Below are 56,734 nucleotides of genomic sequence, written 5' to 3' on the forward strand. Positions count from 1 at the left end.
GCGGCCGAAAGCCGTCAACGTGCGTACCGCTCCGTACCCGGCGTTCCCGACCGACATGCAAGCGCAGTTCATCTCCCTCAACGCGATTGCCGAAGGCACTGGCGCTGTGATCGAGACGATCTTCGAAAACCGCTTCATGCACGTCTACGAGCTGCACCGCATGGGCGCTCACATCCAGGTCGAAGGCAACACTGCGATCGTCACCGGCATCGAGAAACTCAAGGGCGCGCCAGTCATGGCCACCGACCTGCGGGCATCGGCCAGCCTGGTGATTTCGGCGCTGATCGCCGAAGGCGACACGCTGATCGATCGCATCTACCACATCGACCGTGGTTACGAGTGCATCGAAGAGAAACTGCAGATGCTCGGCGCGAAAATCCGCCGCGTACCGGGCTAGTTTCTGCTTCATGGGCGCAGGGACGTGCCCGTTGATTTGTTAAGATCGAGCCCGTTACGGCTCGATGTGTGTCCGGCGCCATTTGCGACCGGGCATGAGTACCTTGATAAGGACTGACGTTTCCCATGTTGACCATCGCACTGTCCAAGGGCCGCATCCTTGACGACACCCTGCCGCTTCTGGCTGAAGCGGGCATCGTGCCGACCGAGAATCCGGACAAGAGCCGCAAGCTGATCATCCCCACGACCCAGGCCGACGTGCGCTTGCTGATCGTGCGCGCCACCGATGTGCCGACCTACGTCGAGCATGGTGCCGCTGACCTGGGCGTCGCCGGTAAAGATGTGCTGATGGAATACGGCGGCCAGGGCCTGTACGAGCCACTGGACCTGCAAATTGCCCAGTGCAAGCTGATGACCGCGGGTAAAGTCGGTGCAATCGAGCCCAAGGGCCGTCTGCGCATCGCGACCAAGTTCGTCAACGTTGCCAAGCGTTATTACGCCGAGCAGGGTCGTCAGGTCGACATCATCAAGCTGTATGGCTCGATGGAGCTGGCACCGCTGATCGGTCTGGCGGACAAGATCATCGACGTGGTCGATACCGGTAACACGCTGCGGGCCAACGGTCTGGAGCCACAGGATTTCATTGCTGCCATCAGCTCCCGGCTGATCGTCAACAAAGCTTCGATGAAAATGCAGCACGCCCGTATCCAGGCGTTGATCGACACCCTGCGCAAGGCAGTGGAGTCTCGACACCGCGGCTGATTCACCTGCGCGACGCTCCGTCGCGCCCGTCTATCCGCCTCATAGCCAGAATTCTCAGGTGCCCAAGCGGATGGAGTGCTAGCTTCGGGTGCCTGAGTTTTTGCCAATCCTATGAGGCTCTCGCTATGACCGCACCGACTGCAATTCGCCGACTCAACGCTGCTGACCCGGATTTCGTGCATCATCTGGATCATCTGCTGAGCTGGGAAAGTGTGTCTGACGACTCGGTCAATCAGCGGGTGCTGGACATCATCAAGGCTGTGCGTGAGCGCGGCGACGCGGCGCTGGTTGAATTCACCCAGAAGTTCGACGGTCTGCAAGTGGCGTCGATGGCCGACCTGATCCTGCCGCGCGAGCGCCTGGAACTGGCACTGACCCGGATCACCGTGCCTCAGCGCGAAGCGCTGGAAAAAGCCGCAGCGCGGGTGCGCAGCTACCACGAAAAACAGAAGCAGGACTCCTGGAGCTACACCGAAGCCGACGGCACAGTGCTGGGCCAGAAAGTCACGCCGCTGGATCGCGCTGGTCTGTATGTACCGGGCGGCAAGGCGTCTTATCCGTCTTCAGTGTTGATGAACGCGATTCCGGCCAAGGTGGCCGGCGTGACCGAAGTGGTCATGGTCGTGCCGACGCCACGCGGTGAAGTCAACGAACTGGTGCTGGCCGCAGCGTGCATCGCTGGCGTCGACCGTGTGTTCACCATCGGTGGCGCGCAAGCGGTTGCCGCGCTGGCCTATGGCACCGAAAGCGTGCCGAAGGTCGACAAGGTCGTTGGTCCGGGCAACATCTATGTCGCCACCGCCAAGCGCCACGTGTTCGGCCAGGTCGGTATCGACATGATTGCCGGCCCATCGGAAATCCTTGTGGTGTGCGACGGTCAGACCGATCCGGACTGGATCGCCATGGACCTGTTCTCCCAGGCCGAGCACGACGAAGACGCGCAGGCGATTCTGGTCAGCCCCGATGCCGGGTTCCTCGACCAGGTGGCGGCAAGCATCGCCAAACTGCTGCCGACCATGGAACGCGCCGAAATCATCAACACCTCGATCAATGGCCGTGGTGCGCTGATTCAGGTGCGTGACATGCAGCAAGCCATCGACGTGGCCAACCGCATTGCGCCGGAACACCTGGAACTGTCGGTGGCTGATCCGCAAGCCTGGTTGCCGCAGATCCGCCACGCCGGTGCGATCTTCATGGGCCGCCACACGTCCGAGGCCTTGGGCGATTACTGTGCCGGTCCCAACCACGTGCTGCCGACTTCCGGCACCGCGCGTTTCTCCTCGCCGCTGGGTGTGTATGACTTCCAGAAACGTTCGTCGATCATCTTCTGCTCCGAGCAGGGTGCCTCCGAACTGGGCAAGACCGCGTCCGTGCTGGCCCGTGGCGAGTCGCTGACCGCTCACGCCCGTAGCGCCGAATACCGCATCATTGACGACAAGCAGGGGAACTGAACATGAGCAAATTCTGGAGCCCGTTCGTCAAGAACCTGGTGCCTTACGTACCGGGCGAGCAGCCGAAACTGGCGAAGCTGGTCAAGCTCAACACTAACGAAAACCCTTACGGGCCATCGCCCAAAGCACTGGCGGCGATGCAAACCGAACTGAATGACAACCTGCGTCTGTACCCGGACCCCAACAGCGACCTGCTCAAGCAGGCGGTGGCCGAGTATTACGGTGTGCAGGGCAATCAGGTGTTCCTCGGCAATGGTTCGGATGAAGTGCTGGCGCACATCTTTCACGGTTTGCTGCAACACGATAAACCGCTGCTGTTCCCGGACATCAGCTACAGCTTTTATCCGGTGTATTGCGGCTTGTACGGCATTCCATTCGACGCGGTACCGCTGGACGAGCAGTTCCAGATTCGCGTCTCGGACTACGCCAAGCCGAACGGCGGGATCATTTTCCCCAACCCGAATGCGCCGACCGGTTGCCTGTTGGCGCTGGACGCCGTGGAGCAAATCCTCAAGGACAGCCCTGATTCGGTGGTGGTGGTCGACGAAGCCTATGTCGATTTCGGCGGTGAAACCGCAATCAGCCTGGTCGACCGTTACCCGAACCTGCTGGTGACTCAGACCCTCTCCAAGTCGCGTTCGCTGGCCGGTTTGCGCGTGGGCCTGGCGGTAGGGCATCCGGACCTGATCGAGGCGCTGGAGCGGATCAAGAACAGCTTCAACTCCTATCCCCTGGATCGCCTGGCGATTGTCGGTGCGGCAGCGGCATTTGCCGATCGCGAGCACTTCGACAAGACCTGCCGGCTGGTGATCGAGAGTCGTGAGTGGGTGGTCAAGCACATGCAGGAGAAGGGCTTTGAGGTGTTGCCGTCGGCGGCGAACTTCATCTTCGCCCGTCACCCGCAGCATGACGCGGCCGGCCTGGCGGCGAAGTTGCGCGAGCAAGGCGTGATCGTCCGGCACTTCAAGCAGGAACGGATTGCCCAGTTCCTGCGCATCACCATCGGTACGCCAGAGCAGAACCAGGCGTTGATCGACGGCCTCGGCGATCTCTAAAACCCTCCCCGATCCTGTGGGAGCGAGCCTGCTCGCGATAACGGTCCGGCATTCAACATAAATGCTGAATGTTATGGCCTCTTCGCGAGCAGGCTCGCTCCCACAGGTTTTGTGTGGTGGCGGGTTACTCGTGATGCGGTTCACCGAGGAACGTCAACGAGCTGAACACCCCTCGCGTCGCCACATCCGGATTGTCCTTCAACGGGATTTCCACCTGCGCGGCAATCACATTCAACCCCTCATTGCGCACCAGCACCTGTGCCCGGCCTTCAGCATCGGTTTCCGTGCTCAAGGTGTTCGGCGCATTGCGATAGTCGCCAATCAATTTGATCCCCGCCGCCGGTTTGCCATCGAGCAACACCCGCACCGGCAATGATTTGCCCGGGCCAACAGTCAACGGATCAACTTCCGGCACAATCAGCAGTTTGATCTGATCAAGCGCAGGCAGCTTTGCTCCCGGCTGATAAATCGCCAGGCTGTACTTGAACGTCTGGGTCGATTCGATGGCGCCCGGTACTTTGCTGYGCCCCTGATTGATCCACTTTTTGTCGGCGGTCTGCGACCACATGCCATTGTCCAGCGCCACGGCCAGTACCGCTGGTGACTTGAGCGGTTGCAGGCGCGCGTGATCGGCCAGGCGTTCTACGGTGACCGGGATCATCTTGCCGCCGATGTCATAGGCCCAGGCGCCGCTGATTTTCTGCGCCTTGAAGGCGTTGTCTTCGGCGCCGTGGCCGTAGATGACTTCGATGTTGCCGCGACGTTGTTCGGTCCACAGGCCATGGGCCGAGACCTGGCCGGTAAACAGCAGGCCGAGCAGCAGGCTGAGCGCTACGGGTTTGAGGTGTTGCATGGTGACTTCCTTTTACAGGTTGAGTGTCTGGCTGACGGTGAAATTGCGCGGCTCGCCGGGATCACCGCGACCATAGAGGCTGGCCGCGGGGCCCTTGAGCACGCTGGCAGGAATCATGCTGATGGATTGCGGGATATCGCGGATGGCGCTGTCGGTTTTGGTCGCGCAGGACGATCGCGTGGCGCGATAGCCGTTCACCGGGCCGGTGGCAGACGCGTAATCGGAGGTGACGCTGATGGTGTCCGGTTCAAGCGGTTGTGGGGCTTCGATGAACACCGGATCCCCCGGCAGGCCCTGGGCCAGGCCTGCCAGAGGAGCAAATTTACGAGACGGCATGAGATCGTTCCAATAGCGATATTGAAACAATATAACATGCCTAATGAGAGTGTATGCTTTTAGGGCGCGTCTGCATCAGCAGAGGTATTGGGTGTTGCCGAAGGCGTTAAAAGATCACAGCCTCCGGCAACTCCTATGGGCTTACTCTTCTTCTTTGACCGGGGCGGGTGGCGGACGCAAGCCGATTTCCGCAGTCAGCTTGAGCTCCTTGCCGTTGCGCATGACCTGAACAGTCACTTTGTCAGTCGGTTTGATCCGCGCCACCTGGTTCATCGAACGGCGGCCATCACCGGCCGGTTCGCCGTCAATGCTGAGGATCACATCGCCCAGTTGCAGGCCGGCTTTTTGTGCCGGGCCGTCGCGGAAAATCCCCGCAACGACAATCCCCGGACGCCCGGACAGGCCATACGATTCCGCCAGTTCCTGACTCAACGGCTGCACTTCAATCCCCAACCAGCCGCGAATCACCTGGCCGTGCTCGATGATCGACTTCATGACTTCCATTGCCAGCTTGATCGGGATCGCGAAACCAATGCCTTGTGAGCCGCCGGACTTGGAGAAAATCGCGGTGTTGATCCCGGTGAGGTTACCGTTGGCGTCTATCAGTGCACCGCCGGAGTTGCCTGGGTTGATCGCGGCGTCGGTCTGGATGAAGTCTTCGTAGTTGTTCAGGCCCAACTGATTACGCCCGGTGGCGCTGATGATGCCCATGGTCACGGTCTGGCCGACGCCAAACGGGTTGCCGATGGCCAGCGCGACATCGCCGACGCGGATGTTTTCCGAGCGGCCGACGGTGATCGACGGCAGGTTTTTCAAATCGATTTTCAGCACCGCGAGGTCGGTTTCCGGGTCGCTGCCGATCACGCGAGCGAGGGTTTCACGACCATCCTTGAGCGCGACGACAATCTGGTCGGCGCCTGAGGTCACGTGGTTATTGGTCAGCAAATAACCTTCAGGACTCATGATCACCCCGGAACCGAGGCTCGACTCCATGCGCTTCTGCTTGGGCGCATTGTCGCCGAAGAACCGCCGGAATTGCGGGTCTTCAAACAACGGATGGCTGGTTTTGTTGACCACTTTGGTGGTGTAGAGGTTGACCACTGCCGGTGCGGCAATGACCACGGCATCGGCGTAAGACACCGGCCCCTGTTGGGTCTGAGTGGTTTGTGGGGCTTGTTGCAGGTTCACATCCAGGCTTGGCAAGCCGACCCATTGCGGGTAACGCTGGATGATCAACAACGCGATAAGCACGCCGGCCAGCAGCGGCCAGCCAAAAAAACGCAGACCCTTGAGCATTGAACAAATCCTGGGAGGTTACGAAGGACCATGGACGGCCCATAATGTCGCGCATTATACGAGGCCGCGCGCGCCTCTGAACGGGATATTTAGGAGTCTTTTATGGCCGTCGCCCTGAGCACCCTGGTGGAAGAAGCGGATCGTTACCTTGCCAGTTCGCGGATTGCCGACTATTGCCCCAATGGCCTGCAAGTCGAAGGTCGGCCGCAGGTCACGCGTATCGTCAGCGGCGTCACGGCCAGCCAGGCGTTGCTCGATGCCGCGGTCGAAGCCAAGGCCGATCTGGTGCTGGTTCACCACGGCTACTTCTGGAAAGGTGAAAACCCCTGCATTACCGGTATGAAGCAGCGTAGGCTCAAAACCCTGCTCAAGCACGACATCAGCCTCCTGGCCTATCACCTGCCGCTGGATGTGCACCCGGAAGTGGGCAACAACGTGCAACTGGCTCGCCAACTGGACATTACCGTCGAAGGTCCGCTGGACCCGGAAAACCTCAAAGTGGTCGGGCTGGTCGGTTCGCTTGCCGAACCCATGACCGCGCGCGACTTTGCCCGTCAGGTGCAAGAGGTCATGGGCCGCGAGCCGTTGCTGATCGAGGGCAGTAAAATGGTCCGGCGCGTCGGCTGGTGCACGGGCGGTGGCCAGGGTTATATCGATCAGGCGGTGCAGGCCGGTGTCGATCTGTATCTGAGCGGCGAAGCGTCCGAGCAAACCTTCCACAGCGCCCGGGAGAACGACATCAGCTTCATCGCCGCCGGCCATCACGCCACCGAACGCTTCGGTGTACAGGCGCTGGGGGATTATCTGGCTCGACGGTTTGCCCTTGAACACATTTTCATCGATTGCCCGAATCCGATTTGATAACCGAAAATCAACGATGGGAGCGGGCCTGCGGCGCCCGAACGAGCAGGTATATTCATATGCTCTTTCGATCTAGTCGGCGTCCTGATTAGAAGAGGTCGCTGTGCTAGCATTCGCCGCTCGAACACGGCCCGCTGGCCGTTCATAAGAAAGCTTTCGTGAGTAGCCATGGTCGACAAACTGACGCATCTGAAACAGCTGGAGGCGGAAAGCATCCACATCATCCGCGAGGTGGCCGCCGAGTTCGACAATCCGGTGATGCTGTACTCCATCGGTAAAGACTCCGCCGTGATGCTGCATCTGGCACGCAAGGCGTTCTTCCCGGGCAAGCTGCCGTTTCCGGTGATGCACGTCGACACCCAATGGAAATTTCAGGAGATGTACAGCTTCCGCGACAAGATGGTCGCAGAGCTGGGCCTTGACCTGATTACCTACGTCAACCCGGAAGGCGTGGCTCAAGGGATCAACCCCTTCACCCACGGCAGTGCCAAGCACACCGACATCATGAAGACCGAAGGCCTGAAACAGGCTTTGGACAAGTACGGCTTCGACGCAGCCTTCGGTGGTGCGCGCCGCGATGAAGAGAAATCCCGCGCCAAGGAGCGCGTGTACTCATTCCGCGACAGCAAGCACCGCTGGGACCCGAAAAACCAGCGCCCGGAGCTGTGGAACGTCTACAACGGCAAGGTCAACAAAGGCGAATCGATCCGCGTATTCCCGCTGTCGAACTGGACCGAGCTGGATATCTGGCAGTACATCTACCTTGAAGGCATCCCGATCGTCCCGCTGTACTTCGCTGCCGAGCGCGAGGTCATCGAGAAGAACGGCACGCTGATCATGATCGACGACGAGCGCATCCTCGAGCACCTGAGCGACGAAGACAAAGCCCGCATCGTCAAAAAGAAAGTGCGTTTCCGTACCCTTGGCTGCTACCCGTTGACGGGCGCGGTGGAGTCCGAGGCCGAAAGCCTCACGGACATCATTCAGGAAATGCTCCTGACGCGAACTTCCGAGCGCCAGGGCCGAGTCATCGATCACGATGGCGCCGGCTCGATGGAAGACAAAAAACGTCAAGGTTATTTCTAAGGGGCTGTCATGTCGCATCAATCTGATTTGATCAGCGAGGACATCCTCGCCTACCTGGGCCAGCACGAACGTAAAGAGCTGCTGCGCTTTCTGACTTGCGGTAACGTCGACGACGGCAAGAGCACCCTGATCGGGCGCCTGCTGCACGACTCCAAGATGATCTACGAGGATCATCTGGAAGCCATTACCCGCGACTCGAAAAAAGTCGGCACCACCGGTGACGACATCGACCTGGCGTTGCTGGTCGACGGTCTGCAGGCCGAGCGTGAACAAGGCATCACCATCGATGTCGCGTACCGCTATTTCTCCACCGCCAAGCGCAAATTCATCATTGCCGACACCCCTGGCCATGAGCAGTACACCCGCAACATGGCCACCGGTGCATCCACCTGTGACCTGGCGATCATCCTGGTCGACGCCCGTTACGGCGTGCAGACCCAGACCCGTCGCCACAGCTTCATTGCCTCGTTGCTGGGCATCAAGCACATCGTCGTCGCCATCAACAAGATGGACCTCAAGGACTTCGATCAGGGCGTGTTCGAGTCGATCAAGGCCGATTACCTGAAGTTCGCTGAAGGCTTGAAGATGAAGCCTACCAGCATGCATTTCGTGCCGATGTCGGCGCTGAAAGGCGACAACGTGGTGAATAAATCCGAGCGCTCGCCGTGGTACACCGGCCAGTCGCTGATGGAGATTCTTGAAACCGTGGAAGTCGCGGGCGACCGTAACTTCACCGACCTGCGTTTCCCGGTGCAGTACGTCAACCGGCCGAACCTGAACTTCCGCGGTTTCGCCGGCACCCTGGCCAGCGGCATCGTCAAGAAGGGCGACGAAGTCGTGGTGCTGCCGTCGGGCAAGAGCAGCCGCGTGAAATCCATCGTTACCTTCGAAGGTGAGCTGGAACACGCAGGTCCGGGTCAGGCGGTGACGCTGACCATGGAAGACGAAATCGACATCTCCCGTGGCGACTTGCTGGTGCATGCCGACAACGTGCCACCGGTCACCGACAGCTTCGAAGCGATGCTGGTGTGGATGGCTGAAGAGCCGATGCTGCCGGGCAAGAAGTACGACATCAAGCGCGCCACCAGTTACGTGCCGGGCTCGATTGCCAGCATCGTCAACAAGGTCGACGTGAACACTCTGGAAGAAGGCCCGGCCAGCGCCTTGCAGCTGAATGAGATCGGTAAGGTCAAGATCAGCCTCGACGCGCCGATTGCCCTCGACGGTTATGAAAGCAACCGCACCACCGGTTCGTTCATCATCATCGACCGCTTGACCAACGGCACCGTCGGCGCCGGCATGATCGTCGCCCAGCCTTTGGCGCATGGCAGCTCCACGCACCATGGAAAACTGGCCCATGTAGCCACCGAAGAGCGTGCCCAGCGCTTCGGCCAGCAACCGGCTACCGTGCTGTTCAGCGGCCTCTCGGGCGCGGGCAAAAGCACTTTGGCCTATGCAGTTGAACGCAAGCTGTTCGACATGGGCCGTGCGGTGTTTGTACTCGATGGGCAGAACCTGCGTCACGACCTGAACAAAGGTCTGCCGCTGGATCGCGCCGGGCGTGCCGAGAACTGGCGCCGTGCGGCTCACGTCGCACGTCAGTTCAACGAAGCCGGTTTGCTGACCCTGGCGGCGTTTGTCGCACCGGACGCCGAAGGCCGTGCACAGGCCAAGGCGCTGATTGGTGATGACCGCTTGCTGACCGTTTACGTGCAGGCGTCGCCGATGGTCTGCGCCGCACGTGATCCGCAAGGTTTGTACGCTGCAGGTGGCGACAACATCCCGGGCGATTCCTTCCCGTACGACGTGCCGCTGGACGCCGACCTTGTGGTCGACACCCAGACGCTGTCGCTGGAAGAAAGCGTCAAGCAAGTGCTGGACCTGCTGCGTAAACGCGGCGCGATCTAAGCGTTAGCGGCCAATAAAAAGCCCGCAGATGAGCAATCATCTGCGGGCTTTTTTGTGTCTGGTCGGGCCCCATCGCGAGCAGGCTCGCTCCCACATGGAGTTTCTATTGAATACAAATTTTGTATTCACAACAAATTAACTGTGGGAGCGAGCCTGCTCGCGATAGGGCCGGTACAGACACCTGATTACTTCCCGGGATACTCGCGATGCATCTGTGCAAGCAGCGCATCCTTGTCTTCCCACAACTGGTTGATCCAGCCCTGGAACTCCAGGCGGTACACGCCGTCCTGATCGTAGTTCTTGCCGATGAACTGCGGCGGGATCTTCAGTTCCTGAAAGTGCACCACCACCTCTTTCACGTTGCCACACAGCAGGTCCCAATAACCGGGGCGCCCGGCCGGGTAGTGAATGGTCACATTGACGATGGCTTCCAGTTGCTCACCCATGGCATCCAGCACAAACGCGATACCGCCAGCCTTGGGCTTGAGCAGGTAGCGCAAGGGCGATTGCTGCTGCGCATGCTTGCCTTCGGTGAAGCGCGTGCCTTCGACGAAGTTGAAAATCCCCACCGGGTTATTGCGGAACTTGTCGCAGGTCTTGCGGGTGGTTTCCAGGTCTTTGCCTTTCTTCTCCGGGTGCTTTTCCAGATAGGCCTTGGAGTAGCGCTTCATGAACGGGAAGCCCAGCGCCCACCAGGCCAGGCCGATCACCGGCACCCAGATCAGCTCTTGTTTGAGGAAGAATTTCAGCGGGCGAATCCGGCGGTTGAGCACGTACTGCAACACCATGATGTCGACCCAGCTCTGGTGGTTGCTGGTGATCAGGTACGAGTGTTGATAGTCCAGGCCTTCGAGCCCGCTGAGCGTCCAGTGCGTGTGCCCGAGCAAGTCCATCCAGGCCTTGTTGTTGCTGATCCAGGCTTCATGGATGTGGCTCATCAGCCAGTCGGTGAAGCGCTGTGCGGTCGGGAAGGGCAGCAGTAATTTGAAGATTGCCACGACAAACAGCGGTGTGCAGCAGACGATCGTGTTCAGCGCCAACAACAGCGAGGCGATCACGCCTCGCAAGGGTGCAGGTAGAGAATCCAGCATTTAAACATCCATAGGTCGGTTGGCGGCTTGAATCGCAGTCAGGGCAATGGTGTAGACGATGTCGTCGACCTGAGCGCCGCGCGGCAAATCATTCACCGGTTTGCGCAGGCCTTGCAGCATCGGTCCCAGGCTGACGCAGTCGGCGCTGCGTTGCACGGCTTTGTGAGTGGTGTTGCCAGTGTTCAGGTCGGGGAAAATGAACACGGTTGCCCGACCGGCTACCTGACTGTTCGGCGCCAGTTGCCGGGCCACGACTTCGTTGGCCGCGGCGTCGTACTGCAACGGCCCGTCGATCAGCAGCGCGTTTTGCGCTTCGTGGGCGAGCAGAGTGGCCTCGCGGACTTTCTCGACTTCTTCGCCGCTGGCCGACTCACCGCTGGAGTAGCTGAGCATCGCCACCCGTGGCGTGATCCCGAAGGCAGCGGCGGAGTCGGCGCTTTGCAGGGCGATCTCGGCCAGCTCGCTGGCGCTGGGGTGCGGGTTCATGATGCAGTCGCCGTAGACCAGCACTTCCTCCGGGAACAGCATGAAAAATACCGACGACACCAACGTGCAGCCGGGTGCGGTCTTGATCAGTTGCAACGCCGGGCGAATGGTATTGGCGGTGGAGTGGATGACCCCGGACACCAGCCCGTCGACTTCATCCAGGGCGAGCATCATGGTGCCGATCACCACGGTGTCTTCCAGCTGTTGCTCGGCCATTGGCGCATTGAGGCTTTTGGTCTTGCGCAACGCGACCATCGGTTCGACATACCGCTGACGGATCAGGTCCGGGTCGAGAATCTCCAGGCCCTCAGGCAACTCGATGCCCTGGGCGCGCGCGACCGCTTGTACGTCTTCGGGTTTGGCCAGCAACACGCAACGGGCAATGCCGCGGGCCTGGCAGATCGCGGCCGCCTGCACGGTCAACGGTTCGCTACCTTCGGGCAGGACGATACGTTTGTTGGCCGCCTGGGCGCGCTGGATCAGTTGATAGCGGAACACTGCCGGCGACAGGCGCATTTCACGCGGCGTGCCGCAGCGCTGGTGCAGCCAGTTGGCGTCGAGATGGCTGGCGACGAAATCGGTGATGATTTCCGCACGCTCGCGGTCGTCGATCGGGATCTCCTTGTTCAAGCCATTCAACTGGTTGGCGGTTTCGTAGGAGCCGGTGCTCACCGACAACACCGGCAAACCGGCCTGCAAGGCGCCTCGGCAGAGGTCCATGATCCGTGGGTCGGGCAGGGTGCCGCTGGTCAGCAGCAGCCCGGCCAGCGGCACGCCATTGATCGCGGCGAGGCTGACGGCGAGGATGATGTCGTCGCGATCGCCGGGGGTCACCACCAGCACGCCGGGCTTGAGCAGTTCGACCGTGTTGCGCATGGTGCGGGCGCAGATAATGATCTTGCTCATGCGCCGGGTTTCATAGTCGCCGGCGTTGAGCACCTGAGCGCCCATCAAGTCCGCGACGTCACGGGTGCGCGGCGCGTTCAGTTCCGGCTGGAACGGAATGCAGCCCAGCAGCCGGAAGTCGCCGCTGCGCAGCAAGGGCGAGTGTTCCTTCAGGCGGGCGGCGAAAGCCTCCATGCTTTCATCGGTCTTGACCTTGTTGAGGATCACGCCGAGCACTTTCGGGTCCTTCGGACCGCCGAACAATTGCGCTTGCAACTCGACCCGGCCAGACAATTCGGTGAGCACTTCGTTTTCCGGTGCCGAAACCAGAATCACCTCGGCATCCAGGCTTTTCGCCAGGTGCAGGTTGACCCGCGCAGCGTAGCTGGCGCTGCGGGTCGGGACCATGCCTTCGACGACCAGCACGTCTTTGCCGATGGCGGCTTGCTGGTACAGGGTGATGATTTCTTCCAGCAGCTCATCCAGCTGACCGTCGCCGAGCATCCGCTCGACATGAGCCAGGCCCAGCGGTTGCGGCGGCTTCAGACCGTGGGTGCGGGCCACCAGTTCGGTGGAACGTTCAGGGCCGGTGTCACCAGGGTGCGGCTGGGCAATCGGTTTGAAGAAGCCGACTTTCAGCCCGGCTCGCTCAAGGGTACGCACCAGCCCGAGGCTGATGGAGGTCAGACCCACACCAAAATCGGTGGGCGCGATAAAAAAAGTTTGCATGCGGATTCTCTGGAGGTGCATGGCAATGGCGATGGCCTATATCTGGCTGTCTGCCGAAATCAGACGTCAAGGTTATCGCTAACCGAGCCTTGAGCGCACCAACCGCAATCAAAGGGTTGGCCTATTTTTTCAATACGCTTGGCGGAGTCCAGAACCCAGGTTCGTGATTGCCAGGGTGGCTGGTGGCGCAGATGCTGGGTATGGCCGCAGGAAAGCTCGACAACCCAGTGTCCATCCTCGTCCTGATGGAAGCCTTCGATCGTCGACCCTGTCGACGCGACACGTCCGTCCGGGTTCTGTTCGCTTTCGGACGATGGCTTCGCTAAACTTGGTCTTTCTATATTCTTATGCAAAAGGTCTCGCCCCATGCTGATCGCCGCCAATAAGGCTGTCTCCATCGACTATACCCTGACCAACGACGCTGGTGAGGTCATCGACAGCTCTGCCGGCGGCGCACCGCTGGTCTACCTGCAAGGCGCAGGTAACATCATCCCGGGCCTGGAAAAAGCCCTGGAAGGTAAAGCAGTCGGTGACGAACTGAACGTCTCCGTAGAACCTGAAGATGCCTACGGCGAATACGCTGCCGAACTGGTCAGCACCCTGAGCCGCAGCATGTTCGAAGGCGTCGACGAACTGGAAGTGGGCATGCAGTTCCACGCTTCCGCGCCAGACGGCCAGATGCAAATCGTCACCATCCGTGATCTGGACGGCGACGACGTGACCGTTGACGGCAACCACCCGTTGGCCGGTCAGCGCTTGAACTTCAAGGTCAAAATCATCGACATCCGTGAAGCCAGCCAGGAAGAAATCGCTCATGGTCACGTCCATGGCGAAGGTGGCCATCACCACTGATTTTCTGCGCTAAGCTTCGAGAACTGGAGAGGCGCCCGAGGGGCGCCTTTTTAGTCCGCGGCTGTCCTTGGCGACATCGCCAAGAGGCTGTTTCGAGAAGAACACGGGAAATTTGGAGTTCGTCATGAGTGCTTTTCACGACCTTACATTGAAGACTTTGGATGGCCAGGAGTTACCTCTGGCGCCCTTCAAAGGGCACGTCGTGCTGGTGGTCAACGTCGCCTCCAAGTGTGGTTTGACCCCGCAGTACGCGGCTCTGGAAAACCTCTACCAGCAATACAAGGGCAAAGGTTTCAGTGTGCTGGGTTTGCCGTGCAACCAGTTTGCCGGGCAAGAGCCAGGTACTGAAAGCGAGATCAAAGAGTTCTGCAGCCTCAACTATGGCGTGACCTTTCCGCTGTCCAGCAAGCTGGAAGTCAACGGTCACGACCGTCATCAGCTGTACCGGCTGTTGGCGGGCGAGGGCGCGGAATTCCCGGGTGACATCACCTGGAACTTCGAGAAATTCCTCCTCGGCAAAGATGGTCGCGTGCTGGCGCGTTTCTCGCCACGTACTGCGCCGGATGATCCGACGATTGTTCAGGCGATCGAAAAAGCCCTGGTCTGAACCTGTCTCCCGTAGGAGCACGGCTTGCCGGCGATAGCGATCTCAAGAACGCCATCGCTGGCAAGCCGTGCACCTACAGACCCCCCCCCTGTCTTTTGAACCTTAATCACCTAAATCAATAGTGCTATTCAAGGCTGGCAAGTCTCCATATTATCGCCGTCATAAAGTTATTTTCACGTGGAGCGTCCCATGCCCGTCAAAGCCTTGTTCAAACCGTTCAACCTCGGTGCCCTGGCGCTGCCGACCCGTGTGGTCATGGCGCCGATGACCCGGTCGTTTTCCCCGGGCGGCGTGCCGAATTCGAAGGTCATCGAGTACTACTGCCGGCGCGCTGCCGCAGGTGTGGGGCTGATCATCACCGAGGGCACCACGGTTGGCCACAAGGCTTCCAACGGTTACCCGAACGTCCCGCACTTTTACGGCGAAGCGGCGTTGGCCGGCTGGAAAAAAGTTGTTGATGCGGTCCACGCCGAAGGCGGCAAGATCGTTCCGCAGTTGTGGCACGTCGGCAGCGTACGGCGCATCGGCACCGAGCCGGATGCGAGCGTGCCAGGCTACGGCCCTTCGGAAAAACTCAAGGACGGTCAGGTCGTGGTTCACGGCATGACTCAACAGGATATCCAGGACGTGATCGCGGCCTTCGCCCAGGCCGCCAAAGACGCGCAGAGCATTGGCATGGACGGCGTCGAGATTCACGGCGCCCACGGCTATCTGGTCGACCAGTTCTTCTGGGAAGGCAGCAACCAGCGCACCGACGAATACGGTGGCAGCCTGGCCAATCGTTCGCGCTTTGCCATTGAGCTGATCCAGGCCGTGCGTGCGGCGGTCGGTCCGGGCTACCCGATCATCTTCCGTTACTCGCAGTGGAAGCAGCAGGACTACACCGCACGTCTGGTGCAAACCCCGGAGGCGTTGGGCGAATTTCTCCAGCCACTGTCCGATGCCGGCGTGGATATCTTCCACTGCTCTACACGGCGTTTCTGGGAGCCGGAGTTCGACGGTTCCGAGCTGAACCTCGCAGGCTGGACCCGCAAACTGACGGGCAAGCCGACCATCACCGTGGGCAGCGTGGGGCTGGACGGTGAGTTCCTGCAGTTCATGGTCAACACCGACAAAGTCGCGCAACCGGCCAGCCTGGAGAACCTGCTGGAGCGTTTGAACAACGAAGAGTTCGACCTGGTGGCCGTGGGGCGCGCCTTGCTGGTCGACCCGGACTGGGCACAGAAAGTCCGCGAAGGTCGCGAGCAGGGCATCCTGCCGTTCAGTCGTGAGGCGTTGATGACGCTGGTTTGATCGAATGGGGCATGGACATCAAAGGCTGTGCCCCGATTTGCACCTCGCAAGCCCCGCGCAACTGTCCTTCAAATTGCTCGACGATTGCCCCCCAGCCCTGCCGACTGGCGTGCTGACGCGCGTTCAGTCGTATGCAGCGCAAGGTTTCTGCCTCTTCCAACAACCAACGGGCGGCATCGCAAAATGCCTCTTCGTCCCCCGGCATCGCCAACACGCCGTTGTAACCATGGCGAATGTGTTGAGCTGCGGCCGCCTGATCGTAAGCCACCACGCCCAATCCGGAGGCCAGTGCTTCCAGCACCACATTGCCGAAGGTTTCGGTCAGGCTCGGAAACAGAAACAGATCCCCGGACGCGTAGTGACACGCCAAGGCTTCTCCGCGCTGCGAGCCACAGAAGATCGCGTCGGGCAGTTCTTTTTCCAGTAGCGCACGCTGCGGGCCATCACCGATCACGATCAGCTTTATGCGTCGTTGCGGATAAGTTGACTGCAAGGCTTGGTAGCAACGTTTGAGCAGGCCGAGGTTCTTTTCCTGAGCGAGCCGGCCGACGTGAATCAGCGCGATGTCGTCGTTATCCAGCCCCCAGCTTTCACGCAGCGAACCCAACCGTTTGGCCGGGTGGAACAGTTGGCTGTCGACGCCACGGGACAGCAGCGCCAGACGCTCGAAATGCCGACGTTCCAGTTCCATTCGTTGGCTGGCACTGGGCACCAGGGTCAACTTGGAGCGGTTATGGAACCAACGCAGGTAATGTGTCAGTAACCGGGTCAACAAGCCGAAACCATACTGGTTGGAATACTGCTGGAAGTTGGTATGAAAACCGCTCACCACCGAAATGCCCAGCCGTCGTGCCGCGCGCAAGGCCGACAACCCCAGCGGTCCTTCGGTGGCGATGTAGAGCACGTCCGGGCGATGACGCTGCCAGCGCCTGAGCAACTTGTGCATCGACGACTGGCCCCATTGCATCCCCGGATAACCCGGCAGCGGCCAGCCGCGGCAGAGCAGCAGTTCATCGTCGCTGAGGCGGGCTTGATCGCTGCCCTGGCGCGGTCGCACCAGTTCTACCTGATGCCCACGCGCGCGCAGGCCTTCGAACAAGCGGCCCAGAGTATTGGCCACGCCGTTGATTTCCGGAGGGAAGGTTTCGGTGATCAGGGTGATATGCAGAGCTGTCGTCATGGCCTCAGTGTCGACTGAGGCCATGTCGCCATTGTGTCAGCGCGATGATGGATTTGTGACGGTGAGCGCGCTTGGCTGCACCGAGTATCTAGCTGACCACCGAGGTATCAAGGGCGTGGTGGGGCATAGCGAACCGAACGGGCGATCAGTGACAGGGATTTATAGTCTGGAGCGGCATTCGGTGACCCCCATGCGCGCTGCCCCAGTGGCAACATCCACTCTTTCAGATGCGACCAGACCTTTTCAGGTGTCATGTACGCCGCTTCGTCGGCCCATACCTGTATGCCTCCCCCCAGCACGGCGGGATGGGCTGGATCTATGACGGTATGCCCAGACCCCGCATCGTCCATGAAAATGTTGGGGCGCCAACGATCATAAATACCGTGGGGTGAGTGCAGGGGATGAAAAAGGTTGTCCCAGCCAGACTTAATGACGTTATAAAAGTCACCGTGGGCGTTTACCACGCAGTACCCTTCATCGATCAACGCTTGCACATTTTTCTCGTTGCGCTTGCTGCCCCAGATACTCCAGCACTTGATTACAACGTTTTTATCCACAGAAATCTTTTGATCTTTTTCAACGACTGCATCGTTCCACATTCGAGCAACCTTGCCTTTTTGCTGCACAAAGCTCGCGACTTCGTTGACGAATTTCCTTACACCATCCCGTGAGTCTGCGTTGGACGGCCCGGAATCTTCCCGCGCGTACCGAGCCAGTTGTGGCGTGTTGCTCGGAGAGATCGGACTGAGGAAGTACTCGTCGGCCTCCAAATTGAGACGTGTGCAATCCGGAAACATCTTGAGAAGATCGTTGATAAGCCCCATGACAAATTCGCGAGCGGCGGGGATGCTGAAATCGAGTGCTTTTGACACGACCGTGCCGCCTGAAAGCTGCAGCTGAAATTCCGGCTTATTTTGCAGAATCCACTGCATATGCCCAGGCCATTCGATCCCGGGGACGACCTCAATGTGAAGGGCCGCTGCTGTAACGAGGATTTTCTTGAGGTCCTCTGCACTCCAGGCATCGGGGCTGGCGGTGTCCGGGGCGGAAGGGAAGATGACCCGTACCCCCTCGTTGTCGGTGAGGTGCAAATACAGGGTGTTGAGCTTGTTCCAGGCCATCTCATGCAGCAGGTCTATCATCCATTCAACGCTGTAATACTTGCGGCCCACATCGATCAGCACCGAGCGTTCGGGGTAGACAGGGCCATCGACTATCTCCGCAGATTCAAGACTGGTCGAAACCTGTGCCGCTTTATGCAGGGTCGTCAGTGCCAGGGCCATGGCTTGCAGGGTTTTCGCGGTGACGTGGATGGTGCTGGTGATATCGATTCGGTAGGCCTCGGGTGCGCCTTTGACCGGAATTGGAACACCGGCGGTATCCGGGTCGGACAGTGTCAGCTTTACATCACCCGGCGCAGGGCTATTCCCTGACACAATGGCAGGCTGTTTTTCGAGCCCGGCGGCGAGGGCGAAGCCGAACGCCAACCGTGTTGCCAAAGGACGCAGGCTCTCATCGTCGATGAGAATGCGCGTACTTGCGCTAAGGACGTAGACAAAACCGGCTGTAGGTTCAGCGTGCAGTGCGGCGGGACTCATGTTGAGCCAGGGAAAGCGCGGGTTTTGATATCCGTTAGCGGGATTGTTGGACGCCACTATGCTGGCGGCGATGGGGCTTTGGATGGACGTTGTCATTGAACCGGTTCTCCATAAATTGAGATCGTGACTCATCCCTGAATGCTTGAAGGTTCTTGACGTGGGTGAGCCCTCGCGACTCATTGGATACCTGATGCTTGAGGCTGGCTACTGTAAGAAATACTAGGTCGGGGTCAATATCGCCATGGGGGGTATCAGCGTTGCTTGTGCTGATAACCGTTCGTCTGGACTGTCAGTTTTTACAGGTAGCTTTACGCGTGTGTCGGAGATAGAAGTGCCCCAGAAGCCGCAGGCAATTGTGCCGGGTAACAGGAGCATCGAAATCATGACTGCCCGAGAAGAACCCACGTCCAACAAACCAGCAACCAGCCTATCTGACAGTGGAGAGGGAGAGGACACGGGAGCGGTCGCGCCTGCCCTCAAAATGCCGACGATTATTGCGCCTTTAAACGGACGCACATACATTGTCGGCCGTGTGTATCTTGAGGGGAAGTGTTCGGCGGGCGCCAGGGTTGAATTGTGGAACCATGACGATAGCAAGTTGGCCGATGCCATTATCAACAGTGACGATATCACGCATTGGTACTATAGCCGCATTTGGGATGCAGGCGACAAGCATGTCAAGGTCGTGGAATTCGTGGGAGGGGTGCCTTCTGAGCCAACTTTACTGCGTCAGTTCCGAGTCACCGAGGCACGCTGTGCACCGGCGATTACCAGTCCGAGTGATCAACAGCGCTTGAAAGTAGGGCGGAATACGATCAAAGGAACCTGTTGGACGGAGGCGATATCGGTTCGAGTGCTGAATCATGACAATAGTGAATTGGGCACCGCCAAGATGACGCCAGGCAGTGGCACTTGGGAATTCGAATATGACTTCGATTTCGGCACTGGCAGAAAGCACATTTTGGTGAGACAAGTGGTTGCGGGTGAATCGTCTGACATCAGCCGCATGTTTGAGTATTTCATGACGAAGTAGCACTGGTTCATTGCGTACAGCACGGCAGATTGATGGTCTGCCGTTACCCTTCGTCTGCATCATTGTGCAGTGGCGAAGCTGCATTTTAACGTGCTCGTTTACACAAAATCCGGAACACGCCTCTGCGTGCAATCACCCGGAGCTGCTTTCGCCTGCCCGTTCATATCTAACTATCAAGCGCTCCTCACCGCTGGTCGGAAACTGCGGCCTACCTGTTATTTCTGACAGTGGCCAGCGCCTTGGAGCCAGGTGTTAGATGGCGTCAACGCTGCCGCTCACGTTGCGGCGACTCTTGCGAAATGGAGATTGCTCATGACCGCTCAAGTTAACGCACCCGAAACACACGCCCCTATCCCGGATCTCGACAGTTTTGACGTCTATCCGACGGTGGGTGACGATGATCTGGACTCATTCAGCACCAGCGACGCGTTCGGAGCGCTGATACCTACGGATAAACTGGATCCCGATGACAGGATCTATGTCGAAACGATTGGTGAGCCCGGCACCCCGGAAGGTGGAAAGTCCAAGAGCTGGACGGTGCGTCTAGGGTCGTCAAACCCCAGGCGTGTGAATTTGGGGAATGATGCCGTTGCGTTTCTTCTGGGCAAAAAAATGTGGATGACCTACACCATCCTGCGTAAAGACGAGATCGAAAAAACCTCTGATCCGCGGATTCTCAACGTGCTCCCCCTGCCCCGAGAAGAGTTGAAAGCCGCCCGGATCCCCCAGGCTCAGGACAACGGTCATGGCCCAGAACTGGACCTGACCAGTAACACTGCCGAGTGCGCGGTATATCTTGGAGGCTGGCCGCTGTGGGCCAAAAATCAACGGTGCTGGGTTGACCTGGAGGGCAAGAACGCCGGTGGTGGAGATCACCTGTACTCCGTGATGGAATCGGAGCCGGTGGATGACGACTGGTTCGATCAAGGTTATCGCGAGGTGAAGGTGCCTTACGACTACTTCAAGGCGTTACTCAATGGCTCGCTGTTGAAGGTCATCGTCGAGGTCGCACTGAATCAGGAAGACGACAGGACTCAGGCGTTCCCTTTCGAGGAGCGAATTTATACCGTTAAAAATGTCGAGGCAGCAAAGCCTGAGATCACTACGGTGACCGATCTCAAGGGTGTCGAGATATCCAACCCCGGTACGACCAAGTACACCACGGTCAAACTCAAAGGCCGCGCCGAGCCCAATCAGCTTCTCGAGATTTTTGATGGAGAATCGATTGTGGGCAACCCCACGGCCAATGAACAGGGCGATTGGGAGCACAGGCTCGAACGCTTAAGCGAGTCAGACCACAAGATTTTCGTCGAGGGGCCCAAGGGGCTGACGTCTGATGTCTGGGAATTCCGGGTGGAAGAGTTGCAGGCACCCACCATCGATACAGTGAAAGACAGCAAGGGCGAGCCTGTGGGCGAGGGCGAAACAACGCTGGATGGCGACCTGAAGCTGGAAGGCAAGGCAGAGGATGGTTACGAAGTCGAGATCTTTGATCGCAAGACTTCAGTGGCTTTGCTCAGGGTTTACGATGGTATCTGGGAGCTGAGGAAGACGTTCAGCAATAGAGAACATGTTTTGAAAGCCGTGGGGCGCTATGGCGATGATCGGCCGGCAGAGTCCGCACCGCGGAGTTTTACGGTGGCGGTGCAGGCCAGCAAACCCACGATCGAGAAGGTGACAGACTCCAACGGCAAGCCTGTCCCCCATGGCAGCAAGACCAGGGATACCAGGGTAAAACTTGAAGGCACAGCGTTGCCTTACCAGGAATTGAAAGTTTTTGATGGCGAGCAGCACATCGACAGCGTCACGACTGGAAAGGACGGTGTCTGGCTGTGCGAGCTGATCGACTTGAGTCAATCAGAGCATCCGATCAGGGTCGAGGTGAGGCCGGGGGTGGATTCGGGTGTCTGGATTTTTACCGTAGTCGAGTTGGTGCAACCGACGATTGACGAAGTGAAGGATGTCGCAGGCACGACGATTGGCGATACCGTCACGACCAACAAAACACCGTTGACGCTGACAGGCACGGTAGCTGACGGTCAAAAAGTCGATATTTACGACGGCGCCAACAAGCTGGGCGAAGCCACGATGACGGGGGCTACCACGTGGGAGTTCAAGACGTCGGTGCTGTCTTCTCTAAGAGAATATAGGTTCAAAGCCGTAGAGCAAGGTGTCGGCGGGACAGAATCAGCGCCTCGGACCGTTACCGTGACGGCGGCGGTGAAACCGACAATTAACGAAGTGAGGGACGACGCAGGCTCGCTGCTTGGCGATACCGGCACGACCAGCAAAACACCGTTGACGCTCAAAGGCACGGTAGCTCCCGGTAAGAACGTCGACATTTACGACGGCACCATCAAGCTGAAGGCAGCCACGATAACGGCGCCTGGCAAGTGGGAGGTCAAGACGTCGGTGCTGTCTCGAAAAACGTATGAGCTCATAGCCGTAGAGCAAGGTGTCGGCGGGACGCGATCAGCGACCTACACCGTTACTGTGGAAAGCGGTGTGACTCCGCAAATCACCAAGATGACCTATACCAATGGAGGATGTCCTATCTTCGATGGCGACATCATCACGGATGGTCGTGTGAAAGTGACCGTGAAGATTACACCTGGAAAACAGGGCAAGATTGTTAGCACTACGGTCTCGGACGGCCCCTTTTCTGTGAATGGGGTGGGTGAGGAAACCAGGTCCATAACCCTTGGCAAGGGAACCCATTACATCCGTGTTGAAGAAATCCTTGCTGGGCTAGCTTCCCCAGTGGTTACTCTTACGGTGACATAGAGGGCGGTCGTTCAAACAAAAGCCCACGCAAAATCCTTGCGTGGGCTTCTTTTTAAGTGCTGCGTCGCCCGTTACGCAACCGTCCGCGGCAGCAGTTCTTGCTCAGACGGAGCTTTTCTTCAGTGCATGGTCGCCACGCTCACGCACCCAAAACAACGTCGCGCCAGCCACCGCCGCCGGCATCATCAGGATGTTGACCACCGGGATCAGCAGCGCCAGGTAGACGATCCCGCCAAAGCTCATGCTCTGCCAGCGTTTCTGGCGCAGCCAGGCGAGCATTTCGTTCCAGCCGAGTTTGTGGTTATCCGCCGGGTAGTCGATGTACTGGATTGCCATCATCCACACGCCGAACGCCAGCCACAGCGGTGCAGCAACCAGGTTGACCACCGGGATGAATGAAAGGATCAGCAACGCGAGGGCCCTGGGCAGGAAGTAGCCGAGTTTGCGCATTTCCCGGGCGAACGTGCGCGGGATCATCGCGATCAGTTCGCCCCAGCTGAAGGTCGGGAAGTCGTCAGTGCCACGCACCACCACTTCGACTTTCTCCGCGAGAAAACCGTTGAAGGGCGCGGCGATCACGTTGGCGATCATGGTGAAGGTGAAAAACACCATCAGCGCCACCAGAATCACGAACAGTGGCCAAAGCACGTAGCTGAGAAAACTCAGCCAGCTCGGCAGTGACGGCATCAGGGTGTCGACCCACAGGCTGAACTGATGGCCGGCCAGGTAGATCAATCCGACGAACAGTACCAGGTTGATGGCCAGCGGCAACAACACGAACAAACGCAGGCCGGGACTCAAGACCAGCTTCAGGCCTTCGCGCAGGTATTGCGGGCCGGACAGAACGGGGGCGGGCATAGTGGGCTCCGAGCAATGGGAAAACGCGCCGACCTTACCGGCTTTGCCACACAGGCGAAAGCGCGGTAATGACATCGACATTAACTGTAACAAAGGCGCCTTTAAATCAGACTCCTGGGGATAGAGACCGCCTATGAGCTGGATTGTTATTCCGTATTTCCTTAATCTTCGCCTCCTCGATACGCTGCACCCATTATTTTTCAGGGCTGTCCAACTACGGCACTTCCCCAAGTGCTTGCACAGTCCTTTTTTAATTCCAGCCGGTCATCCGGCGTTCCGCGCCAGGTAATACCGGCCGGTCGATAGGAGTGAGTCATGTCTGATGTACGTCATTCGCGAGTGATTATTCTCGGTTCCGGTCCTGCCGGTTACAGCGCTGCGGTCTATGCTGCCCGCGCCAACCTCAAGCCGTTGCTGATCACGGGCATGCAGGCTGGCGGTCAACTGACCACCACCACCGAAGTCGACAACTGGCCGGGCGACGTGCACGGCCTGACCGGCCCGGCACTTATGGAGCGGATGAAAGAACACGCCGAGCGCTTCGAGACCGAAATCGTTTTCGACCACATCAACGCCGTCGACTTCGCCGCCAAGCCGTACACCCTGACGGGCGACAGTGCCACTTACACCTGCGACGCACTGATCATCGCGACCGGTGCCAGCGCTCGTTACCTGGGCCTGCCGTCGGAAGAAACCTTCATGGGCAAAGGCGTGTCGGCCTGCGCAACCTGCGATGGTTTCTTCTACCGCAACCGTGAAGTGGCCGTGGTCGGTGGCGGCAACACCGCTGTCGAAGAGGCGCTGTACCTGGCCAACATCGCCAGCAAAGTCACCCTGATTCACCGTCGCGAGACCTTCCGCGCCGAGAAAATCCTGATCGACAAGCTGCATGCTCGGGTTGCCGAAGGCAAGATCGTCCTGAAGCTGAACTCGACGCTGGACGAAGTGCTGGGCGACAACATGGGCGTGACCGGCGCACGTTTGAAGAACAACGACGGCAGCTTCGACGAGCTGAAAGTCGACGGCGTATTCATCGCCATCGGCCACACCCCGAACACGTCGCTGTTCGAAGGCCAACTGACCTTGAAAGACGGTTATCTGGTGGTGCAGGGCGGTCGTGAAGGCAACGCGACGGCGACCAGCCTTGAAGGCATCTTTGCTGCCGGCGACGTGGCTGACCACGTTTACCGTCAGGCGATCACCTCGGCCGGCGCCGGTTGCATGGCGGCCCTGGACGCAGAGCGTTACCTGGACGACCTGCAGAACGCCAAGTTCTGAAATCGTTGAAATGAAAAAACCGGCCTCGGCCGGTTTTTTTATGCCCGCGATTTAACAGGCTATGAAGCTCAAATGTGGGAGCGAGCCTGCTCGCGATGGCGGCTTTACATTCAGCACGTGTGTTGCAGAGCGGTAATGCTCACCAAACGCCAGCAGCACCTCTTCGTCACTCAAGCCTTCCAGCAGCGCCAGGCCGAGGGTCTTGCACGAGCCTTCGTTCTGTCCGGCGGCGTTTTCCACGCCACCATTGTTGAAGGCTTGTGGCTGGTAATCATAGCCAGCGGCGATGAATGCCAGGGTATCGGCGAAGGCGTGTTCGCCGCTCTTGAGGCTGGCGCGCAGGGTGTTCAGATCAGTCATCGCTTACGGATCCTTCTTAACTGTTATATGCGATATTTACGAGTGTATTCAGGTAGTTGCAGATAGTAACTTTTTTTACTTTCTTTGAGGTCATTTCGAACCACATGCAAGCTTGCAGACGCGGTCCTTTGCTTTCGTCCGAGCACCTGCTGAGTTATGGCGAGAGAGTGTATGGAGCTTCAGGAGTATTTCGCGTATGGCTGCTGATTGCTCCGTGTAGACACCCGTGACGTTTGCGTAGGCACGAGTCTTGAGTGTCACAAACACAAGGTGCGGAACTGCACTCCACTTGACCACAAGAGCTTCGCGGTCATTGGACTGCGGCGATCTGGCAATGTAGCTGAACTCCCTCCTTTAAGAATTAAAATTGTGCTTTTTTGCCGTGATCAAGCATAAAAAACTCATGAATTTAATATTTTTAGTGAAAGTTGTGATTTTTTTGATGTTCTGAGTGTAAGAACACAATTTGTGTCAAACCATGTTCGTTTAGTATTTGATTCAGTGATCGATGGCGGCAGGTGCCGAGCCTGCCCTCAGACGGACTGTTCTAAAAAGGAGAAGCGCTATGATGCTGAAGGACCCTCCCAGCAAATATCGGCATTTCACCACGGTAGACCCGCCAGACCGCGCATGGCCCGGCAACGTCCAGTCAGTTGCGCCTATCTGGTGCAGCCTTGATATGCGCGACGGCAATCAGGCATTGATTGAGCCAATGAAGGCCGAACGCAAGCGCTGTCAATCGCGTGTCGCGCCTTGGGCTGCTCAGCGTAATGAACGCTGCGGTGCCTTGCTGACATGACTGCGCGTACAGCCCTGGCGACGCTCGCCGGTAACTACGGTCATGGGGACATAGTGGCTTCGCATCGGCATGCCGAAGGGCAGTTGGTGTATGCCATCAGTGGCGTGATGCTGGTCTCGGTCTCCGGGACGACGTGGGTGGTGCCTTCCGGCCATGCGCTGTGGGTACCCTCGGGTATGGAGCACGAGATTCGCATGACTGGCGAGGTACGCATGCGCACCTTGCTGATTACACCTGGCGCCCACGACGTTCTGACGCAAGAGTGTCAAGTCATCAAGGTTTCGCCGCTGCTGCGTGAGCTGATCGTAGCGGCAGCCGATCAACCCGACGATAAAGGTGCTCTGGCGCGCCATGCACTGATTGTCGAGCTGATCTTTTCGGAGCTCGACAGGGCGCAGAAGGTGCTGGCTCATGTACCGATCCCTGCCGAGCCTCGGCTCAAGTTGCTGTGCGCCGGCTTCATCGACAATCCATCTCAGGATTCGAAGCTGGAGAGTTGGGCTGAACAGCTCAACATGAGCTCACGCACCCTGGCTCGCCTGTTCCAGAAAGAACTGGGCATGAGCTATGGGGAGTGGCGCAAGCGCACCCGGTTGCTTCTCTGCCTGCAGCGGTTGGCTTCTGGCGTGTCGATTCTGGATGTGGCACTGGAACATGGTTACCAAAGTCCCAGCGCATTCGCCGCCATGTTCAAGCGCACCATGGGCTTCACTCCGAGCCACTGCCGTTCGGCGTAGCTTCCTCCTGTAGTCAACAATCCTTACAGAGCATGGCTCACTTTACGTGGGCCATGCTTGCGCTTGCCTGCGGCTCGGGAGCTCTCAAGGCGGTCGCGAAGGGCACGTTGTCTCAATCGGAACGACAGTTGTCTGGAACTCGGGAGAATTGCAGTCCTGCGCTCTCATAACCTGCATCCCTACTCAGAACTCTGGATTTCTGCGATGCGTTCGCCCTTTTTTACCGCGTGGCACGGCCGTCTTTCGCTTGTAGGCATGGCCTCTATTGTCTTGGCTGGCTGTGCCGCATGGACGACTCATCAGCCGGCGCAGCCGCACCCGGAGCGCATCAATGCCCTGAGCCGCCTGCCCCAAGGCGTTTCAGCCCAGGCGTTGCCCGAACGTTGGTGGCAGTTGTACAACGATCCGAAACTCGATGCGCTGGTGCAGCAGGCGCTGGAGCACAACCGCGATCTGGCGGCCGCCCAGGCCCACGTTCAATCGATGCTGGCCGGGATCATGCAGGCCGATGCCGAGCGCTGGCCGTCCACTCAAGCGTCACTGGGAGTCGCCTATGGCAAAACTGCCGATGACCAGACACTCGCCAAGGCCACCGACAGCCATGCCCCGTCTCAATGGGCGTTCAATCCCGGCTTCGAATTGGCGTATCAAGTTGATATCTGGGGCCAGGTTCAGCACGCCATCGAGCGCGCTCAGGTTCAGGCCGCTGCCGCACAGGATGCTGAAGACTTGTTGCGCGTCACGATCGTGGCGCAAACCACCCGGGCCTATGTGAATGCTTGTGCCTTGGGCGCACGGGCCAAGGTCGAGCGCCATTCACTGGAAGTGGTTGGTCAAAGTCTGGCGTTGATTGACCGTCAGCGTCAGGCCGGTGTGGTGACTGATTTTGAGTATGTTCGGATGCAGGCGTTGCAGGGGGAAACCCTGGCCCTTCTGCCAATGCTGGAGGCGCGTCGGCAAGCAGCGCTGTACGAACTGGCGATGTTGACCGGTGTGGCCGATCTGGAGCAGGGCTCTGGCGCGGCGACCTGTGAAGTGGTGCCGAAGCTCAATGCTGCGCTTCCCGTGGGGGATGGCTGGCAACTGCTGGCCCGTCGCCCTGATATTCGCCAGGCCGAGCGAGCGCTGCGGGCGGCCTCGCTGCAGGTGGATATTGTTCAGGCCGATCTGTACCCGAAGGTGACCTTTGGCGCTTCGGTGTCCTCATCCAGCCATACACCCCATGAGCTGGGAGACAGCAGCGCAGTGATGTTTGGTATCGGTCCACTGATTTCCTGGCAGTTTCCCAACTGGCGAGTCAATCGCGCACGGGTCAACCAGGCCCGGGCACTCGAGCAGGTCGACGTGGCGCAATTCGAGGCCAGTGTACTCAAGGCCCTCAAGGAAGTGCGTCAGGCCTTGGCTTTGTATGACGGAGAGCGCCAGCGCCACGCAGCCTTGAGTCAGGCACTGGACAGCAGTCGCCAGGCCTACACGTTGGCCCAGCTCAATTACAACGCCGGGTCTATCGACTTCCTTGACGTGCTGGACAGCGAGCGCGAGCTGATCCGCTTGCAGGCCACGCGGGCCGATGCAGATGGCCGTTTGCTGCAGCGCCAGATCGCTCTATTTCGAGCCCTCGGCGGCGGTTGGCAGTCGTCTTCCTCTGAGATCCCGGTCGATGCGCCTTCTCACGCTCCCCTCACCTTTTCCGGTACCCAGCCATGAATATCGCCGTTGATGATAAAACCGCTTTCCAGGATGAGCATGAGAGTGTGGTCCAGCAGCTCATGCATGAGCGTAGGCAGCGTCGCAAAAGAAATCTGATCCTGCTGGGAGGCGGCGCGGTGTTGGTCGGGGCGGTGGCGTTCGGCGTGTACTGGATGACGGTCGGCCGTTACCTGGAGCAGACCGATGATGCGTATGTGCGTGCTGATTGGATTCCCATCAGCCCCCGGGTTTCCGGATACGTGGCTCAAGTGCTGGTGGAGGATGATCAGCCCGTCAAGAGCGGGGATGTGCTTGTGCGCATCGAGGATAGAGACTATCTGGCGCGGCTGGAACAGGCGCGCGCCGAATTGGCTGAAACTGAAGCATCGGTGGCAGCGCAGCAGGCCAACCTGCAAGTCACCGACAGCCTGATCGCCCAGCAGAAGGCCGGCCTTGCCCAGGCTGACGCTCGCCTGCGCAGCGCGCATGCCGAGCTGCGTCGGGCGAGCCTCGATGAGCAACGCTACGAAGGCTTGGTCCGCGAACACGCCGCCAGTGCCCAGCGTTTGGAAAGTGCAACTGCCAGCTACGCCCAGGCCAATGCCGCGGTGGAAATTTCCCAGGCGATGCAGCGTCAGCAAGATACTCGGTTGAATGTCGCCATTACCCGGCGTCAAATGGCCGAAGCCTCACTCAAGCAAAAGATCGCCCGGCGCAGCCAGGCTCAGGCTCAGTTGAGCCTGGCCACTAGCGCTTTGGAGGATACGTTGATCCGCTCGCCAATCGACGGTGTCGTGGGACAACGCAAGGTGCGTACTCGCCAATATGTCGCGCCGGGGCTACCGCTGCTGGCGGTGGTGCCAACGCAGCAGGCCTACGTGGTGGCCAACTACAAGGAAACCCAGCTGCGCGACATGCGTGCCGGGCAAGCGGTTGATATCAGTGTCGACAGCTATTCGGGGCGCAAGCTCAAGGGCCACGTAGTCAGTTTCTCGCCAGGTTCGGGGGCGATGTTTGCCTTGCTGCCCTCGGACAACGCCACCGGTAACTTCACCAAGATCGTGCAGCGTTTTCCCGTGAAGATTGTGATTGATCAGCACGATGACGGCGGCCCCATTCTGCCGGGCATGTCCGTGATCACGACCGTCGACACCCACCCAGCCGGGCAGGACGATTCGCATGACTGACGCCGAAGAGAAAGCGGTTTCCTTTCGCGCATGGGTTGCGGTGATCGGAGGGCTGTTCGGTTGTTTCATGGCAGGCATGAACGTCCATGTGACGAGCGCGGCGCTGCCGGAAATCGAAGGCTCATTGGGGGCGACCTTCGAGGAGGGGTCCTGGATTTCCACTGCTTACCTGGTCGCAGAAATCGTGATGATCCCGCTGACCGCCTGGCTGGTGCAGGTATTCTCCCTGCGCCGCGTGATGCTTGTGGGCTCATGTGTATTTCTAGTGGCATCCATTGCCTGTTCCTGGGCACCGAACCTTGAGGTGATGATCATTATTCGGGTGATTCAGGGTGCTGCCGGTGCGGTGCTGATTCCCTTGTCATTTCAGTTGATCATCACCGAGCTGCCGCCCAGCAGGATTGCGATGGGCATGGCGTTGTTCGCCCTGTCCAACAGCGTTGCCCAGGCGGCCGGGCCGTCCATCGGCGGCTGGCTGACCGACACCTATTCCTGGCGCTGGATCTTCTATCTACAGCTGGCTCCGGGCATTCTTTTGCTGCTGGCGGTGGCGTGGTCAATCGACGCGAAACCCATGCAATTGAGCTTGCTCAAGCGCGGCGACTGGGGCGGTATTAGCGCCATGATCGTCGGCTTGGGCGGCTTGCAAATTGTCCTTGAAGAAGGTGGCCGCAAGGATTGGTTCGGCTCTGACTTCATTGTCTGGATGTCGGTGATAGCCGGCGTGGCACTGTTGTACTTCGTACTGTCACAGCTGTACGGCAGCCGTTCCTTTATCAACCTGCGCTTGCTCAAAAGCTACAACTTCGGGGTGGCCAGCGCGGCAATGTTCATTTTCGGCGGAGCGACCTTCGGCCTCGTGTTCCTGGTCCCCAACTACCTTTCCCAACTGCAGGGGTATAACGCCCGAGAAATTGGCATCAGCCTGATTGCCTACGGCATGGTGCAACTGGTGCTGGCGCCGTTCATGCCGCGCCTGATGAAGTGGCTGAACCCTAAAGTCATGGTCGCCTGCGGGTTTTTCATCATGGCCTTGGGTTGCTATCTCGGTGCGCACCTGAACGTCGACAGCGCGGCCAACGTGATCATTCCTTCCACCGTGGTGCGGGGCATCGGACAGCCCCTTATCATGGTGGCTCTCTCGGTACTGGCGGTTTCCGGGTTGGCCAAAAGTGAAGCAGGCTCCGCTTCCGCATTGTTCTCCATGTTGCGCAACCTCGGCGGTGCCGTGGGCACTGCCGGGCTGACGCAGATCGTCGCTCTGCGCGAACGCTTTCATTCCGAGCGGGTAGGAGAGTCCATCACCTTATTTTCCCCTTCTCTTCAGGAGCGCCTGCGCATTGGCATGGCGGACAGCGAGGCGTTCGTATTCAACCAGCTTTTGCCCGCTCAACAACAAGTGATCGAGGGCCTGATTCACACCGTGCGCCGCGAGGCGTACCTGATGGCGTACAGCGATGCGTTTTATGTGTCCTGTATTGCCCTGGCCCTGTGTGGGTTGGCAGCGCTGGTGTTACGGCAACAACCGAAGGACTGAAAAAAAATCGCAGCGGTATGACTTACCCACATAGGTAACAAAACGGTTCAAGCACATAGGTAACAGTTTTTAACTGGCCCAGGATCATCCACTGCGGTTACCCAAAAACGTTTTTACGCAGCCAGGGCTGAAAACCGCCATTCGCTGCACAAGACTGGCAAAGATCTTTTGTGAAAGGCGAGCGCCGTCAAACCCTGGCGAGACGGCGCCAGCTATTTAGATCCAAATGTCGTTGTTGGCCGTGCGCTCTCCACCTTCATGGCCCGTATTCAGTATCCCACGAGGTTCGATCATCATTAGTCTTGCCTCACCTTCTGCGGCTGTTCTGTGCTCCACTCCTCGTGGCACGACATACAACTCGCCTGGACCTACGTATACGCAGCCATGGGGTAGGTCGATACGCAGCTTTCCCTCGATCACGAGAAATGCCTCGTCGGTCTCAGGGTGGGAATGCCAAATGAACTCGCCTTCGATGCGCACGACCTTGAACTGGTAGTCGTTCATTTCGGCGACGACCCGCGGGCTCCATTGCTGATCTATGAGCGAGGCTTTGTGCGCCAGGTTAATGGCTTGCAAGTTCGGTTCGTTATGGGAGTGGTGCATGACGGATCCTCTATCAAACGGGAGTCGTCAGCCTAGCGAAGGAGCGCTGAGGCATTCTTGTACGATCCTGCAAGTTGACGGTGTGCTCGGATGCGTTCTAGCCAAGACGATGGGGGGACGCCGTAACAACGAGTGAAGTGCCGTGTCATATGGCTCTGGTCATGGAAGCCGGCCGCAAGAGCGGCATCCACCAGCGTGAATCCATCCAGGATCAATGCGCGGAATTGATCCAGACGGCGCAAGGTCACGAACCGGTAAGGACTGGTGCCATACAAGACCCTGAAGTCTCGGGAGAGGCTCCAGCGTTCGCGCCCGCTAATGTGCTCAAGCATCTCCAGGGTAATGCTTAGGTGAAGATGAGCCATGATGAATTCCCTTGCCCGCTCGGTAGCCCGGTAATCCAGGCGCTTGCGCCCGCGCGGTTTACCTGCGACCGCCCGTAATGCAGTTGCCAGATCAAACAGTGCGTCCTGTTCTTCCAGCGCGTCGAGAGGATGATCCATTGCCTGCACAAAAGATTCACTGGCCTGATACAGGCGAGGGTCGTTCGACAGCCCGCCGACAATGTATGGCAATGGTTCACCACCCAGTACTTGCTGAATCAGGGCTGGATCAACATAGGCCATACGATAGCGGAAACCCGCCTCTGTTCCCGCCATGCCGTCATGCAGTTCATCCGGGTGCAGTATTAGCGTGTTTCCCGGCATACCGTGGCGCAGTGCGCCCTTGTAGTGAAAGCTCTGCACGCCCGAGAGTGTTCGGCCAATGGAGTAGGTATCGTGGCGGTGCGGATCGTAGCCATGACCGCCGAACCAGGCCTCGATTCGCTCAACTCGCCCTGGTTGAGCGTTTCGCACGACCCAGTCGGTGGCTGGTACCAGTTCGGTTCGATCCATGAATTTGGTACCCAAGAGGACGACGTTATCTATGCTCGGTGATTGAGCGTCATAAAATCAATATACGTGCGATCAAGTGTTGGTGTCAGGGGGCTCTTGCCAGCCAGAGTGTTGAAACGCATCCGCGAACGATTGGCGCTGGGCTTTCGATAGCGGTGTTTCGCCCGTTGTCTTTCGGTTGCTGTTCGGGAAAGGGCTGCGTGGGAAGGTGGCTGCGTCACCAGCGATGATCAGGGTAATCAGACCACGCCGGCCGAGCGCCTGAAGCACGGACTTTGTACAGTCATAGATGCGCTTCTGGCACGACCAGTGTTTGGCCAGGACTTTAAATCCTTATCGAAAGGACTCAGAGTCAGAGGCTTAAGCCATAGCGTCTGAAGCTATTTAACTCCTTGTTTGTAAAGCTAGCCCAAGCGCCTAATCATGGGTTTTTCCTTTGGCGAACGCCGCTTGCTGCTCGGCGCTGGCTTCTTGCTGGTATTGGGCTTTCCACTCGGCGTACGGCATGCCGTAAACCACTTCGCGGGCGTCATCGAGGCTGACCTCGATCTGGCGTTCGTCGGCGGCGGCCTTGTACCACTTGGACAGGCAGTTGCGGCAGAAACCCGCGAGGTTCATCAGGTCGATGTTCTGTACATCCTTGCGACTGTCCAGGTGCGCGACCAGTCGGCGGAACGCAGCAGCTTCAAGTTCCAGGCGTTGTTGTTCGGTCATGATGGGCTCGGTGCTATCAAATCGTGGCGCGGATGATAAAAGCCTGGCGGTTTATGTGCCAGACACGGTCAGCGACTCGCGGCGAGGGTAATCGATACCGACTCGGCGAAACGCAGGGCGTGGGGTTTGTCGACTTCGACTTCGGCGTAAAGCACGCTTTGGTTGGCCATGATCAGATCGAGTATCTCCTGGGTCAGGCGTTCGAGCAGGGCGAACCGGTTGCCCTCCACATGGGCGATGATCGCCTTGGTGATGGTGCGGTAATTGAGCGCATGATCGATATCGTTGTCGCGCACGGCGTCTTGCGCGGCATAGAGGATGGTCAGGTTGATCAGCACATCCTGCTTGTTGAGGATTTCGTCCTCGTTGATTCCGATGAAGGTCCGCAGACACAGGTCCTTGACCCGAATGCGGGCCATTCCTGGTTGAAGTTGTGGCATTGCTACTTGCTCCGTCCAATCAATTGCAGGAACTCCTGACGGGTGTTGCTCGACTCGCGGAAGGCGCCGAGCATCACCGAGGTGTTCATGGTCGAATTCTGTTTCTCGACGCCGCGCATCATCATGCACATGTGCTGGGCCTCGATCACTACCGCGACACCGGCGGCCTGGGTGACGTGCTGCACCGCCTCGGCGATTTCCCGGGTGAGGTTTTCCTGGATCTGCAAACGCCGGGCGAACATGTCGACGATGCGCGCGATCTTCGACAGGCCCAGGACCTTGCCGGTAGGAATATAAGCCACATGGGCCTTGCCGATGAAGGGCAGCAGGTGATGTTCGCAGAGCGAGTAGAGCTCGATGTCGTCGACGATCACCATTTCATCGTTGTCAGAGGCGAACAGCGCACCATTGACGATCTCGTCGACGCTCTGCTCGTAACCATGACACAGGTACTGCATGGCCTTGGCCGCTCGGGCCGGAGTGTCCAGCAAACCTTCGCGTTCAGGGTCTTCGCCCAAGCCTATTAAGATTTCACGATAATTCTGGGGCAGCGATAGGGTCATGGAACATCCTCGCGGGGGGCGGCCTATTTGACGTGCCGTCCGCCGTTGACGGTCAGGGTCGTGCCGGTGACATAAGGGTTGTCCAGCAAGTAGCGCAGGCTCTGGTAGACAACCTCGCTGCCGGGTTCGATACCCAGTGCGGATTTGGCCAGGGCTTTGGCGCGGTACGCTGCGTCGTCATCGGGATTGAACAGTAGCAGGGCTGGGGCGATACCGTTGACCTTGATTTTCGGGGCGTATTTCGCCGCGAAGGAAAGGGTCAGGCTGTCGAGCCCGGCTTTAGTGGCGCAATAAGCGATGTGCTTGCTGCTGCCCCTGCGCGTGACATCGTCGCTGATATGCACGATGTCGGCGGGGCTGGAGTGCTGCAGCAAGTCGGCACAATGCAGGTTGATCAGGTAGGGCGCAAGCATGTGCACGCTGAACATCTGGGTGAATGCGGCCACTTCGGTGTCAGGCGTTTCGGCCAGCCAGGCGGAAGCATTATGCACAATCGCCCGCAAGCTCTGGGTATGGGCTTTGAGTTGCGTGATAAACGCCAGGATCCCGGCCTCGCTGGAGAAGTCGGCAAACAGTGCAATCGCGCCAAGGTCGCGCAGCGTTTGCACGCCCGGGCGTTCGCTGCGGTAGCTGATGATCACGCGGTGACCTTCTTCCAGCAGCCGCTGCGCGCAGTGCAGGCCGACACGTTGGCTGGCGCCGGTTATGAGGATCGGGGCTGAGGAAGAGGTCATGGATGGCTCGCATCGCGGGTATGGCAAAACTATACCAGCGACAGCTTGCGCAATGCCTTGAAAAGATCGCAGGTTCCGGCTGCCCCCACACCCACACGACCCAATCTCACCGCGAGCCTGCGATCTTTCAGCGATTCTGGGTGGACGGTGCAGCGGGCAATGGCCGCCCCGGTGTGTTGTTCAACCAGCCGGCCAGCAGGTGGGTCGACAGCGGAATAAAGAAGTAGACCATCAACGGCGTCAGGGCCAGGGTGCTGACGAATACACGAGTCAGCAGGCCCATGTCGCTCAGCAGAGGGCCGAGTACGAAGTTGAACAGCAGCGAAACCGGGAAAAACGCCAACCAGATCGCGATGGCCTGTTTCCAGCGAGGCGGACGTTGCCCGGCGGCACCGAACCAACCGTCGATGCCACTGACCCGATGCTCGGAAGGATGGGCGAACAAATCGCTGCCGCGTCCCAGCCACGCCGTGCGCGAGGCGGAATGCTCCCATGCGTGCAGGGTCTGCTCGTTGGCGAAGCGGAAAATAATCTGGAATTCGTCATCACCGGGCGGCGGTGCGAGCACGCCAGAGCCGAGATAGCCGGGAAAATCGGTGGCCAGTTGTTCGCCTTCGCGCAGCCAGGCGATCAGGTCCTGATAACGTCCGCTGGCAACGCGACGCGCAACCATCAGGGTGACGGGTGAGGTAGACATTGTGTATCTCCGTAGGACAAGCACGCGGTTCCGGGTAGGAGGCGTACAAAACGCAGCACCGGGATAAAGGGCTGCGTTTAAACACAAGCAAGGATTATTCCTGGTTTTTCAAATGCACTCGATAGATTGTCGGATATATAGCTCTTGCAATGTAGGAATATGATGAGAGATAAATGGGATCCAATCTGACACGGACGTCCAAGAACTCGTGATTACGACGACTGATCCTCCCCAGACCGTGCAATTTTCTCGTCTGGAGAAGCAAGAGCAACTGTTCCCGATCCGTGAAGTGGCGCGCCTGACAGGCGTCAATCCGGTGACCTTGCGCGCCTGGGAGCGGCGCTATGGATTGATCCAGCCAACACGCACCGAAAGTGGGCATCGGCTGTATTCCATGACCGATATTGAACGGGTTCAGAGCATTCTTGGCTGGATCGGACGGGGCGTGGCAGTCAGCAAGGTGGGCAGGATTCTGGCGAAGACCAGCGAAGTCCCGGCGTTGTCGAGCGTTATCCAGGATGAACTGGTTCAGGCCGACTATGCCCAGTGGCAAGCGCAGATCAGCGCGGCGATCTGCAATTTTGACGATGCGGAGTTGGGGCGGATTTACGGTCAGGTATTTTCCACTTATTCATTGACGGTGACGTTCCAGGACATTTTCATGCCGCTGTGGACGCAATTGCTTCAGCATCATGAATTGTTTGGACAAACCAGTGAGTGGGCGATGCTGGATATGTTTCTTCGTGCCAGAGTTCTCCAGCGACTGGCATTGTTGCAAGGTGGGCAGCCGTCGCAGGTGATCGTTTCTGCCATTGATTCGCACTGCCATAAGCTTGAGTTGCTATTGACGGCTTTGTACATGAGCAGTGCGCTGGTAGGTGTCAGGGTACTGGCACTGGGGCAACCATTTGATGAGCTGACCCTGGTCTGTGACAGGATCCAACCGCACGCGCTGGTATTGTTTTCCAATCAAGCACCTGCACCTGACTTCACTCGCCGTCTGAATCGACTGGCTATGGGCCTGGATTGCCGCCTGATGCTGGCCGGAGGCTCGGCGGATCTGGCGCAGGAGAGCCTGGCAGGATCATCGATTGGCTGTATTGGAAGTGAAGGGGGGTTGATGCAGCAGCGTTTGCAGCAATTTCTCGCGGGAACACTCGATACCTGACGCTCAGATGTGCAGTGCGGGATGTGTCAGGCGATGTTGCTGAAGAATGAACTGACGCAGGCGTTCGGTTTCATCCTTGTCGCTTTGATTGAGCCGATAGGCGTAATAACCCTGTTCGGTTTCTCGCTCGAAGGTCCCGCGCAATGCAATGCGTTCGTAGCCTGAAGGGCTGAACCACAACGCGAAACTTTTCGGCGGCTTGGTGCGGTTGCGTACTTCCAGCAAAACGCCTTTGAACGACACTTCATGCACCCAGAACGTCCCGGGTTGGCCTTTGGCGTTCTCCAGGGCTACGGGCTCTTCAAGCGCCAGACGCCAGGGACGAACCATCGGCCCGTCCTCGTAGATGCTGGGTACGCCCAGGCGCAAATGCAGCGCATGAAACTCATCTTCCACCAGATGTAGCGGAAAGGTCATTTGCTGATTTTCGAAATGTGCCTGAATGGTGACCTGCTCATTGGCCGCCAGACGTGTCAATAAATCACGGATTTGCGAGCCCCCATTAACCAGCAGGCTCGACGTTGCATCGCGAACGTTGAGCTGCGGGTTGTGCTGCATGGTCTGGATGAAATCCAGTTCATCCTGAGTCAGAAGGGCATCGCGGTGCATGGTTAGCTCGAAAGAAATAATTACAAAGTCATCGGTGATTGTAGTAAATGACCATTAATTCGACAGCTTGTTTTAACCGTTTGTCGCTTTGAGTGCCTGAAGCTCTGCCTGGACTTCGGCCAGTTGGGCTTCCAGCTGTTCAACCCGCTGTTGCGCCTTGACCTGAACAGAGACGTCTTTCTGCACGCCGACGAAATAAGTCTGCTTGTCGTAATCGTTGTACACCGTTGAAAGCGACAGTTCATTCCAGAAGTGTGTGCCGTCCTTACGGTAGTTGCGCAGAATTTCCCGGCAGGACTTCCCATCACGCAGTGTTTCGCGGATCAGCTCCAGTGCGGCCTGATCGCGATCCCCTGACTGAAGAAAGCGACAATCCTGATACAGGATTTCTTCAGCGCTATAGCCGGTCAGTTTTTCGAAGGCGGGGTTAACGTAAATCAGGATGTTGTCTTCGCCTTCCCTTTCCGCGACGACAATTCCATCATTTGAAGCGTTGATTACCAGTTGCATCAGTTGGGCATTGATCATCAGAGAGTCCTTTCTGCATCGAATGATGAGCTGCATTCTATGACATGGCTGTGGACTGTCCACTGGCCATCAGACCTAATTGCAAGGCATTCGCAGCTTTTTTGCCTCAGCTGTTAATATTCGGGGCTTTTACTCTGCATCAGGATCAGATTAATGAAAGTCGCCATTCTTTCCGGCTCGGTGTACGGCACGGCTGAAGAAGTCGCCCGGCATGCGGCCAGCCTTCTAAAGGCTGCAGGTTTTGAAACCTGGCACAACCCGCGTGCAACCCTGGCCGATGTCCAGGCGTTCGCTCCCGAAGCCTTTCTGGCCGTCACCTCGACCACGGGTATGGGTGAGTTGCCGGACAACCTGCAACCGCTGTATTCGATGATTCGCGATCAACTGCCCGCTGCCTGGCGCGGTTTGCCGGGAGCGGTGATCGGCCTGGGGGATGCCAGCTACGGCGACACCTTCTGTGGTGGCGGCGAACAAATGCGCGAGCTGTTCGGTGAATTGGGCGTGCGCGAAGTGCTGCCCATGCTGCGCCTGGACGCCAGCGAAAGCGTGACCCCGGAAACTGACGCCGAACCCTGGTTGGCAGAATTGATCAGCGCGCTGCGCGGCTGACCGTACACATGCACCTGTTTGCGACACCGCTATCGATCCGGGTGTTGTGACATCGCTCACGTCTTTTAGCGGCCGCAGGCTTGCTGACTCGTTGGGTCAGTAAGCTGGCTGCGAATGCAACTACACGAACCCCGACAGCTGACTAGACTGCGTTTACCCCTACGAAATAAATAATAAGAACCAGAGGTCCTCGCCGTGAGCGTAACCCCCGTTCAATCGACATCCGATGTAAAAGACCAGGTCAGCGCCGCCGAGTGGCAAACCCGTGTCGATCTGGCGGCCTGCTATCGGCTGGTGGCGTTGCAGGGGTGGGACGATCTGATCTTCACCCACATTTCCGCCAAGGTGCCGGGGACTGAGGATTTTTTGATCAATCCGTTCGGAATGATGTTTCACGAAATGACCGCATCGAGCCTGGTCAAAGTCGATCAGGCCGGCAACAAGCTGATGCACAGCCCCTACGAGATCAATCCCGCCGGTTACACCATTCACAGCGCCGTGCATGAAGTGCGTCACGACGTGGTGTGCGTGCTGCATACCCACACGGCGGCCGGTGTGGCGGTTTCCGCGCAGAAGCAGGGCGTATTGCCCATCAGCCAGCAATCACTGTTTGTGCTGTCCAGCCTGGCGTATCACGCCTATGAAGGTGTTGCACTCAACCACGAGGAAAAGGCGCGCCTGCAAGCCGACCTCGGTGAAAACAATTTTCTGATGTTGCACAACCACGGGCTACTGACCTGTGGCAGCAGCATTGCCGACACCTTTTTGATGATGTTCACCTTCCAGCGTGCCTGCGAGATCCAGGTGCTGGCGCAGAACGGTGGAGCTGAACTGATTGCCATCGAACCGCAGATCCTCGCAGGTGCCAAGGCGATGATTGCCGGCGTGACCAAAAGTGCTCAAGGGATGGGTGGCGCGCTGGCCTGGCCGGCGTTGCTGCGCAAGCTCGATCAACAAGCCCCGGGTTACAGACTCTGATGCCACTCGCCGAGATCCCTCTGTGCGTCTGGCGCAAGCGCGCTCAGAGCTTTGTGTTCCGTGGCCAGACCATTCGCTATTGGGTGGCCGGGCAGGGTGAGCCCTTGTTGCTGATTCACGGATTCCCCACTGCCAGTTGGGACTGGCATTACCTGTGGCAACCCTTGACCCAGCGGTATCGAGTGATCGCCTGCGACATGCTGGGTTTTGGCGACTCGGCCAAGCCGCTGGACCATGAGTATTGCCTGTTGGAGCAGGCCGACTTGCAGCAGGCACTGCTGGACTATCTGGGTGTCCGGCAGCCTGTGCACCTGCTGGCGCATGATTACGGTGACAGCGTGGCTCAGGAGTTGTTGGCCCGACATACTGAGGCGCGTGTCGAGATTGGCAGTTGTGTGTTCCTCAATGGTGGCCTGTTTCCCGAAACCCATCGGCCGGTGTTGATGCAAAAGCTGTTGCTCAGCCCGTTGGGCTGGATGATCGGACGAGCGTTCAGTCGGGATGGGCTGGTCAAGAGTTTCCGACAGGTCTTTGGCCCCCGGACCCGTCCGAGTGAAAGCGAACTGGACGATTTCTGGAGCCTGATCGACAACAACCGCGGCACGCGGATCATGCACAAACTGATCAACTATATCCCGCAACGCCGTGTGCAGCGGGACAGGTGGGTCAAGGCCATGCAAGCGGGCACCGTTGCGATGCGGGTGATCGATGGCGAAGACGACCCGGTGTCGGGAGCCCACATGGTCGAACGCTACCGCCAGTTGATCCCCAATCCGGACACGGTATTGCTACGCGGAATTGGTCATTACCCGCAAATCGAGGCGCCGATCCAGGTGCTCAAGCACTACTTGGCGTTTCGTGACCAACTGGATCCCCCCGCGTTGAAAACCGCCTGTTCCTGACCCCGCGTATTGACCCTTGTTGTCACCCATCACACGGGAGCTGCCTGGCTCCAGCGCCGCCAATCCCAGCATTCGGCAATCAGTGCAGACCGACTGAGTAGAGAGCTCTCATCAGAGTCTTTTGCGCATGAGAATATTTATCATTAATATTGGCGCACCGTTGACCCTGCGTAGGGCATGGACCACGTTGAGTCGACCTTTGATGATCAATACCCCACCCGAATCCCAGAACATCGACGGCTCCGACAGCCCGGACAGTCGCGCGTATTTTCTGCAGGTCTTCTTGTCCCAGCGTCCGCAAATGGAAGCGTTGGTCAGTCGGCGCGTGGGTTGTCGGGCGACTGCCGCAGACCTGGTGCAGGACCTGTTTTTACGTTTCTGGCGCCGACCGCTGGTGCACGTCGAAGAGCTCAGCACTTACCTGCTGCGCTGCGCCGGCAACATTGCCATCGATCATCTGCGCAGCGAAGGTGCGCGGGTAAGGCTCAACGAAGGCTGGTTGCCCGAGCAACAGCACAATCTCAGCGTCGAGCCACAAGCAGCGCTGGAAGCCGGCAATGACCTGCGCCATGTCGAGGCGGCATTACGCGGTTTGCCCGAACGTACCCGGCAGATTTTTTTGCTCAACCGCATTCACGGGCGCACGTACGTCGAAATCGCCAAAGCCATGGGACTTTCCCAAAGCGCCGTGGAAAAACACATGATGCGCGCCCTCGAAGCCTGCAAGGCCAGTCTGAGGGCCCCCACATCACGCACGCCAGGGACAGCCCCGTGAATCACACCGCCAACGTCACTCCGACGCCGGCTCAGGAGCAGGCCGCACTGGCCTGGCTGAGCCTGTTGCACGACCAACCGAGCCGCGGCGATCACGCCACGTTCAGCCGTTGGTTGCAGGCCGATCCGGCGCATGCCGAAGCCTACGCCCAGGCACAAATGGTCTGGGAATTGAGCGAAGTACCGGCTCGCACCCTGGCCGAGGAAGAGGCCTTTGCCTTGCAGGGTTACCTCAATGCAATGAACCGCTCCAGGCGTTCCGGTGTGCGGCGCTGGTCTGGTGGTTTGGCCATGGCCGCCTGCTTGCTGCTGATCGTCTCGATAGGTGCCGGCTGGCAACCATCGCGTTGGCTCGATGATTTAGCGGCGGACTATGTCTCGGCGCCGGGTGAAGTGCGCAACGTGACCCTGGCCGACCAATCCCGAGTCACCCTTGATGCAGACAGCGCCATTGCCGTGGATTTCAGCCGCGGTGAACGGCACGTTCGGCTGCGTCGCGGAGCGGCCTTTTTCAGCGTGACCCATACCGGCGAACCCTTTGTGGTCGACGCAGAACAAGGCGAGGCGCGGGTGCTCGGGACGCAGTTCGAAGTGCGATTGCAACCGGCAGGCGCGCAGGTGACGGTGCTTTCTGGACGCGTCGCTGTCACGCCGACCAAGGGCGCCGGGCAGCAGGTGCTGACGGCCGGCCAGCAAGTGGCCTACGGCGCCGGCAGCACAGCAAAACTCCACGCCGTCGACAGTGAAGCGCAACTGGCGTGGCGTCAGGGCTGGCTCAATTACTACACGTCACCCTTGGCCGATGTGGTGAAAGACCTCGGCCGGTATTACCCGGGAAGGATCGTGGTGCTCAACGACGACCTGGCCGCACGACGGATCAGCGGCAGCTTTGCGAGCAAAGACCCGCAAGCAGTGCTCGATTCCCTGCAAGGGGTGTTGGGGTTCGAGCAGCACCATCTATTGGGACGGATGATCATTTTGCGCTGAGGGGCGAGCGCATGACCGATCGCCTGAAAATCCTCCTGCTGCGTGCAGGGATGGAGACTACGCTGAAACAAGTTGAAGTGCCGCAAGCGATGCAACCGGCCTGAGCACCACACTTCTACAGATTTCGACTAGCGAACAAGGATGAACTCATGTCACGTCTTTCCCTGCCAAGGCTGCTCAGTGCAGTCGCCCTGGCTGTCGCCGTGCTGGGCGGTTGCGCCCATGTTCAGCCGCCAGCCCAACCGGTTGCCGTGAACATCGTGGCAATCAACGACCTGCACGGTTACTTGCAGGCCAACCCGTATTCGGTTCGCGACAGCACGGCCGCTGACGGTGTGCGCATGCTCAAGGCCGGGGGCATCGCGACCCTCGGCGGGATGCTGACGCAACTGCGCAAGGACGATCCGCAGCTATTGTTCATCGGTGCCGGTGACCTGGTGGGTGGCAGTCCACCACTGTCGGCGATGTGGGCCGACGAACCGACGCTTGAAGCGCTGCGGTACATGGACATGAAACTCAGCGCCATCGGCAATCATGAGCTGGACAACGGCAAGGCGGAGTTCCTGCGCCAGCTCAATGGCGGCTGCGAATCGAATCGTCCGACCAAGGCCTGCCAGTTTCGCGCCCACTATCCCGGCAGCGGTTTTCCGTACCTGGCGGCAAACCTGATCGACACCGATACCGGCAAAACCCTGTTGCCGCCGTACCGTATCGAGGAGGTTAAAGGCCAGAAGATCGCCTTTGTCGGCGCGGTCCTGCGCGATGTTGCCTCCGTGGTCAGCGCCAAGGGCCTGCAGGGTTTGCGTACCGAGGACGAGGCCGAGTCGATCAATCGGCTGATCCCCGAACTCAACCGCCAGGGCGTCAATGCGATTGTCGCGGTGGTGCACCAGGGCGGCTCAACCCCCGAGCCCTACGACAAACAGGACTGCAGCCAGCTGAGAGGCGATATCGTTGATGTGGCCAAGCGACTCGATCCGGCGGTCGATGTGCTGATCTCCGGGCATTCCCATCAAGGCTATCTGTGCAAGGTCGGTCCTCTGCTGGTGACTCAGGGCAGTTCGTACGGGCATCTGATGACCCGCCTGACGCTCGACGTGACTCCCGGCCAACATCGGGTCACGGGCATTCACGCGACTAACCTGTTGGCCGATCCGGCGCATTATCCAGCCGATCCACAGATGCTCGCCTTGCAGCGGGAAGTTGAAGCACGCAGCAATAACGTGCTGCTCAAACCTGTCGGTGCCATCGCGGCTTCACCGATCACTCGACGTACCAATGCGGCGGGGGAGGCACCTTTGGGTGACTTGATCGCCGATGCTCAACTGTCGGCTGGCGCGGCGCATGGCGCACAGATCGCTTTTATGAACAGGGGGGGCATTCGTGGCGACCTGGCCCTGGAGCCAGGTCTCAAACGCCTGAATTATGGGCAGGTGGCGACGGTGCAGCCGTTTAACAACACCCTGGTCGCCTTCGACCTGAACGGTCGGCAACTCGAACAATTGCTCAATCAGCAATGGAAGGCCGGAGGCAGTTTTGATGCGCTGCAGGTTTCCAGGGGCTTCAGCTATCGCTGGGATTCCACGCGCCCGCTGGACAGTCGGGTGATCCCCGGCAGTGTTCGTCTTAACGGTAAGCCGGTGCAGCCCGAGCGCAATTATCGCGTGGTGCTGAACAGCTTCCTGGCCGACGGTGGCGATCGTTTCAGTCTTTTCAAACAGGGAGTGAATCGTAGTGATCTGGAAGTAACGGACCTGGATAGCCTGATCGATTACCTGCACCGCATGGATCAACAAGGCAAACCCGTTGGTTCTGCGAAGAGTGCAGGGCGCATCGTGAAGGTGAAATAGCGCGGCATGCCTGGTTGCGTAAGGGGCTTTGAAACTATTTTCAATTTTAATGTGAGGTAAACCCGAGTGACATCCGTGTAGTGGTGAAAGTGCGATTCATTCGCATCCGCAGCATTTCTACACACAGGTCACGAGCAATGAAGTCCAGGGCAAAATCGGCGGCAGGCGGTTCGGTTAAACAGTGGTTTGGCGCTTCTGCGCTGGCCGTTTCGGTGTTGGCCTTGTTGCCGTTGAGCGTGGCGTGCGCTGCGCAGTCCAGTGAGCAACACCGTGCGCTGTTCAGCTTCAACATTGCCAGCAAACCCTTGCCCCAGGCGTTGAGCGACTTCAGCCGGGTCACCGGCATCAGCGTGGTTTACACCGATGAAGCGCCCTACGGTCTCAGTGCACCGGCCATCAAGGGCGAGATGAGTGCCGAGCACGCCATGCAACGCTTGCTGAGCAAATCCGGTTTCACCTTCCGCCAGACCGACGCCCACACGCTGGCCCTTGAACCACAGCCCACCGAAGGCGCGCTGAATCTCGGTGCAACCACCATCACCTCGGCGGTCGAGCAACCGATGAGCTATCAGCCGCCGTCCACCACCTCAGTGGCACGTTCATCGGCCTCGCTTCAGGAAATCCCTCAGACCATCAACGTGATCCCGGCTCAGGTGTTGCGTGACCAGCTGCCGCGCAACCTGGACGATGCGCTGGCCAATGTCAGCGGCATCACCCAGGGCAATACGTTGGGCAGCACCCAGGATTCGGTGATGACTCGCGGTTTCGGTGACAACCGCAACGGCTCGATCATGCGCGACGGCATGCCGCTGGTGCAGGGCCGTGGCCTGAACGCCTCGGTGGATCGGGTTGAAGTCCTGAAGGGGCCGGCCTCGTTGCTCTACGGCATCCAGGACCCGGGCGGCGTGGTGAACATGGTCAGCAAGAAGCCCGAATTGCAGCCATACAACGCCTTGACCGTGCGCGGCTCGAGCTATGGCAACGGCAAGAACGGCAGCGGCGGCAGCCTCGACAGCACCGGACCACTGGGCGACTCCGGACTGGCCTACCGAATGGTGCTGGACCACGAAGATGAAGACTACTGGCGCAATTTCGGCACCCATCGCGAGACGCTGATCGCGCCGTCTCTCGCCTGGTTCGGCGAGAGCACCAAGCTGTTGTTTGCCTATGAGCACCGCGAGTTTCTTGCACCGTTCGACCGTGGCACGGCCATTGACCCGCGCACCAATCATCCATTGGACATCCCCCGTGGTCGCCGCCTCGACGAGCCGTTCAACGACATGGAAGGCCGTTCGGACCTGTACCATTTCGAAGCCGACCACGAGCTCAATGACAACTGGAAAGCCCACTTCGGCTACAGCTGGAACCGCGAAACCTACGACGCCAGCCAGGTTCGCATCACCGCCATCGACCCGAAAAAAGGCACGCTGACCCGCAGCATGGACGGCACCCAGGGTGCCCTGACCACCGACCGCTTCACCACCGCCAGCCTCGAAGGCAAGGTCGATGTGGCCGGCATGCAACACGATCTGGTGTTCGGTGTGGATGACGAATACCGCAAGATCTACCGCGCCGACCTGATCCGCCAGAAGAGCCGGTTCCCGTCCTTCAGCTATCTGGACCCGGTCTACGGTCGTGAAGTGGCCGGCACCACGGTCAGCGCTGCGGACAGCAACCAGACCGATCTGCTGCGCAGCGATTCGGTATTCCTGCAGGACTCGATCCACCTGAACGACCAGTGGATTCTGGTGGCCGGCGGACGCTTCCAGGAATACGACCAGTACGCCGGCAAGGGCCGTCCGTTCAAGGCCAACACCGACAGCAACGGTCAGAAATGGGTGCCGCGCGCCGGCCTGGTGTATCGCTACACCGACGAGTTGTCGTTCTACGGCAGCTACACCGAATCCTTCAAACCGAACTCGACCATCGCGCCATTGAGCGGCAGCTCGATCGTGCTTGATGGCAGCATTGCGCCGGAAGAAGCCAAGTCCTGGGAACTGGGGGCCAAGCTCGACATGCCGGGCCGCGTGACCGGCAACATCGCGCTGTTCGACATCAAGAAACGCAACGTGCTGGTGTCCAACTCCGAGAACCCGCTGGTCACCACCTACAGTACGGCCGGCGAAGTGCGTTCCCGAGGCCTGGAGATCGACCTGACCGGCCAATTGAGTGATCGCTGGAGCATGATCGGCAGCTACGCCTACACCGACGCCGAGGTCACCGAAGATCCGGACTACAAAGGCAAGCGACTGCAAAACGTGGCGAAAAACACCGGCTCGCTGTCGGCGGTCTATGACTTCGGCACCATCGTCGGTGGCGACCAGTTGCGGGTCGGCGCGGGCGCCCGGTATGTCGGCGAGCGGGCCGGCAACGCGGTGAACGACTTCGACCTGCCGAGCTACACCGTGGCCGACGCCTTCGCCACCTACGACACCAAGCTCGACGGGCAGAAGGTCAAGTTCCAGCTCAACGTGAAAAACCTCTTCGACCGCACCTACTACACCTCGGCCGTCAACCGGTTCTTTGTGTCGATGGGCGATTCGCGCCAGGTGTCGTTGTCGAGCACCCTGGAGTTCTGATGAAAGCTAGCCGACCGCTCACTACGGTTTGGCAGCGAAAACTCTTGTCGCGTTGGCGACAAGAGTATTGAGTGTCAGCGAGAGGTGGGCACCGGTCTATCCATGTCCCACACATTGATTGTTCCGGTTGCTTTGGCAATTGTGCTTTGACCTTCTGATTCACGCCATATGGAAAAATCAAAAACAGCTTCGAATATCCCTTCCGTGGAATCGAATTTCTTTATATCTATTGTTCCAGTGATATGGGGATGGAGCGTAAAAACATAGCTTACGCCACTGGGGTCGTTTGGGATTCGTCGGGTGTACCGGATCCTGTTAATCGCCTTGTCGTTAATAAGATATTTTTGGGGCTTGATATTTTCATCGAAATTGAAAACCCAGTGCCTGTCATCGTCTACAGCTGAAATTTCAATGTGGGGACTGATAGGTAATGTAGATCGAAAAAAAACGCGGCTACTGTTAAATGCGGGTTGCTGTTCAATCGTCGCGATCAAGGAGCCCGATGCAAAATGATCCGGGGCGGAAATAACAGATTTTGTTGGGGCGTCGTATATTTTTGACATGTCATGAAACTCCTGAGGTTGAGTCCGAAGTCTCCGATTTATTTATCAATTCTGCTACTGTCAGAATTAACAGGTATTCAATTGTTTTTATGTTTTTCGAAATTAAAGAAATTTAATATAAACGAATGCAATAGTGCCTAACGCAAAAACGCCTGGCGGTATTCGCCGGGCGTACCCTTCATGGCCTGGCGAAAGCGATTGGTGAAATGGCTGGCGCTGGCAAAGCCGCAGGCCAGCGCAATCTCACCGAGCGGCTGTGAGGTGTTGCGCAGCAAATTCCGGGCATGAGCCAGGCGGCGGGCCAACAGGTACTGATGCGGCGGCAGGCCGAAGCTTTCGCGGAACATCCGCGCGAAGTGGTACTCCGACAAGGCGCACAAGCCGGCCAACTGACCCAGGCTGATCGGCTCGGCCAATTGCTGGTCGATGTACTCGATCAGTTGCCGACGCTGATGTGCCGCCAGCCCACCCTTGAGGCGCAAACCCTGGCGCAGGCCGACCTGGCTGAGCAGTGTGTGGCTGAGCATTTCATGCGCGAGGCTGCTGGTCAGCAGGCGTTCACCGGGTTCGTCCCAGTTCAATTCAATCAACTGACGGAAACGTCGGGCCTGCACCGGGTCTTCGAGAAAGGTGCTTTCCTGCAATTGCAGTTCACGCGGTTCACGGTCGAGCAAAGTGACGCAGCCAAGGGCAAATTGCTCGGGGCTGAAGTACAGGTGAGCCAGGCGGATTCCACCGTTGATCACCCAGGCCGACTGGTGTTCGGCGGGCAGGATGCAGAGTTTGTCCRGGCCGCCCTTGGTGCCGGGCTGCTCGCGGCGAAAGGTCCCGGTGCCGCCGGCGATGTAGCAGGAGAGAGTGTGATGCCCCGGCGCTTCATAGTCCTGGGCGTCGTGATGGTTGCTCCACAGGGCTGCAGCCATGCCGTCACCGAGCTCGGCGCTGTGCTCAAGGCGAGCATTCGGCGAGCGGTTGAGGGCTTGAAAAACTTGCAGGGTTTCCAGTGCGGGCATGATCGGTTCTCTCCAACGCCTTGCATCCTACTCCGTCGCCTCGACACTGCCAGCCCGTTGCCTGACAAAAGCGCAAGTTTATGCAAGTGCACGATCTGCCTCGGGAACAGACTGAAGGCCATCTTCAGGAGTTGCCGACATGAACCTCTCGCTATACCTGCTAACGGTGCTGATCTGGGGCACCACGTGGATCGCCTTGAAACTGCAACTGGGGGTGGTGGCGATTCCGGTGTCGATCGTTTATCGCTTCGGCCTGGCATCGCTGGTGCTGTTCGTGATGTTACTGCTCAGCCGACGCCTGCAAGTGATGAACCGGCGTGGGCACTTGATCTGCCTGGCCCAGGGGCTATGCCTGTTCTGCATCAATTTCATGTGCTTCCTCACCGCCAGTCAGTGGATCCCCAGCGGTCTGGTCGCCGTGGTGTTCTCCACCGCCACGCTGTGGAATGCGTTGAATGCGCGGGTGTTCTTCGGTCAGAAAGTAGCCCGCAATGTGCTGATGGGCGGCGCGCTGGGGTTGATCGGGCTGGGCTTGTTGTTCTGGCCGGAACTGGTCGGCCATACCGCCAGCCCGCACACCTTGCTTGGCCTGGGCCTGGCGTTGCTGGGCACGCTGTGTTTCTCGGCCGGCAACATGCTTTCGAGCCTGCAACAGAAAGCCGGCCTGAAGCCGCTGACCACCAACGCCTGGGGCATGGCCTATGGCGCCGCGATGCTGTCGATGTATTGCCTGGTCAAAGGTATTCCCTTCGACATTGAATGGAACACGCGTTACATCGGTTCGTTGTTGTACCTGGTGATTCCGGGTTCGGTGATTGGTTTCACCGCGTACCTGACCCTTGTCGGGCGCATGGGCCCTGAACGTGCGGCTTATTGCACCGTGCTGTTCCCGGTAGTGGCATTGAACGTGTCGGCCTTCGCCGAAGGCTACCAATGGACCACACCGGCATTGGCCGGACTGGTGCTGGTCATGTTGGGTAACGTGTTGGTGTTTCGCAAACCCAAGGCTCGGGTGGCAGTGGGAAGTGGCAAGTTGGCGTGATCGATCAAGTTGCACTGTGCATTATCGGGTTCAACAGTACGGCGTTTATTAATGGTCAGTTTTCAGTGACAGATAAATAAGCGCCGTCATCATGTAGCCGATAATGCTTCGGGTCCAGGCCATGGCATTCCATTCTGTGGAACTGTCCATGTCGAACCATTCATTGGCGATCACTTGTATGCAGAAGTAATACAGGAAAATGCCGATCATCAAACCGACAATTCCGTATTTCTTTGCCTCGTGGAATTCCTTGCGTGGCGCATTGAGTTTTGTATAAAGCTGATAGGCCCCCAATAAACAACAGGCGGTGTAGGTTGTCTCCAGGGTGATCATCATCCAGTAGATTCTATGGTGCAGCATGGGGGAGGTGATGGCGCGATAGCGTAGGGCGTCGTTGGGCCGGGTCGTGTCCATGCTGAGGATATGTCCAACAAATTCGTAGTTGGTGGCGTAGTCAGTCACATTGCTGAATACAACCAGCAAGCCAAATCCTCCCGCCATTAAAACCAGGGCCAACTTACTGCGCCTGATCAGGCAGGCAGTGGTGAAATTTATCATGGTGCGTACTCTCCATATCCGGGTCCTGCACTGTGCAGGCAATTGGGGCAGGAGTTTATAACGCGAAAAAAATGGCGGGCAGAGGACTGAATTGCAAGTTGTGTCCTGGCGTACGTTGTGTGCTTGGGTGGTCACTGTTATCTCAGGTTTGTCTACTGTCAGATGTGACAGTAGACGCCTGAGTGCGTTCTGTTTAGCGTGGTCCGGGTTCTGGAAGGCGTCTCGACAATATCTCAGGTGGAATTCCCATGAATAAAGATCAACTTGCAACCATCGCGAATATTCGTGAGTCTTTAAATAATCAGAGTTATCCGAATGCGGCGTTGCCGCCGGCACCATTTATCCCGTTGCTGGATGCTAATGGCAAGTTGAGTCATGGGCGTGTTTCGAAGGATGGGCTCTGGGTGGAGCTTGGTTATGATGAATTCCAGCCCCGCGACGCAGTCCGTTTTTATCTGGGGAGTGCCACCCCCGGAATTGTCGATTATGAAGCCGAATATACGCTGGAAGAAGAGAAGAAAATCGAGGCGTTAGTGCCTGAAGAATATATCAAGAAATTAATTGGCGAAACGGCATTTGCACTGTACTTCGTGAATGAAACGACACCGTCTAATTTCAAGTACTTTGATGTCATCGAATGACGTGATGCGTTGTCGTAACAGGGGACAGGGCGCGTTCAGCTGGAACGTGCCCTGTTTCTATCAACCCTTCCACACCTGCGGATTCACCAGATCCTGCGGCCGCTCGCCCAACAGTGCGCTGCGCAAGTTGGCCAAGGCGCGGTGGGCCATGGCTTCGCGGGTTTCATGGGTGGCCGAACCGATGTGCGGCAAGGTCACGGCGTTCTTCAGCTGGAACAGCGGCGACTCGGCCAGGGGTTCCTTCTCGTAGACATCCAGCCCCGCCCCGCGGATCCGGTTGTTCTGCAAGGCCTCGATCAGTGCTGGTTCATCGACCACCGGGCCACGGGAAATATTCACCAGAATCGCGCTGGGCTTCATCAGCGCCAGTTCGCGGTGGCTGATCAGGTGCCGGGTCTTGTCGCTGAGCGGTACCACCAGGCAAACGAAATCGGCTTCGGCCAGCAACTGATCAAGGCTGCGAAACTGCGCGCCGAGTTCTTGTTCAAGCTGGGGCTTGCGACTGTTGCCGCTGTACAGAATCGGCATGTTGAAGCCCAGGCGACCACGTCGGGCGATGGCCGCGCCGATGTTGCCCATGCCAACGATGCCCAGGGTCTTGCCATGCACATCGCAACCAAACAGCGGCGCACCGACCGTGGCTTGCCATTGCCCGGCCTTGGTCCAGGCGTCCAGCTCGGCGACACGTCGGGCACTGCTCATCAGCAAGGCAAAGGCCAGGTCGGCGGTGCTTTCGGTCAGCACGTCCGGGGTGTTGGTGAGCATGATCCCGCGTTCGTTGAAGTAGGCCAGGTCGTAGTTGTCGTAGCCGACCGAGACGCTGGATACCACTTCGAGTTTGCTGGCGTTCTCCAATTGGGCCCGACCGAGCTTGCGACCGACGCCGATCAAGCCGTGAGCGTGGGGCAGGGCTTCGTTGAACTGTGCATTGATGTCACCCAGCTTGGGGTTGGGCACGATCACCTCGAAGTCGTGTCGCAAGGACTCGACCATTTCGGGCGAGACACGGCTGAAGGCAAGTACGGTCTTTTTCATCGCAGGAAGGCTCGTCAGGCGGAGGAGAATGCCAAGCACGCTAACATTCTCTGACGGGTTTTTGCGAGAGCCACAGGCTGTGGGCGAACACAACCCTGTGGCGAGGGAGCTTGCTCCCGCTCGGCTGCGCAGCAGTCGTCAGCCTTTCAATCTCGACTTACCTGAATTAGCTCATTGACGCGATTGCGAGCGCTGCGCACTCGAGCGGGAGCAAGCTCCCTCGCCACACTGGAGCGCGTCAATCCTTAGAGTCAATTGGCCACCCGTGCCCCGCCCAGACTCCCACTCAACTCATACGCCGCCAACTCCGCCTGATGCGCCGCGAGAATCTCCGGCAGCGAGCCGCGCAGGTACTCGACCCAGGTCTTGATCTTCGCATCCAGGTACTGACGCGACGGGTAGATGGCGTACAGGTTCAGCTCTTGCGAGCGGTAGTTGGGCATGACCCGCACCAGGCTGCCATTGCGCAGACCTTCGATGGCGGCATAGACCGGCAACACACCGACGCCCATGCCGCTGATGATCGCGGTCTTCATGGCGTCGGCGGAGTTCACCAGAAACGGTGAGCTGTTGATGGTGACCATTTCCTGGCCTTCCGGGCCGTCGAACAGCCATTTTTCCAGTGGAATCACCGGGCTGACCAGACGCAGGCAGGCGTGATTCAGCAGGTCGCTGGGCTTCTGCGCGCAGCCGTTGGCTTTTACATAAGCAGGCGACGCGCAAACGATGCTGTAAGTGATGCCCAGCCGTTGCGAGACGAAACCCGAGTCCGGCAGTTCGCTGGCCAGCACGATCGATACGTCGTAGCCCTCGTCCAGCAGGTCCGGTACGCGGTTGGCCATGGTCAGGTCGAACGTCACGTCCGGGTGGGACTTGCGATAGCGGGCGATCGCATCGATCACGAAGTGCTGACCGATCCCGGTCATGGTGTGCACCTTGAGTTGCCCGGCCGGGCGCGCATGGGCGTCGCTGGCCTCGGCCTCGGCTTCCTCGACATAGGCGAGGATCTGTTCGCAGCGCAGCAAATAACGCTTGCCGGCCTCGGTCAGGGCGATGCGACGGGTAGTGCGGTTGAGCAAACGGGTTTGCAGGTGGGCTTCCAGGTTGGAGACCGCGCGCGAGACGTTGGCTGTCGTGGTATCGAGCTGTACGGCAGCGGCAGTGAAGCTGCCGGCTTCGGCGACACAGCTGAAGGCGCGCATGTTTTGCAAAGTGTCCATGGGGTGCTCTCGGGTGCGATGACAAATTGTGACACGAAGTTACGGAATGCTGTGACCCCGACCAAGGGATTACCTCGTTAACGGTAACAAAGATTCACAGGAATCCCGGCTTATCGCTGCTCAGGCCCACCCCTAGAATTACGCCGTTACTGGTGTGTGGGAGCGAGCTTGCTCGCGATGGCATCGGTGCGGTGTACCTGATGCACCGAGTTGTTTGCATCGCGAGCAGGCTCGCTCCCACAGTTAAGTCAGTGTCCACAGGACCTCGTACCTCCCCCTACTTCCAGGAATTTTCAGCAGTGCCGCGTCGCATCAGCAGAGAGTTGAAGACTCTCAGTGTTTGGGCTTTATCGTTAGCAATCAGCGGCTGCGTCGGAACCGGAGGTATTGCCCCACAGGGCAAGGCATTCGACGCCAATACATTGGCCACCGACGAGGCCATCCAGAGCGCCGCCAAGGATGCTCACTGGCCCACCGCGCAATGGTGGCAGGCCTATGGCGACCCGCAACTCAATCACTGGATCGACCTCGCCGTGCAAGGCAGCCCGAGCATGGCCATGGCCGCTGCCCGTGTGCGTCAGGCCAGGTCCATGGCCGGTGTTGCCGAGTCGGCCGAGTCGTTGCAGGTCAATGGCCAGTCCACGCTCAAACGCCATAACTGGCCGACCGACCAGTTCTACGGTCCGGGCGAACTGGCCAACACCACCACTTGGGACAACAACGCGGCCCTAGGCTTCAGCTACGCCCTCGACCTTTGGGGCCGTGAAAGCAATGCCACCGAACGCGCCGTCGACATGGCCCATATGAGCGCCGCCGAGGCGCGCATGGCTCAGCTCGAATTGCAGAACAATGTGGTCCGCGCCTACATCCAGCTGTCGCTGCATTACGCGCAGCGGGACATCGTGGCCGCGACCCTCAAGCAGCAACAGCAAATTCTCGACCTCGCGCAAAAGCGCCTGGACGGCGGCATCGGCACCCATTTCGAAGTCAGCCAGGCACAAACTCCGCTGCCGGAAACCCATCGGCAACTGGATGCCCTGGACGAAGAAATCGCCCTGAGCCGCAATCAACTCGCCGCACTGGCGGGCAAAGGTCCAGGGGAGGGCGCACAGTTGCAGCGTCCGACGCTGTCCCTTGGCAGCGCCCTGAAACTGCCTTCGGCATTGCCGGCGCAGTTGCTCGGCCAACGCCCGGACGTGGTCGCCAGTCGCTGGCAAGTCGCGGCCCAGGCGCGCGGGATCGACGTCGCGCACGCCGGTTTCTACCCCAATGTCGATCTGGTCGGCAGCCTTGGCTACATGGCCACTGGTGGCGGGGCGCTGGAGTTTTTGACCGGCAAGAAGCTCAACTACAACGTCGGGCCGGCGATCTCCTTGCCGATCTTCGACGGTGGGCGCTTGCGCTCGGAACTGGGGGAAGCCTCGGCCGGCTATGACATCGCCGTGGCCAAGTACAACCAGACCCTGGTCAATGCGCTCAAAAGCATCTCCGACCAGTTGATCCGCCGCGAGTCCATGGACAAGCAGCAAGCCTTCGCTGAGGAATCGGTGGCCACCGCACAGAAAACCTACGACATCGCGATGATCGCCTACCAGCGCGGGCTCACCGATTACCTGAATGTGCTGAATGCCCAGAGCCTGTTGTTCAAGCAGCAGCAAGTGCAACAGCAGGTTCAGGCTGCACGTTTGAGTGCCCATGCCGAACTGGTCACGGCCCTAGGCGGCGGGCTCGGCGCCGGTAACGACGTGCCGCCAGACAGTAAAGTCCAGGCGCCGAAAACCCCGGCTCTTCTCAAGAGCATCGTGAATTGAAAACAAACCCTGTGGGAGCGAGCCTGCTCGCGATAGCGGTGGGTCAGGTGACATCTGCATCGACTGACACTCCGTCTTCGCGAGCAGGCTCGCTCCCACAGGTCCTGAGTCTGGACTTAATTTCACTGAGCAGGACTTCATGACTCCCTTGCCCGCACCTTTGCGCTGGCTGTATTCCCTTGAGTGGCGCCGGGGTTTTTTCGACTGGGCACGCAGTGATGGCGTGACCTGGGTCTACATCTTCAAGGTGCTGATCGCCGCGTTCCTGACCCTCTGGCTGGCCATGCGCCTGGAATTGCCGCAACCGCGCACCGCGATGATCACCGTGTTCATCGTCATGCAGCCGCAGAGCGGCCAGGTGTTCGCCAAGAGTTTCTATCGCTTCCTCGGCACATTGGCCGGCTCGGCGGTGATGGTCGCGCTGATTGCCTTGTTCGCCCAGAACACCGAACTGTTCCTCGGCTCGCTGGCGATCTGGGTCGGCATCTGCACGGCCGGTGCCGCGCGTTATCGCAACTTCCGCGCTTATGGTTTTGTGCTCGCCGGTTACACTGCGGCGATGGTCGGCTTGCCGGCACTGGCGCATCCGGACGGAGCGTTCATGGCGGCGGTCTGGCGGGTGCTGGAAATCTCCCTGGGAATTCTCTGCTCGACCCTGGTCAGCGCCGCGATTCTCCCGCAAACCGCCAGCGCCGCGATGCGCAACGCCTTGTATCAGCGCTTCGGAGTGTTTGCGCTGTTCGTCACCGATGGCTTGCGCGGGCGCAGCCAACGCGACGCGTTCGAAGCCGGCAACGTGCGGTTTATCGCCGAAGCCGTGGGCCTGGAAGGCTTGCGCAGCGTCACCGTGTTCGAAGACCCGCACATGCGTCGGCGCAATGGTCGGCTCAGTCGCCTGAACAGCGAATTCATGGGCATCACCACCCGGTTCAACGCCTTGCACCAATTGCTCGAACGCTTGCGCAGCAGCGGCACCGAACAGGTGGTGGCGGCGATCAAACCCGGGTTGCAGGACCTGGCCGAAGTGCTCGATGGCTTCTCGGGTCGCGCGCTGACGCATGCCGACGCAGCGCGTCTGGCGGCGCAATTGGCCGCCTACAAAGAGGGCTTGCCGGCGCGGGTGCGCAGCTTGCGGGTGAGCTTTCAGGAGAGCGAACCGAGCGACGCCGAGCGGCTGGATTTTCACACCGCGTACGAATTGCTCTACCGCTTCGTCGACGAAATGCACAGTTATGCGCAGACGCACGCCTCATTGGCCGAGCACCGCCACGAACGCGAGCAATGGGATGAGCCCTACACCCCGAAAACCAACTGGCTGGCGTCGACCGCGGCGGGCATTCGGGCGTCGTTCATTCTGATTGTGTTGGGCAGTTACTGGGTCGCCACCGCGTGGCCGAGCGGCGCGACCATGACCATGATCGCCGCCGCCACGGTCGGTCTCTCGGCGGCCACGCCAAACCCCAAGCGCATGGCGTTCCAGATGGCCTGCGGGACGTTGCTCGGTGCGCTGATCGGCTTCGTCGAGATGTTTTTCATCTTCCCGTGGATCGACGGTTTCCCCCTGTTGTGTGTGATGTTGGCGCCGGTGATCGTACTCGGTTCGTTTCTCACCTCACGGCCGCAGTACGCCGGTGTCGGCCTGGGTTTGCTGATCTTTTTCAGCACCGGTTCAGTACCGGACAACCTGACGGTCTACAACCCGTACACCTTCATCAACGACTACATCGCGATGATCATGGGCATGTTGGTGTGCGCTGCAGCCGGGGCGATCATTCTGCCGCCCAACAGTCGCTGGTTGTGGCGGCGTCTGGAGCAGGACTTGCGCGGGCAAGTGGTGTTCGCCATCAGCGGCAAGCTCAAGGGGTTGGCATCGGGTTTTGAAAGCAGCACTCGCGATCTGGTGCACCAGGCTTATGGCCTGGCCACCGGACAACCTAAGGTGCAACGCGATCTGCTGCGCTGGATGTTCGTGGTGCTGGAAGTTGGTCACGCGATCATCGAGTTGCGCAAGGAACAGGCGATCTTGCCGGTGCACCCGGCCTATGCCGAAACCCAACCGTGGCGCCAGGCGATCCGGGTCATGGGCCGCTCGCTGGTGCGGCTATTTCTGCAACCGAGCCAAAGCAATCTGGAGCGCAGCCTGGTGGCGGTCGACCACGCCATCAGCCGCGTCCAGGCCACCGACGAACCCTTCGCCCCGCACTTCGACACCTCGGCTCTGCGCCGGGTGAAG

At 58.9% G+C, this 56,734-nt stretch carries 51 protein-coding genes and 3 pseudogenes (2 of these 54 only partly in view); 30 read left to right on the forward strand and 24 right to left on the reverse strand.

The genetic code is table 11. From position 1 onward, the window contains the following. From murA to hisC, 4 genes are all read left to right on the forward strand, one after another. Positions 1–397, forward strand: partial view of a UDP-N-acetylglucosamine 1-carboxyvinyltransferase gene (gene murA, locus AC1DIH_RS16975; protein WP_427530124.1) — the 3' portion only. It extends 869 nt beyond the left edge of the window; only the last 397 of its 1,266 coding nucleotides appear in the window; its start codon lies beyond the left edge, outside the window; the stop codon is at positions 395–397. A 125-nt stretch (positions 398–522) separates the two neighbouring features. After that, positions 523–1,158, forward strand: coding sequence for an ATP phosphoribosyltransferase (gene hisG, locus AC1DIH_RS16980; protein ID WP_095144983.1), 636 nt, complete (start codon positions 523–525; stop codon positions 1,156–1,158). 125 nt (positions 1,159–1,283) lie between these two features. Next, positions 1,284–2,609 carry a histidinol dehydrogenase gene (gene hisD / locus AC1DIH_RS16985; protein WP_477772545.1) on the forward strand — a complete coding sequence of 442 codons (1,326 nt, stop codon included), beginning with the start codon at positions 1,284–1,286 and terminating at the stop codon, positions 2,607–2,609. Between the two features lie 2 nt (positions 2,610–2,611). Continuing rightward, positions 2,612–3,664 (forward strand): histidinol-phosphate transaminase, encoded by a 1,053-nt coding sequence (gene hisC / locus AC1DIH_RS16990; protein WP_477772546.1) that lies wholly within the window; start codon positions 2,612–2,614, stop codon positions 3,662–3,664. Between the two features lie 124 nt (positions 3,665–3,788). On the opposite strand, the gene AC1DIH_RS16995 is transcribed toward hisC, so the two are convergent. From AC1DIH_RS16995 to algW, 3 genes and pseudogenes are all read right to left on the reverse strand, one after another. Next, positions 3,789–4,517: a DUF4198 domain-containing protein gene (locus AC1DIH_RS16995; RefSeq protein ID WP_477772547.1), complete on the reverse strand. Its 729-nt coding sequence runs from the start codon at positions 4,515–4,517 to the stop codon at positions 3,789–3,791. A 93-nt stretch (positions 4,518–4,610) separates the two neighbouring features. Then, positions 4,611–4,853: pseudogene (locus AC1DIH_RS17000) on the reverse strand (TonB-dependent siderophore receptor); the annotation flags it as partial. Between the two features lie 141 nt (positions 4,854–4,994). Further along, positions 4,995–6,149 (reverse strand): Do family serine endopeptidase AlgW, encoded by a 1,155-nt coding sequence (gene algW / locus AC1DIH_RS17005; RefSeq protein ID WP_477772548.1) that lies wholly within the window; start codon positions 6,147–6,149, stop codon positions 4,995–4,997. A 102-nt stretch (positions 6,150–6,251) separates the two neighbouring features. Between algW and AC1DIH_RS17010 the strand changes: the two genes are divergently transcribed. From AC1DIH_RS17010 to cysN, 3 genes are all read left to right on the forward strand, one after another. Continuing rightward, positions 6,252–7,010: a Nif3-like dinuclear metal center hexameric protein gene (locus AC1DIH_RS17010; RefSeq protein ID WP_477772549.1), complete on the forward strand. Its 759-nt coding sequence runs from the start codon at positions 6,252–6,254 to the stop codon at positions 7,008–7,010. A gap of 168 nt (positions 7,011–7,178) precedes the next feature. Continuing rightward, positions 7,179–8,096, forward strand: coding sequence for a sulfate adenylyltransferase subunit CysD (gene cysD, locus AC1DIH_RS17015; protein ID WP_019691910.1), 918 nt, complete (start codon positions 7,179–7,181; stop codon positions 8,094–8,096). Between the two features lie 9 nt (positions 8,097–8,105). Then, positions 8,106–10,004 (forward strand): sulfate adenylyltransferase subunit CysN, encoded by a 1,899-nt coding sequence (gene cysN, locus AC1DIH_RS17020; RefSeq protein WP_477772550.1) that lies wholly within the window; start codon positions 8,106–8,108, stop codon positions 10,002–10,004. A gap of 185 nt (positions 10,005–10,189) precedes the next feature. Here the strand turns inward: cysN and AC1DIH_RS17025 are convergent, their stop codons facing one another. The 3 genes from AC1DIH_RS17025 to AC1DIH_RS17035 are packed head-to-tail and all read right to left on the reverse strand — an operon-like array spanning position 10,190 to position 13,593. Next, complete coding sequence (locus AC1DIH_RS17025) at positions 10,190–11,095, reverse strand: acyltransferase (protein ID WP_477772551.1); 906 nt, start codon at positions 11,093–11,095, stop codon at positions 10,190–10,192. Further along, on the reverse strand, positions 11,096–13,195 hold the full coding sequence (gene pta / locus AC1DIH_RS17030) for a phosphate acetyltransferase (protein ID WP_427530143.1): 2,100 nt from the start codon (positions 13,193–13,195) through the stop codon (positions 11,096–11,098). Positions 13,196–13,254: 59 nt separating this feature from the next. Next, positions 13,255–13,593 (reverse strand): DUF3565 domain-containing protein, encoded by a 339-nt coding sequence (locus AC1DIH_RS17035; protein WP_477772552.1) that lies wholly within the window; start codon positions 13,591–13,593, stop codon positions 13,255–13,257. Between AC1DIH_RS17035 and AC1DIH_RS17040 the strand changes: the two genes are divergently transcribed. The 3 genes from AC1DIH_RS17040 (at position 13,562) to AC1DIH_RS17050 (ending at position 15,947) form a co-directional block, all read left to right on the forward strand. Then, entirely contained in the window at positions 13,562–14,047 is a 486-nt protein-coding gene (locus AC1DIH_RS17040) for an FKBP-type peptidyl-prolyl cis-trans isomerase (protein ID WP_477772553.1), read from the forward strand. The two genes, AC1DIH_RS17035 and AC1DIH_RS17040, sit on opposite strands and share 32 nt — an antisense overlap. A gap of 124 nt (positions 14,048–14,171) precedes the next feature. Beyond that, complete coding sequence (locus AC1DIH_RS17045) at positions 14,172–14,654, forward strand: glutathione peroxidase (protein WP_103315755.1); 483 nt, start codon at positions 14,172–14,174, stop codon at positions 14,652–14,654. A gap of 189 nt (positions 14,655–14,843) precedes the next feature. Beyond that, positions 14,844–15,947, forward strand: coding sequence for an NADH:flavin oxidoreductase (locus tag AC1DIH_RS17050; RefSeq protein ID WP_477772554.1), 1,104 nt, complete (start codon positions 14,844–14,846; stop codon positions 15,945–15,947). On the opposite strand, the gene AC1DIH_RS17055 is transcribed toward AC1DIH_RS17050, so the two are convergent. Both AC1DIH_RS17055 and AC1DIH_RS17060 read right to left on the reverse strand, forming a co-directional pair. Further along, positions 15,916–17,151 carry a glycosyltransferase family 4 protein gene (locus AC1DIH_RS17055; protein WP_477772555.1) on the reverse strand — a complete coding sequence of 412 codons (1,236 nt, stop codon included), beginning with the start codon at positions 17,149–17,151 and terminating at the stop codon, positions 15,916–15,918. The two genes, AC1DIH_RS17050 and AC1DIH_RS17055, sit on opposite strands and share 32 nt — an antisense overlap. 83 nt (positions 17,152–17,234) lie before the next feature. Further along, entirely contained in the window at positions 17,235–18,821 is a 1,587-nt protein-coding gene (locus tag AC1DIH_RS17060) for a family 20 glycosylhydrolase (RefSeq protein ID WP_477772556.1), read from the reverse strand. Between the two features lie 286 nt (positions 18,822–19,107). Between AC1DIH_RS17060 and AC1DIH_RS17065 the strand changes: the two genes are divergently transcribed. Continuing rightward, complete coding sequence (locus AC1DIH_RS17065) at positions 19,108–19,758, forward strand: hypothetical protein (RefSeq protein WP_477772557.1); 651 nt, start codon at positions 19,108–19,110, stop codon at positions 19,756–19,758. A gap of 312 nt (positions 19,759–20,070) precedes the next feature. Continuing rightward, positions 20,071–22,542, forward strand: coding sequence for a hypothetical protein (locus tag AC1DIH_RS17070; RefSeq protein WP_477772558.1), 2,472 nt, complete (start codon positions 20,071–20,073; stop codon positions 22,540–22,542). Between the two features lie 102 nt (positions 22,543–22,644). Here the strand turns inward: AC1DIH_RS17070 and cysZ are convergent, their stop codons facing one another. After that, on the reverse strand, positions 22,645–23,400 hold the full coding sequence (cysZ, locus tag AC1DIH_RS17075; RefSeq protein ID WP_477772559.1) for a sulfate transporter CysZ: 756 nt from the start codon (positions 23,398–23,400) through the stop codon (positions 22,645–22,647). A 315-nt stretch (positions 23,401–23,715) separates the two neighbouring features. Here cysZ and trxB point away from each other — a divergent pair, with 315 nt between their 5' ends. After that, on the forward strand, positions 23,716–24,678 hold the full coding sequence (trxB, locus tag AC1DIH_RS17080; protein ID WP_145022184.1) for a thioredoxin-disulfide reductase: 963 nt from the start codon (positions 23,716–23,718) through the stop codon (positions 24,676–24,678). A 126-nt stretch (positions 24,679–24,804) separates the two neighbouring features. Here the strand turns inward: trxB and AC1DIH_RS17085 are convergent. Beyond that, positions 24,805–25,038: pseudogene (locus AC1DIH_RS17085) on the reverse strand (HopJ type III effector protein); the annotation flags it as partial. 565 nt (positions 25,039–25,603) lie between these two features. Between AC1DIH_RS17085 and AC1DIH_RS17090 the strand changes: the two are divergent. From AC1DIH_RS17090 to AC1DIH_RS17110, 5 genes and pseudogenes are all read left to right on the forward strand, one after another. Beyond that, a pseudogene (locus tag AC1DIH_RS17090) lies at positions 25,604–25,768 on the forward strand (2-isopropylmalate synthase); the annotation flags it as partial. A gap of 65 nt (positions 25,769–25,833) precedes the next feature. Beyond that, positions 25,834–26,574 (forward strand): AraC family transcriptional regulator, encoded by a 741-nt coding sequence (locus AC1DIH_RS17095; protein WP_477772560.1) that lies wholly within the window; start codon positions 25,834–25,836, stop codon positions 26,572–26,574. Positions 26,575–26,778: 204 nt separating this feature from the next. Further along, complete coding sequence (locus tag AC1DIH_RS17100) at positions 26,779–28,281, forward strand: efflux transporter outer membrane subunit (RefSeq protein ID WP_477772561.1); 1,503 nt, start codon at positions 26,779–26,781, stop codon at positions 28,279–28,281. Continuing rightward, entirely contained in the window at positions 28,278–29,450 is a 1,173-nt protein-coding gene (locus AC1DIH_RS17105; RefSeq protein ID WP_477772562.1) for an HlyD family secretion protein, read from the forward strand. The genes AC1DIH_RS17100 and AC1DIH_RS17105 overlap by 4 nt, the downstream gene beginning before the upstream one ends. Then, a complete protein-coding gene (locus AC1DIH_RS17110; RefSeq protein ID WP_477772563.1) occupies positions 29,443–30,987 on the forward strand; it encodes an MDR family MFS transporter in 1,545 nt (514 codons plus the stop codon). The genes AC1DIH_RS17105 and AC1DIH_RS17110 overlap by 8 nt, the downstream gene beginning before the upstream one ends. Before the next feature lie 216 nt (positions 30,988–31,203). On the opposite strand, the gene AC1DIH_RS17115 is transcribed toward AC1DIH_RS17110, so the two are convergent. The 7 genes from AC1DIH_RS17115 to AC1DIH_RS17145 all read right to left on the reverse strand — a co-directional run bounded on the left by AC1DIH_RS17115 (position 31,204) and on the right by AC1DIH_RS17145 (position 35,634). After that, positions 31,204–31,590, reverse strand: coding sequence for a cupin domain-containing protein (locus AC1DIH_RS17115; protein ID WP_477772564.1), 387 nt, complete (start codon positions 31,588–31,590; stop codon positions 31,204–31,206). A gap of 32 nt (positions 31,591–31,622) precedes the next feature. Beyond that, positions 31,623–32,486, reverse strand: coding sequence for an AraC family transcriptional regulator (locus AC1DIH_RS17120; protein WP_477772565.1), 864 nt, complete (start codon positions 32,484–32,486; stop codon positions 31,623–31,625). Between the two features lie 417 nt (positions 32,487–32,903). Further along, entirely contained in the window at positions 32,904–33,200 is a 297-nt protein-coding gene (locus AC1DIH_RS17125; protein ID WP_477772566.1) for a DUF1244 domain-containing protein, read from the reverse strand. Between the two features lie 68 nt (positions 33,201–33,268). Continuing rightward, positions 33,269–33,640 carry a dihydroneopterin triphosphate 2'-epimerase gene (gene folX / locus AC1DIH_RS17130; protein WP_054593958.1) on the reverse strand — a complete coding sequence of 124 codons (372 nt, stop codon included), beginning with the start codon at positions 33,638–33,640 and terminating at the stop codon, positions 33,269–33,271. 2 nt (positions 33,641–33,642) lie between these two features. After that, on the reverse strand, positions 33,643–34,203 hold the full coding sequence (folE, locus tag AC1DIH_RS17135) for a GTP cyclohydrolase I FolE (RefSeq protein WP_477772567.1): 561 nt from the start codon (positions 34,201–34,203) through the stop codon (positions 33,643–33,645). Positions 34,204–34,226: 23 nt separating this feature from the next. Further along, positions 34,227–34,937 (reverse strand): dihydromonapterin reductase, encoded by a 711-nt coding sequence (gene folM, locus AC1DIH_RS17140; RefSeq protein ID WP_477772568.1) that lies wholly within the window; start codon positions 34,935–34,937, stop codon positions 34,227–34,229. Between the two features lie 127 nt (positions 34,938–35,064). Continuing rightward, a complete protein-coding gene (locus AC1DIH_RS17145) occupies positions 35,065–35,634 on the reverse strand; it encodes an antibiotic biosynthesis monooxygenase (protein WP_477772569.1) in 570 nt (189 codons plus the stop codon). Between the two features lie 208 nt (positions 35,635–35,842). Between AC1DIH_RS17145 and AC1DIH_RS17150 the strand changes: the two genes are divergently transcribed. Then, on the forward strand, positions 35,843–36,802 hold the full coding sequence (locus AC1DIH_RS17150; RefSeq protein ID WP_477772570.1) for a MerR family transcriptional regulator: 960 nt from the start codon (positions 35,843–35,845) through the stop codon (positions 36,800–36,802). 3 nt (positions 36,803–36,805) lie between these two features. On the opposite strand, the gene AC1DIH_RS17155 is transcribed toward AC1DIH_RS17150, so the two are convergent. Together AC1DIH_RS17155 and AC1DIH_RS17160 are read right to left on the reverse strand one after the other, a co-directional pair. Next, positions 36,806–37,411 carry a hypothetical protein gene (locus tag AC1DIH_RS17155; RefSeq protein WP_427533728.1) on the reverse strand — a complete coding sequence of 202 codons (606 nt, stop codon included), beginning with the start codon at positions 37,409–37,411 and terminating at the stop codon, positions 36,806–36,808. Between the two features lie 72 nt (positions 37,412–37,483). After that, a complete protein-coding gene (locus AC1DIH_RS17160) occupies positions 37,484–37,939 on the reverse strand; it encodes a PAS domain-containing protein (protein WP_477772571.1) in 456 nt (151 codons plus the stop codon). A 153-nt stretch (positions 37,940–38,092) separates the two neighbouring features. On the opposite strand from AC1DIH_RS17160, the gene AC1DIH_RS17165 reads away from it, so the two are divergent. The 7 genes from AC1DIH_RS17165 (at position 38,093) to AC1DIH_RS17195 (ending at position 46,618) form a co-directional block, all read left to right on the forward strand. Continuing rightward, positions 38,093–38,548 (forward strand): flavodoxin, encoded by a 456-nt coding sequence (locus AC1DIH_RS17165; RefSeq protein ID WP_477772572.1) that lies wholly within the window; start codon positions 38,093–38,095, stop codon positions 38,546–38,548. 195 nt (positions 38,549–38,743) lie between these two features. Further along, on the forward strand, positions 38,744–39,526 hold the full coding sequence (locus AC1DIH_RS17170; protein ID WP_477772573.1) for a class II aldolase/adducin family protein: 783 nt from the start codon (positions 38,744–38,746) through the stop codon (positions 39,524–39,526). Then, positions 39,526–40,428, forward strand: a complete 903-nt coding sequence (locus AC1DIH_RS17175) for an alpha/beta fold hydrolase (RefSeq protein WP_477772574.1) — start codon at positions 39,526–39,528, stop codon at positions 40,426–40,428. Before AC1DIH_RS17170 ends, AC1DIH_RS17175 begins: the two co-directional genes overlap by 1 nt. 199 nt (positions 40,429–40,627) lie before the next feature. After that, positions 40,628–41,203, forward strand: coding sequence for an RNA polymerase sigma factor (locus AC1DIH_RS17180; RefSeq protein ID WP_477772575.1), 576 nt, complete (start codon positions 40,628–40,630; stop codon positions 41,201–41,203). Then, the gene (locus tag AC1DIH_RS17185; RefSeq protein ID WP_477772576.1) at positions 41,200–42,189 is read left to right on the forward strand and encodes a FecR family protein; all 990 of its coding nucleotides are present in this window, start codon (positions 41,200–41,202) and stop codon (positions 42,187–42,189) included. Before AC1DIH_RS17180 ends, AC1DIH_RS17185 begins: the two co-directional genes overlap by 4 nt. Before the next feature lie 149 nt (positions 42,190–42,338). Then, positions 42,339–44,039, forward strand: coding sequence for a bifunctional metallophosphatase/5'-nucleotidase (locus tag AC1DIH_RS17190; RefSeq protein WP_477772577.1), 1,701 nt, complete (start codon positions 42,339–42,341; stop codon positions 44,037–44,039). 137 nt (positions 44,040–44,176) lie between these two features. Continuing rightward, the gene (locus AC1DIH_RS17195; RefSeq protein WP_477772578.1) at positions 44,177–46,618 is read left to right on the forward strand and encodes a TonB-dependent siderophore receptor; all 2,442 of its coding nucleotides are present in this window, start codon (positions 44,177–44,179) and stop codon (positions 46,616–46,618) included. A gap of 74 nt (positions 46,619–46,692) precedes the next feature. On the opposite strand, the gene AC1DIH_RS17200 is transcribed toward AC1DIH_RS17195, so the two are convergent. Next, on the reverse strand, positions 46,693–47,181 hold the full coding sequence (locus AC1DIH_RS17200; RefSeq protein ID WP_477772579.1) for a hypothetical protein: 489 nt from the start codon (positions 47,179–47,181) through the stop codon (positions 46,693–46,695). 137 nt (positions 47,182–47,318) lie between these two features. Next, positions 47,319–48,194 (reverse strand): helix-turn-helix domain-containing protein, encoded by an 876-nt coding sequence (locus tag AC1DIH_RS17205; protein WP_477772580.1) that lies wholly within the window; start codon positions 48,192–48,194, stop codon positions 47,319–47,321. Positions 48,195–48,333: 139 nt separating this feature from the next. Here AC1DIH_RS17205 and AC1DIH_RS17210 point away from each other — a divergent pair, with 139 nt between their 5' ends. Next, a complete protein-coding gene (locus tag AC1DIH_RS17210; protein ID WP_477772581.1) occupies positions 48,334–49,236 on the forward strand; it encodes a DMT family transporter in 903 nt (300 codons plus the stop codon). 48 nt (positions 49,237–49,284) lie between these two features. Here the strand turns inward: AC1DIH_RS17210 and AC1DIH_RS17215 are convergent, their stop codons facing one another. Beyond that, a complete protein-coding gene (locus tag AC1DIH_RS17215; RefSeq protein WP_427533713.1) occupies positions 49,285–49,794 on the reverse strand; it encodes a DUF2165 family protein in 510 nt (169 codons plus the stop codon). Positions 49,795–50,042: 248 nt separating this feature from the next. On the opposite strand from AC1DIH_RS17215, the gene AC1DIH_RS17220 reads away from it, so the two are divergent. Continuing rightward, entirely contained in the window at positions 50,043–50,435 is a 393-nt protein-coding gene (locus tag AC1DIH_RS17220; protein ID WP_477772582.1) for a hypothetical protein, read from the forward strand. Between the two features lie 60 nt (positions 50,436–50,495). Here AC1DIH_RS17220 and AC1DIH_RS17225 read toward each other — a convergent pair whose 3' ends face one another. Both AC1DIH_RS17225 and AC1DIH_RS17230 read right to left on the reverse strand, forming a co-directional pair. Then, positions 50,496–51,470, reverse strand: coding sequence for a 2-hydroxyacid dehydrogenase (locus AC1DIH_RS17225; RefSeq protein ID WP_477772583.1), 975 nt, complete (start codon positions 51,468–51,470; stop codon positions 50,496–50,498). A 251-nt stretch (positions 51,471–51,721) separates the two neighbouring features. Next, positions 51,722–52,690, reverse strand: a complete 969-nt coding sequence (locus AC1DIH_RS17230; protein ID WP_477772584.1) for a LysR family transcriptional regulator — start codon at positions 52,688–52,690, stop codon at positions 51,722–51,724. 299 nt (positions 52,691–52,989) lie between these two features. Here AC1DIH_RS17230 and AC1DIH_RS17235 point away from each other — a divergent pair, with 299 nt between their 5' ends. Both AC1DIH_RS17235 and AC1DIH_RS17240 read left to right on the forward strand, forming a co-directional pair. Next, positions 52,990–54,501: an efflux transporter outer membrane subunit gene (locus tag AC1DIH_RS17235; RefSeq protein WP_477772585.1), complete on the forward strand. Its 1,512-nt coding sequence runs from the start codon at positions 52,990–52,992 to the stop codon at positions 54,499–54,501. Positions 54,502–54,640: 139 nt separating this feature from the next. Then, positions 54,641–56,734 carry the 5' portion of an FUSC family protein gene (locus tag AC1DIH_RS17240; protein WP_477772586.1) on the forward strand. The gene runs 93 nt beyond the window's last position, so the window shows 2,094 of its 2,187 coding nt (coding positions 1–2,094); its start codon is at positions 54,641–54,643; its stop codon lies off the right edge, out of view.

The sequence above is a fragment of the Pseudomonas sp. 05N36 genome, from assembly GCF_056397385.1.

What these genes read in the sequence shown, in the direction of transcription:
- AC1DIH_RS17195 (WP_477772578.1), top strand. Translation starts at nt 44,177, where the DNA reads ATGAAGTCCAGGGCAAAATCGGCGGCAGGCGGTTCGGTTAAACAGTGG.
- AC1DIH_RS17145 (WP_477772569.1), bottom strand. Translation starts at nt 35,634, where the DNA reads ATGTCTACCTCACCCGTCACCCTGATGGTTGCGCGTCGCGTTGCCAGC.
- algW (WP_477772548.1), bottom strand. Translation starts at nt 6,149, where the DNA reads ATGCTCAAGGGTCTGCGTTTTTTTGGCTGGCCGCTGCTGGCCGGCGTG.
- AC1DIH_RS17010 (WP_477772549.1), top strand. Translation starts at nt 6,252, where the DNA reads ATGGCCGTCGCCCTGAGCACCCTGGTGGAAGAAGCGGATCGTTACCTT.
- trxB (WP_145022184.1), top strand. Translation starts at nt 23,716, where the DNA reads ATGTCTGATGTACGTCATTCGCGAGTGATTATTCTCGGTTCCGGTCCT.
- AC1DIH_RS17035 (WP_477772552.1), bottom strand. Translation starts at nt 13,593, where the DNA reads ATGGAGACAGCCTTATTGGCGGCGATCAGCATGGGGCGAGACCTTTTG.
- AC1DIH_RS17155 (WP_427533728.1), bottom strand. Translation starts at nt 37,411, where the DNA reads ATGCACCGCGATGCCCTTCTGACTCAGGATGAACTGGATTTCATCCAG.
- cysN (WP_477772550.1), top strand. Translation starts at nt 8,106, where the DNA reads ATGTCGCATCAATCTGATTTGATCAGCGAGGACATCCTCGCCTACCTG.
- AC1DIH_RS17165 (WP_477772572.1), top strand. Translation starts at nt 38,093, where the DNA reads ATGAAAGTCGCCATTCTTTCCGGCTCGGTGTACGGCACGGCTGAAGAA.
- AC1DIH_RS17105 (WP_477772562.1), top strand. Translation starts at nt 28,278, where the DNA reads ATGAATATCGCCGTTGATGATAAAACCGCTTTCCAGGATGAGCATGAG.
- folE (WP_477772567.1), bottom strand. Translation starts at nt 34,203, where the DNA reads ATGACCCTATCGCTGCCCCAGAATTATCGTGAAATCTTAATAGGCTTG.
- AC1DIH_RS17210 (WP_477772581.1), top strand. Translation starts at nt 48,334, where the DNA reads ATGAACCTCTCGCTATACCTGCTAACGGTGCTGATCTGGGGCACCACG.
- AC1DIH_RS17025 (WP_477772551.1), bottom strand. Translation starts at nt 11,095, where the DNA reads ATGCTGGATTCTCTACCTGCACCCTTGCGAGGCGTGATCGCCTCGCTG.
- AC1DIH_RS17120 (WP_477772565.1), bottom strand. Translation starts at nt 32,486, where the DNA reads ATGGATCGAACCGAACTGGTACCAGCCACCGACTGGGTCGTGCGAAAC.
- AC1DIH_RS17125 (WP_477772566.1), bottom strand. Translation starts at nt 33,200, where the DNA reads ATGACCGAACAACAACGCCTGGAACTTGAAGCTGCTGCGTTCCGCCGA.
- AC1DIH_RS17220 (WP_477772582.1), top strand. Translation starts at nt 50,043, where the DNA reads ATGAATAAAGATCAACTTGCAACCATCGCGAATATTCGTGAGTCTTTA.
- AC1DIH_RS17115 (WP_477772564.1), bottom strand. Translation starts at nt 31,590, where the DNA reads ATGCACCACTCCCATAACGAACCGAACTTGCAAGCCATTAACCTGGCG.
- AC1DIH_RS17230 (WP_477772584.1), bottom strand. Translation starts at nt 52,690, where the DNA reads ATGGACACTTTGCAAAACATGCGCGCCTTCAGCTGTGTCGCCGAAGCC.
- AC1DIH_RS17050 (WP_477772554.1), top strand. Translation starts at nt 14,844, where the DNA reads ATGCCCGTCAAAGCCTTGTTCAAACCGTTCAACCTCGGTGCCCTGGCG.
- AC1DIH_RS17045 (WP_103315755.1), top strand. Translation starts at nt 14,172, where the DNA reads ATGAGTGCTTTTCACGACCTTACATTGAAGACTTTGGATGGCCAGGAG.
- cysD (WP_019691910.1), top strand. Translation starts at nt 7,179, where the DNA reads ATGGTCGACAAACTGACGCATCTGAAACAGCTGGAGGCGGAAAGCATC.
- AC1DIH_RS17070 (WP_477772558.1), top strand. Translation starts at nt 20,071, where the DNA reads ATGACCGCTCAAGTTAACGCACCCGAAACACACGCCCCTATCCCGGAT.
- pta (WP_427530143.1), bottom strand. Translation starts at nt 13,195, where the DNA reads ATGCAAACTTTTTTTATCGCGCCCACCGATTTTGGTGTGGGTCTGACC.
- hisC (WP_477772546.1), top strand. Translation starts at nt 2,612, where the DNA reads ATGAGCAAATTCTGGAGCCCGTTCGTCAAGAACCTGGTGCCTTACGTA.
- AC1DIH_RS17095 (WP_477772560.1), top strand. Translation starts at nt 25,834, where the DNA reads ATGACTGCGCGTACAGCCCTGGCGACGCTCGCCGGTAACTACGGTCAT.
- AC1DIH_RS17055 (WP_477772555.1), bottom strand. Translation starts at nt 17,151, where the DNA reads ATGGCCTCAGTCGACACTGAGGCCATGACGACAGCTCTGCATATCACC.
- AC1DIH_RS17060 (WP_477772556.1), bottom strand. Translation starts at nt 18,821, where the DNA reads ATGACAACGTCCATCCAAAGCCCCATCGCCGCCAGCATAGTGGCGTCC.
- AC1DIH_RS17100 (WP_477772561.1), top strand. Translation starts at nt 26,779, where the DNA reads ATGCGTTCGCCCTTTTTTACCGCGTGGCACGGCCGTCTTTCGCTTGTA.
- folX (WP_054593958.1), bottom strand. Translation starts at nt 33,640, where the DNA reads ATGCCACAACTTCAACCAGGAATGGCCCGCATTCGGGTCAAGGACCTG.
- AC1DIH_RS17200 (WP_477772579.1), bottom strand. Translation starts at nt 47,181, where the DNA reads ATGTCAAAAATATACGACGCCCCAACAAAATCTGTTATTTCCGCCCCG.
- AC1DIH_RS17175 (WP_477772574.1), top strand. Translation starts at nt 39,526, where the DNA reads ATGCCACTCGCCGAGATCCCTCTGTGCGTCTGGCGCAAGCGCGCTCAG.
- AC1DIH_RS17040 (WP_477772553.1), top strand. Translation starts at nt 13,562, where the DNA reads ATGCTGATCGCCGCCAATAAGGCTGTCTCCATCGACTATACCCTGACC.
- cysZ (WP_477772559.1), bottom strand. Translation starts at nt 23,400, where the DNA reads ATGCCCGCCCCCGTTCTGTCCGGCCCGCAATACCTGCGCGAAGGCCTG.
- AC1DIH_RS17190 (WP_477772577.1), top strand. Translation starts at nt 42,339, where the DNA reads ATGTCACGTCTTTCCCTGCCAAGGCTGCTCAGTGCAGTCGCCCTGGCT.
- AC1DIH_RS17215 (WP_427533713.1), bottom strand. Translation starts at nt 49,794, where the DNA reads ATGATAAATTTCACCACTGCCTGCCTGATCAGGCGCAGTAAGTTGGCC.
- folM (WP_477772568.1), bottom strand. Translation starts at nt 34,937, where the DNA reads ATGACCTCTTCCTCAGCCCCGATCCTCATAACCGGCGCCAGCCAACGT.
- AC1DIH_RS17065 (WP_477772557.1), top strand. Translation starts at nt 19,108, where the DNA reads ATGACTGCCCGAGAAGAACCCACGTCCAACAAACCAGCAACCAGCCTA.
- hisG (WP_095144983.1), top strand. Translation starts at nt 523, where the DNA reads ATGTTGACCATCGCACTGTCCAAGGGCCGCATCCTTGACGACACCCTG.
- AC1DIH_RS17160 (WP_477772571.1), bottom strand. Translation starts at nt 37,939, where the DNA reads ATGATCAATGCCCAACTGATGCAACTGGTAATCAACGCTTCAAATGAT.
- AC1DIH_RS17225 (WP_477772583.1), bottom strand. Translation starts at nt 51,470, where the DNA reads ATGAAAAAGACCGTACTTGCCTTCAGCCGTGTCTCGCCCGAAATGGTC.
- hisD (WP_477772545.1), top strand. Translation starts at nt 1,284, where the DNA reads ATGACCGCACCGACTGCAATTCGCCGACTCAACGCTGCTGACCCGGAT.
- AC1DIH_RS17110 (WP_477772563.1), top strand. Translation starts at nt 29,443, where the DNA reads ATGACTGACGCCGAAGAGAAAGCGGTTTCCTTTCGCGCATGGGTTGCG.